This window comes from Caballeronia sp. LZ024 (assembly GCF_031451455.1).
Classification (GTDB): Bacteria; Pseudomonadota; Gammaproteobacteria; order Burkholderiales; family Burkholderiaceae; genus Caballeronia; species Caballeronia telluris.
Window position 1 is genome coordinate 113,907 of the sequence record NZ_JARUXL010000001.1, and the last position, 56,084, is coordinate 169,990.

A 56,084-nucleotide genomic window follows, 5' to 3' on the forward strand; every position below is an offset into this window, starting at 1 on the left:
ACTGGGTGCCGAAGCGGTCTTGCTCGATCGGCTCGATTGCGCCCGACGCCGCAAGCCGCGCGTAAGCCTGAGGGCGTACCTGGACGATATACGGCTGAAGCTTGCGGGCGATTTCACCGCATTGCGTGGCGAAGCGAAGGTCGTGAACCAGCTTCCGCGAGTGCTCGTCGTCGGCGACGATGATGGGCATGTCGGCGTTGTCGATCATCCGGAATTCCCGTGCAATATGCTCGAGCGGGAATCCTTCCAGTTTGCCGGCCTCGATCAAGCCGAGCAGGTTGCGCTTGTCGAGTTCCATGACGCCCTTTTGCCAGTAAAGCTGATTGAAGTACTTCTCGATGGCTGCGAGCGACAACGGATCATCGCCGTGCTCGCGCAGCACTTCCCGCGCTTTGTTCGCGAATGCTTCCAGTTCCTTCGGCGGCTTCCAGTCCGGATTGGCCGGCCAAAATACCGTGACGATGCTTTCGTCGCGCGGACGATCACCGTGGCGATTGCACCGGCCCGCAGCCTGCGCGATCGAGTCGAGGCCCGCTTCCGCACGCAGGACATGGGGGAAATCCACGTCGACGCCCGCTTCGATCAGCGAAGTCGAGACGAGGCGGCACGGCTTTCCTTCTTTGAGAAGTTTGCGCACGTCATCGAGTACGCGTGTGCGATGTTTCGCGTGCATCAGCGTGCTGAGATGACGCGCGCCCGGCTCGTGTTCGATCGATTTGAACAGCGTCTGCGCCTGCCGTTTGTTGTTCACGATGCATAGCACCTGATCGCGATCGCGCATGCGCTGAGCGAGTTGCTCATCGTCGAGCGGGCCGGCTATCTCCAGCTTGACGCGGGCTAGTGCGTCGAACAAACGCTGCGGCTCGGGCGCGAGTTCGCGCACGTCGGCGAAGCCGCCTTCGAACTTCGGCGCATTCAGCGCGGGCTGGGTCGCGGTGCAGAGCACGACGCTCGTGCGGTAGTTGAGCGCGAGTTCGTCGAGCACCGTGACGCAAGGCCGAAGCAGCGGCAGCGGAAGCACCTGCGCTTCATCGAGAATCACGACGCTGTTCGCGATGTTGTGCAGCTTGCGGCAACGCGACGGGCGCGCGGCGTAGAGACTCTCGAAAAATTGCACCGACGTCGTGACGACGACGGGCGCGTCCCAGTTTTCCATCGCGATGCGAAGCTTGGCGGCGGAGTCGTGCTTCATGCCCTTCGGCTCGATGAAGGCGCTGTGATGCTCGACGATTGCGCGCTCGCCGAGATCGCCGAATGCCTTGCGGAACACGGCGGCATTCTGCTCGACGATGCTCGTGAACGGGATCACGAAGATGACGCGATCGAGTCCGTGCGCGATCGCGTGATCGAGCGCGAAGGCAAGCGATGTGAGGGATTTTCCGCCGCCGGTCGGCACGGTGAGCGAGAACATACCGGGCGCTTCGGTCGCGCGGGAGCGGGCGTAGGAGAGGATGTCGGCGCGTGTGGCGTCGATCGGCTTCTCTGTCTTGAAGTTACCGAGATACGCGTCGAGGCGGGCGCGCAGTTCGATCAGGCTCGGCTTTGGCGCATCGCGTGCAAGCAGAATTTTCGGGTCGCCATAGAATCGTTCGGTATCCAGATAGTCGCCATCGACGACGCACGAGAAGATCATGCGCGTCAGCAGCGAGAGTTGAAATTCCTCTCGGGCTTTGTCTCTCCGCAATTTTGACGGCATGACTTCGGCGGCCGACGCTGGCAGGGTGAGTTCGCGCTCGAATGCGGGCGACAGATTCGGCAGCCGCGCCTTAAGTCGTTCGTCGAGCGCCGTCCGTTCGCCGGCTTCGCGGCCATTGGCGAGTCCCGCGTGATGTCCCGCGACCGCATAGGCGATGAGCCGTCCAAGGCGTCCATATCGTTCGCAAGCGAGCTTTGCGCCCCAGGTCGCGTGATCGACGCGGGCTCCTCTCCTTCGAGGCGTCGCTGGAATTCAACGGTGTATTTGCCGAGGTCGTGAAGCAATCCGGCGACGTGCGCGAGTGCTTCCGCGCCGAATGGCCGGGCGAAACGTCCCGCGAGCAGGGCGACGGCGTTCAGATGGTCCGCGAGAGGCTGCCAGTCGGTTCGATCGGCCGTGTCGGTGGAGTGCGCGTAAAAGCGTGATGAGTTCGACAATGGCTTGCCTCCGTTGTTGGTGTCGGACGGGCGTCCGGTGTAGGCGCCGCTTGCGCCGATTCTCGAAGTCGACTTGTCTCGAAAACATCCTGAGGTGTGAACAATTGCAAACCCGCGCGAGTGATTCGTGCGCCGCTGAATTGCTGCTCGACACTTGGCGTATAGGCAAGAACACATGTGCTGTGCGAATGATTTATTGCTTTGCTGCGCCAAAAAGCAGAAGGCCGTTTCGACATACGTCGAAACGGCCTTCTGCTTTTTTAGCAACCCGCCGCGCTTTGAATCTCGGCGCATCGACCCAGAAGCGCCTCACATCATTCCGCAAACCACCGTCGCCGCAATCGACACCCCCACGAGCACCACACCCACAGCCCGCCGCTTGTTCAACTGGGTCCAAAGCAGCACGCCTGTCAGGGAGAGCAAGATAATGCTCCCCGCGAGCGTATCGATGAGCAGCACCCAGCCGACGCTCAATCCCACGCCCTTGTGCAGATTGGTCATCGTCGCGAGGAAGCTGTTCTCCGTGCGCTTCACGGACACGAACCCATTCCCCACCCAATACTCCGCCGACACCCCGCCGCCCGGCGACGCAATCGTCACGGTCCACTGCTCCGGCTGTATCGCCTTCTGATCGCCCCACGCGACCGGGCGTGCCGCTTCGCGTTTCACACGCCCGACATTCCCGTCGATCTTCAACTCGTGCTTGAGCCATCCGCCGAGTTCAATTGGCGAGCGAAGTCCGTCGGCAGGCACGGCAAGCTGCATCTGCGAGACCTGCGGTTCGCCGGTCGAAACCTTCAGCGGCCCGCCGCGATGGTTGAGCAGAAATCCCGTCGTGCCGAACAGAAGCCCGAGCACCGCACCCCACAGCCCGACCCAGCCATGCACCTTGCGCAGCCACTTGATGAACGTCGCGCGCCGCGAGCGACCGCGACGCACGGCCTGTTCCGAATCGTCGATGGGGCGATGCGTTCCCGGCTCTGGAGGTTGTTTGTGCCGCTTCGCAGATGCGTTCGATGGTGCTTCTTGCTCGATGTAGTCGGGTGCGTTCACGCGTCTCTCCGTCATTCAGCGCGGAAAGGGAATCGGACCGAAGCGGTCGATGCAGCATCGGTCCTGATACGTAACAGCGGTTGTCCGCGTAAGCAGCCCGCGTGCACCGATTCTAGGAGTCGATTTGTCTCTAAAAAAACCTGGAACGTTAACAATTGCAAACTCATGCGAGATGCATGCGTGTGAGCGGTGTCGCGTTCACATCATCCCGCAGACCACCGCCGCGACAATCGACGCCCCCACGAGCACCACGCCCACCGTCCGCCGCTTGTTCAATTCGGTCCAAAGCAGCACGCCCGTCAACGAGAGCAGAATGATGCTGCCCGCGAGCGTGTCGATCAGCAGCACCCAGCCCACGCTCAATCCCACGCCCTTGTGCAGATTGCTCATCGTCGCGAGGAAGCTGTTTTCCGTGCGCTTCACCGACACGAAGCCGTTCCCCACCCAGTATTCCGCCGACACCCCGCCGCCCGGCGACGCAATCATCACCGTCCACTGCTCCGGCTGTATCGCCTTCTGATCGCCCCACGCAACAGGCCGCGCCGCTTCGCGCTTCACGCGGCCGACATTCCCGTCGATCTTCAATTCACGCTTGAGCCATCCGCCGAGTTCCTTCGGCGAGCGAAGTCCTTGCGCGGGCACGGCAAGCTGCATCTGCGAGACCTGTGGTTCGCCGGTCGAAACCTTCAGCGGCCCGCCGCGATGGTTGAGCAGAAATCCCGTCGTGCCGAACAGAAGCCCGAGCACCGCACCCCACAGCCCGACCCAGCCATGCACCTTGCGCAGCCACTTGATGAACGTCGCGCGCCGCGAGCGACCACGACGCACGGCTTGCTCCGCGTCGTCGATGAGGCGATGCGTTCCCGGCTCGGTGTGTTGTTTATAGCGCTTGGCGGATGCCTTCGATGGCGCTTGTTGCTCGATGTGGTCGGGCGCGTTCACGCGTCTCTCCGTTATTCGGCGGGAAAAGGAAATCGGACCGGAGCGGTCGCCGCCGCATCGGTCTTCATTGGCCCTGACAGGCAACAAATGAGAATCGTTATCATTACACGGCGAATGGGTTTGTTCAACCCGCTGAAATTCGCCGTAATGAAACGGAGGAAGGTGAAACGAAAGGAAAGGGATTCAGACCGGCCAGAGCGGCCCTTCGTCCATCGCGCCGACCTGCTCGCGCAATTCGAGGATGCGGTCTTCCCAATAACGCTGCGTGTTGAACCACGGAAACGCGGCGGGAAACGCGGGGTCGTCCCAGCGGCGCGCGAGCCACGCCGAATAGTGAATCAGCCGCAGCGTGCGCAGCGCCTCGACGAGATGCAACTCGCGCGGCTCGAAATCGCAGAAATCCTCGTAGCCGGCGAGCAGATCGGCAAGCGCGCGCGACGCCTCCGCGCGCTCGCCCGGCAGCAGCAGCCAGAGATCCTGGACGGCCGGACCCATGCGGCTGTCGTCGAAATCGACGAAATGCGGGCCCGCGTCGGTCCACAGCACGTTGCTCGGGTGGCAGTCGCCGTGCAGCCGGATCGGGCGGATGTCGCCCGCGCGCTCGAAGCAGCGTTCGACGCCCTCCAGCGCCATCCGCACGACGCTCTCGTAGGCTGCGCGCACGTCGCGGGGCACGAAGTCGTGCGTGAGCAGGAAATCGCGCGGCTCGAAGCCGAAGCTCTGGATATCGAGCGTCGGCCGCTCGCGATACGTCTCGATGCCGCCCACCGCGTGAATCCGCCCGATGAAGCGTCCGAGCCATTCGAGCATTTCGCTGCTGTCGCGGCCGTCGATGTCCGGCGCGCGGCCGCCGCGGCGCTCGAAGATCGAGAAGCGAAAGCCGTCGAAATGATGCAGCGACGCGTCGTTCAGCACGCGCGCGGGCACGGCCGGAATCTCGCGCCGGGCGAGTTCCGCGACGAACGCGTGCTCTTCGAGAATGGCGTCGTCCGACCATCGTTTCGGCCGATAAAACTTCGCGACGACCGGCGGCCCGTCTTCCATGCCGACCTGGTAGACGCGGTTCTCGTAACTGTTGAGCGGGAGCATGCGCCCGTCGGTGCGCTCGCCCGTGGGCAGGAGGACGCTGTCGAGCGCGTCGAGGACGCGCTCGGGCGTGAGTCCGGCGAAAGGCGGCGCGGATTGCGCATCGCCGGGTGCTGCTGACTGGTCGTGGTTCATCCCGGCATTGTGCCGCGCATTGACGCGGCCGGCACGCGCCGTTGCCCGCAAATCCTAGTGAACGACGGAATTCGCCGGCCGCACGATATCGCCGGTGTCGATGAGATCCTCGAGGAAGAACGGTTCCGTGTTGAGCAACTGCGACACGCCGGGCTCGCCCGCGTACCACGCGACCATCGCCATGTCGCCAAGAATTCGCATCACGATGCCGCGCGCGCCCTGAGGCACGGCGATATGCACGGAGCGGACAATCGAACCGATTTGCATGATGAATCCCCGTCAGAGTGCCGGCTGCGGACGTCTCGCGCCGGTCAAATTATGGTTACCAAGCACGGGCTTTCCAGGGCCGGTGCACCAGACTGCGGCCGCTTGCGCGCGTTGCCATGCGCAAACCGCGGGCGGCTTCGTTGCTCGTATTGCGCTTCTACTTTAGCGCATCGAAGCGCGCGCGGTCCAAGTGTCGCGTGTCCAGCATCCAACGAATCGCGATCCGGTTACGTGCGCATGACAACGCGCGGCATCACGAAAGGACGACGAAAGCGCCCGATGCCACGCTCGGCACGATGCTTGCGTTTGGCGTAAGGTAAGGGGTTTTTGCGTTCCCGGAGGTTTGTCGTGACAGTTTCGCCGGCGCCGCACCGGCCCTCGTCTTCCCGTACCCGCCGTCCTTCTTCTCCCGATTCCCCGCCTTTCCTCGAACGCGGCTCGCGCGCTTACTGGCACGCGTCGCTCGCGCTGCTGTTCGCCGGTTATGCGACTTTCTCGCTGCTCTATTGCGTGCAGCCGCTTCTGCCCGAATTCAGCGCGGCCTTCGGCGTCAGTCCGGCAGAAAGCGCGCTGTCGGTGTCGGTCTCGACGGCGTCGCTCGCGCTCGCGATCTTCGTCGCCGGCTTCGTCTCCGAAGGCTGGAGCCGCCATCGCCTGATGACGATGTCGCTCACGGCGTCGTCGATCCTCACGATCATCGCCGCGTTCCTGCCGAGCTGGCACGCGCTGCTTTTCGTGCGCGCGCTCGAAGGGCTCGCGCTCGGCGGCGTGCCCGCCGTCGCGATGGCATACCTGGCGGAAGAGGTCGAACCGGAAGGGCTCGGACTCGCGATGGGGCTTTACGTCGGCGGCACCGCGATAGGCGGCATGGCCGGCCGCGTGATCAGCGGCGTGCTGGCGGATTTCTTTTCGTGGCGTGTGGCGATCGGCGGCATCGGCGCGCTCGGGCTGCTTTCGACGCTCGCGTTCCGCGCGCTCCTGCCGCCCTCGCGACGCTTCGTGCCGAGGCGCGGCATGGGCTTTCGTCACCATCGAAGCGCGCTCGCCGCGCACATCCGGAACCGCGACCTGCCGTTTCTCTTCCTGATGGGCTTCGTGCTGATGGGCAGCTTCGTGACGCTGTACAACTATGTCGGCTACCGGCTGATCGGCGCGCCGTTCAGACTGAATCAGACGCAGATCGGCGCGATCTTCACCGTCTATCTGACGGGCGTCGTCGCGTCGCCGTGGTCCGGAAAAATGGCCGACGTCTTCGGGCGCGGGCGCGTGCTGATCGCGAGTCTCGCGCTGATGATGACGGGCGTCCTGCTGACGATGTCGATGTCGCTGCCGGTCATCGTCGGCGGGATCGCGTGTCTGACGTTCGGCTTTTTCGCCGGGCATTCGGTGGCGAGCGGCTGGGTCGGACGCCTCGCCCTGCATGCAAAAGGACAGGCGGCCGCGCTTTACCTGCTCGCGTATTACATCGGGTCGAGCGTGATCGGCTCGTATGGCGGCCATTTCTGGACCGGCTTCGGCTGGAGCGGCGTCGTCGGGCTGATCGCGGCGCTGCTCTTCGTCGGACTCGCGGGCGCGGTGTATCTCGACCGGCGCGAGCGCGGTTCGGCGGCGTGAACGCAATCGTCATTCGAAAGCGAATCGAAACCTGGCGAATCTAAGGGTTTTTCCGCGTCCGCTTAATTCGGACCGCCGCAGACGCTTGACTGGCAAGGCCGAGCGTCCGGCGCGCCACACAGCGTCGGTCATATCGTGCGGCATGTCGCGAAAGCGCGGCCTATACTCGAATCGTCAGTACAGCGCCGGGCGAACATCGCGCGGCGCCGGGTAAGACGAAGGGAGACGAGCAATGACGTACTTCACTATCGGCGACTTCATCCTGATCATCCCGATGGCGCTTGCCGGCGCACTTTTTCTTGGCGCCATTCCGTGCGCATCGCATTTCAAGAACAACGTGCTTCGAGCGTTCGGCGCGCTGGTCGGCGTGCTGGTAGCGTTCCTGCTGGTCGAGGGATTGCCGGCGCTGATATAGCGCAACGTCAACGGCTGACGCTTTCGCGCGAACGACTGGCTCGTCAATTTCGACGCGGCGCGCACGCGCCTCTCGCTGCTCGCCGCTCCTGATCCATACCTGCGGACCCGCCGATGCGCCGCACTGGTTTCAGCGCTGGCGCATGTTCCATATGGCGGTGGCGGAACGCTTCGGTTTTCGCTCGAGCGAGGAGTGGGGCGTCGCGCATGATCTTTTCACGCGACGCCCGCGACGCCCGCGCGCCTAGCGCAGATGCTCGCCGAGGAAGGTGAGCGTGCGGCCGTGCGCCAGCGCCGACGCCCGCGCGTTGTACGACGCGCGCTCGCCGCAGTTGAAGCCGTGATCGGCGTTCGGATAGACGTGGACTTCGGCGTCGTTGCGGCCCGCGAAACGCTCGCGCACTTCGCCGACCGCCGACACCGGAATGTGCGCGTCGAGTTCGCCGTAGTGGAACTGCATCGGCACCTTGATGCCGTCGGCGCGGTCTAGCTGGTTCTGGATGCCGCCGCCGTAATAGGCGACCCCCAGATCGATCGTGCCCTCGGCCGCCGCCAGATACGCGAGCCGTCCGCCGAAGCAATAGCCGATCGCGGCGATTTGGCCGCTCACTTCGGGCAAGGCCCGCAGCGCGCTCGCGGCCGCGCCGACGTCGGCGACGGCCTTCGCCAGATCCGTCTTCTGCAGCAGTTCCATCGCCTTTTCGCGGTCGGCGCCTTCATAGCCGAGTTCCACGCGCGGCTGCGTGCGCCAGAAAACGTCCGGCGCCAGCGCGACGTAACCGTCGGCGGCGTACTGGTCCGCGACGCTGCGAATGTGCGCATTCACCCCGAAAATCTCCTGCAGGATGATGACGCCCGGGCCCTTGCCCGTCTTCGGCAGTGCGAGATAGCCCTGGAAGCTGTCGCTGCCGGCGGGAATGTCGATCCATTGTGAAGTCACGGTCGTGGTCACGTCGATGCTCCTTGAAATGCGTGTGTGAAGTGGGGTCAAGGAGTTTGCCACCATTCGATCGCCCCTGCTGGCGCGGCGCTCCGGCCGCTACGAGCGACTTTCAGCGTGCTCGGGCCGTAGCGCGATCGAAAGAAAACGCCGCTGTTCAAAGAGCAGGCACGGCGTTTGACCGTGCCGCTGAATTAGAGCGATGCATCTACAAATAAGCTTTTAAAAACAAGCCAATAAGAAAGGGCATCGGCGATTAACGGCGCGTATTCGACACACCTGAAACGATTAGCGCCATTGCGTGCCCGAGTGCTCCGAAACCCGCATGTACAGGGGCTTTGCACGAATGCCAGCACATTTGGCAAGGCTTCTCAACAACACTTTGCTCAGTAGTCGCACCACTATCCCAAAAAACTTCCCTAAATTAATTTGACAACCCTACACTTGCGCGCAGTGCGGATGGCGGCTGCCAAAAACGGCCGCGCTGAAGGACTTGCCAAGTGCATGACGATGCATCCGGCGTGGTCGTCCACGGGACTGAGCGATCGTGATGAAAGACGGGGCACAGGGCGATTACGTTGTTTTTGGGACCGAAACTGGAGACTTACATGAAGACCAAGCTTCAAAAAGTGTTGCCGATCAGCGCCGCAGCAATGATGTTCGCAGCGATGGCAACATCCGCAGCAGCCGATGAAACCGTCAAGATCGGTCACGTCGCACCGTTGACCGGCGGCATTGCCCACCTGGGCAAGGATAACGAAAACGGCGCGCGACTCGCAGTCGAAGAAATCAACGCGAAGGGCCTGACGATCAACGGCCAGAAGATCACGCTGGCGCTCGACCCGCAAGACGACGCGGCCGACCCGCGTACCGCCACGCAGGTCGCGCAGAAGCTCGTCGACGACAAGGTCGTTGCCGTCGTCGGTCACCTGAATTCGGGCACGTCGATCCCGGCATCGAAGATTTACAGCGACGCGGGCATCGTCCAGATTTCGCCGTCGGCCACGAACCCGACCTATACGCAGCAAGGCTTCAAGACGACCTACCGCGTCGTCGCGACCGATGCGCAGCAAGGCCCGGCGCTCGCCAACTACGCCGCGAAGCAACTGAAGATCAAGAGCGTCGCGATCGTCGACGACTCGACCGCCTACGGCCAGGGTCTCGCCAACGAATTCGAGAAGACCGCGAAGTCGCTCGGTCTGAAGGTGATCTCGCACGACGCGACGAACGACAAGGCCGTCGACTTCCGCGCGATTCTGACGAAGATCAAGGGCGAAAACCCGGACGCCGTGATGTTCGGCGGCATGGACGCGACGGGCGGCCCGTTCGCCAAGCAGGCGAAGCAGCTCGGCCTGCGTGCCAAGGTGCTGGCCGGCGACGGCGTGTGTACCGAAAAGCTGTCGGACCTGGCGGGCGACGCCACCGACAACGTCGTGTGCTCGGAAGCCGGCATGGCGCTCGAGAAGATGGAAGGCGGCGCGGCGTTCGCGGAGAAGTACAAGAAGCGTTTCGGCCAGCCCATCCAGATCTACGCGCCGTTCACGTATGACGCCGTGTACATCGTCGTCGACGCGATGAAGCGCGCGAACTCGACCGATCCGGCGAAGATTCTCGCCGCGATGCCGAACACGGACTACAAGGGCGTGATCGGCCAGACGACCTTCGATTCGAAGGGCGACCTGAAGCACGGCGTGATCTCGCTGTACGACTACAAGAAGGGCAAGAAGACGCTGCTCGACGTGGTCAAGATGTAAATGCCGCTCGATGGCGACTTCGAACGGAGTCGCCTGACGGAAGCGACAAAGGCACGCCTTGGGCGTGCCTTTTTCATACCTTCAGCCGCCTGAGCATGCGCGGCGCCACGAGCGCGATCAGCGCGCAACACGCCGCCACGACCGACAAGCCGACCGGCAGCGTGCTCACCTGTGCCACCCCGCCGATCAGCACCGGCCCGATCAGCAAGCCGAAATAGGCGAGGCCCGCCACCTGCGCGAGGCCTTCGGCCGCGCTCACGCCCTTCACGTGCGTCGAAGCGGCGAACAGCACCGGCATCATGTTCGCGAGGCCGAGGCCCATCAGCGTGAAGCCGGTCATCGTCGCGATCGTGCGCGGCAGCAGCAACGCCATCAGCATTCCGACGAACGCCAGCGCCGCGCTGCCGAACACCAGTTGCGGCGCGCCGAAGCGGGCGCGCACGAAGTCGCCGCCGAAGCGTCCCGCCGCCATGCCGCCGGTGAACGCCGCGTAGGCCGCGCTGGAGAGCGCGGGGCTCGCGAGCACGACGTCGCGCATGTAGACGGTCGCCCAGTCGTACATCGCGCCTTCGGCGATCAGCGCGATCAGCGCGACGCCGCCGAGCGCCCACAGCGCGGACGATCGCCACCGGTTCGACGACGACGCCTTCGCGTGCGCCTCGTGATGCGGAACGTGCGGCAGCACCGCGGGCATCGAAATCAGGATCACGATCACGCTCGCCACCGCAGCCAGCGCGAGATGCACGGCCGGCGCCATGCCGTGCGCGAGCAATGCGCCGCCTGCCGCCGCGCCCGCCATCCCGCCGATGCTGAACATGCCATGCAGCGACGACATGATCGGCCGCCCGAGCGCCTGTTCGACCGCGCTCGCCTCGGCGTTCATCGCGACGTCGAGCGTCGCCATGCCGAAGCCGAACACGGCCAGCACGGCGAGCAGCATCCAGAAGAACGGCGCGACGAGGATCAGCGCGCAGCAGATCGTCATCGTGATGCCGCCCGCGAGACAGGCGGCGCGCGTGCCGGCGCGGGCGATCCACGAGCCGGTCGTGAGCATCGCGAAGATCGAGCCGCCCGCGACCGCGAGCAGCGCGAACGAGAGCATGCCGGGACTCAGCGCGAACTTGTCGCGCACGGTCGGCACGTGCACGCCCCACGACGCGTAGAGCATGCCCGCGATGAAGAAAACGGCCATCGTCGCGTAGCGCGCGCGTTCGCGCGCGGCAAGCGGCAGCTTGCGATGCGCCGCGAGTGACGCGTTGTGGTCGATGGAACTTGAAGCGGACGTCGATTCGGACACGAAAGGGCTCGTTCGGAAGAGGAGGGCGTAAGCGGAGAGCTTTCGATTCTATCGAACGGTCTAAAGACATGCTCAGGCGCGGTGCATTAAGATCGATTGGGATCGGTGGCGCGGCCGGACTCGCGCGCACCGCCCCATCCCGAACGAGGAACCGAGCCGTGAACATTCCGCCGCATGCGCCGCTGCATCTGCTGCATCGAGTGCCGGACGGCACGCTTGCCACGCATTCCCGCGATCCGCGCGGGTTTCCGTATCCCACCGCGCTGCCGTTCGCGCCGACGGCGCGCCACGTGCCGATGCTGCTCATCAGCCATCTCGCCGAGCACACGCGCAATCTCCACGCGGATTCGCGTGCCGGTTTTCTGGTCGCGCATGCGTCGGACGGCAACGTGCTCGAAGGGCAGCGCCTCACGATGCTCGGCTCATTTTCTCCCGCGCCGCCCGAGGAATCGTCCGATTTGGCGCGCCGCTATCTGAGATATCACCCCGAAGCCGAGCGCTATCTCGGATTAGGCGACTTTACGTTCTGGACCATGTCGCTGGAACGAATGCGCTTTATCGGCGGTTTCGGCGCGATGGGCTGGCTCGCTGCGGACGCACTCGACTCGCTCGAACCGCTTTCGGCAAATGAAGAAACGCTGCTGTGCGCACTTTTCGATGATTTAGACGAGCGCCCCGCTACGCTGGAATTATTGGGCCTGGACCGATATGGATGTGATTTCCGGCAGAATGGCCGTCGCAATCGTTTCACGTTCGATAAACCCAAAGCCACGGTAACGGAGTTGAAAGCCGCGTTGTTCGACTGGGTGGAGCGTCACCGATAAAAGCGCCGCAGGATTCTCAGTTGAAGAAATTTGTCGCGCCGCGAATAATTCGGGACGGAATGGAAAATATTGCCGCACCTAAAAATCGCACGAAACTCTCACGCCATGAAATCCGATGCCGCTTCGTATTGCGCCGCTTTCATGCGACGGCAACTTGGCGTGCAGATCTATATCCGGAATTAAGAAAATTCGCTGCCGAGCGTTTCCGAATTAGCACCAATTGTTACGAGGAAACTTTCGGTTCCGATTTTAGTGTCCTCGCCCACATGCATTCCTAAATCGATTTGTGTTAATCTGCGCTTCAACCCGAGGCCAACCGATAAATGGAAGCGAGCGATACGACTCGCATGTTTTTACAAACCACAAGGGAATTACCATGTCTTCATACAAGGAACTCCTCGCCCAGCGCGAGAATCTGGAACGACAGATTGAAGAGGCCAAGTCGCGGGAATATGCCGAAGTACTTAATGAGATCAAGCAGAAAATGGCTGATTACGGCATCACGCTCCAGGAATTGGCTGGCGGTCGAAGCGCCAAGGGCGCAAAAGCTCCGCGTGCGCGCGCAGGCGTAGCCCCGAAGTACCGGGACCCGCAGAGCGGCAATACGTGGTCCGGGCGGGGAAAGCCGCCGAAATGGATCGCGGGCCAGGAACGCGACAGTTTTCTGATCCAGAAATAAGAATCGCCGCTCCGGATGGAGGCCGCGCCCACTGGCGCGGTTTTTTTTGTTCGCCGTGCGCCCGGGACTTTTCTTTCGGGTTGCGCGCAGGCGGCAAAAGGCGCAGACGAGAACGCGTCCTGTTTCAATAACCCAATGATTTCTAAGGAATTTCTCTTCGAATTCCGAGCGCCATTAGTGTTCGCTTGTTAAAATAAAGCACCGCATTTAATCAGATTCAACTCATGTCGCTCTCTGTCCCACGTCCGGCGGCAAAGCAGGAAATCGCCCGCAGGACCACGTTCGTGAGTATCGCGCTGAACGCGGTTCTCATGTCGGCGCAGGTTTTCGTGGGAGTAATCGCGCACTCGCAGGCGCTGATTGCCGACGGCATTCACTCGCTCGCCGATTTAGTGTCGGATTTTGTCGTGCTCGTCGCGAATCGGCAGGGCGCCGCCGCGCCCGATGTCGATCACAACTACGGCCACAGCCGCTATGAAACCGTCGCTTCATTATTTCTTGGCGGATTGCTGATTGCCGTGGGCGTCGGAATGTTATGGCGCGCGGGCGAACGTATTGCGAACCTTCAGGATATTCCGCCCGTCCATTCGTCCGCGCTAATCGTCGCGCTCGTCGTGCTGGTTTCGAAAGAAGCGCTGTTTCGATACATGCTGCGCGCGGCCGAGCGTGTCAGGTCCGCGATGCTCATTGCCAATGCCTGGCATGCGCGATCGGATGCGGCGTCTTCGCTGGTCGTCGCGCTCGGCATTATCGGCAATATGGCGGGCTTTCAGGTGCTCGACCCGATTGCCGCGGCGATCGTCGGTTTCATGGTCGCCAGGATGGGCTGGATATTCGGCTGGGACGCCTTGCAGGATCTCTCGGACCGCGCGCTCGACCAGTCCACCGCCGACGATCTGCGCGCGCTCGTGCTCTCCACACCCGGCGTGCGCGAGGTGCACGAACTGCGCACGCGGAAAATGGGCGATCTCGCGATCGTCGATGCGCACATTCTCGTCGACCCGCTGATCTCGGTGTCGGAAGGACACTACATTGCCGAATCGGCGCGCGCGTACTTGCTGACCGACGCGCGGGTCGTCGACGCGCTGATTCATGTCGATCCGGAAAACGACGAGGTCAATCCGCCGCCCGGCCAGTTGCCGATGCGTCCGGTCGTCGGCCAGGCGGTGCGTGCGGCGCTCGGCGCACAGGGGTTGTCGTTCGACTCGATGAACCTGCACTACCTGAGCCGGGGCTTCGACATCGACGTGCTGCTGCCGGCGCTGGCGAACGCCGACGAAACCGCGCAGGCCGACGCACGCCTCGCTCAAGTCGATTTCGAAGGGCTGCGACGGCGTCTCGGCGCGCGCGAAATCCGCGTGGTGCGCGCGGTGCGCACGCAGGGCGCGTCGATTCGGACGGCGCGCGGCGCGAATGAAACGGCGGCGCCGCGCTGAAACGTCAGAGCGGTAACTGCGTGTCGAATTTGATTTCCCGCAGCACGACGCTCGTGCGAACCTGAGCGACCGCCGGAATCTTGAAGATGCGGTCGTGCAGGAAAGCGTCGTAGGACTTGATGTCGGGCGCGACGATCTTGAGGATGTAGTCGGATTCGCCGGTCGTGCTGTAGCACTCGGTCACTTCCGGACAGGTGGCGATTTCGCGCTCGAACTGCTCGACGCCGCCTTCCGTGTGCCGCGTCAGGTGGATGTGCGCGAGCGCGCAGACGTGCAGGCCGAGCTTCTCGCGATCGAGCAGCGCCGTATAGCGCTGAATCACGCCCGATTGCTCCATGTCCTTGATGCGCCGCCAGCACGGCGTGCTCGACAGCCCGACCTGGTCGGAGATTTCCTGCACCGAGCGGCGCGCGTCCAGTTGCAGGAGGCGCAGGATTTTTTGTGAGAATGTATCGAGAGTCAACTGCGCCTCCGTTTGGTCGCGACCTGACTCTCATGGTAGAGGCGCCGGAAAATAAACGCAATGCGAAGCGCCCGAAGTGAGGGAGATTCCCTAACGCATCGTCAAGACTGCGCGTTTTTACCTTCCGGATTCGCCGGCCCGGCGGCCTCGCCGGCGGCTTCGGCATTGCTTGCCGGCGCGAGCGCCTGCGACGCCCGCAGTTCCGCCAGCATGTTGCAGAAGAGCGCCCCTTGTTCGATGGCGTCGTCGAGCGCGACGTGCGTGTGCGGCAGCTCATCGAACCAGTGCTTCGGCAGACGCGGCTTGATCGCCTTGCGGTAGGGCAGGCCGGTCATGGCGAAGGCGAGCGTCTTGATGTCGAGCGCGGACCACGAAAACGGGCAGCGCTCGGCGAAACGCATCATGTACCAGAACATGTAGGTGAAGTCGAAGCCCGCCGGATACGCGACGAACACCGGCTTGCCCGGCAGCGCCTCGACCCAGTCGACATAGGCGCACAACGCGGTTTCCGGCTTTTGCAGGTCGGTCCGGCAGGCGGCCCACGCGTCAGGCTGCGTCTTCCACCACGCGGCCTGCACCGGATGCGCCGTGGCACCTTCGAGCGTCTCCAGATTCGCGGAAAACGTGGCGATCAACTGCTTGTCCGCCGTGAAGGCCGCCGACGCGAAACTCAGCATCGAATGCGGGCCGGGAATCGGGCCGTCCGCCTCGACGTCGGTGCTCACATAGATTTCGGGGATCGCGTTCATGCGCTCACTCCGTCGCCGACGTAGGGGTTGGTGCGGCGCTCGTCGCCGAACGTCGATGCGGGGCCGTGGCCGGGCACGAACGTGACGTCGTCGCCAAGCGGCCACAACTTTTCCTGGATCGCGCGGATCAGGTCCGCATGATTGCCGCGCGGAAAGTCGGTGCGCCCGATCGATCCGGCGAACAGCACGTCGCCGACGAACGCCAGCCGATGGCGCCGGCTGAAGAAGATCACATGTCCCGGCGTGTGGCCGGGACAGTGGTAGACCTCGAACGTTTCGTCGCCGAATTCGACGGTTTCGCCGTCTTCCAGCCAGCGCGCCGGAGTGAACGCCTGCGCCGACGCGAAGCCGAAACGCTTGCTCTGCTCGGGCAACTGGTCGATCCAGAAGGCGTCGTCGCGGTGCGGGCCTGCGATCTTCACACCGTAGTGGTCCGCGAGCGCCGCGGCGCCGCCGCAGTGATCCAGATGTCCATGCGTGAGCAGGATCTTTTCGACGGTGACGCCCTGCCGCTCGATTTCTCCGATGATCCGCTCCAGGTCGCCGCCCGGATCGACCACGACTGCGCGCTGCGTCGACTCGCACACGACGATCGAACAATTCTGCTGAAAAGGCGTCACAGGGACGAGGGTCACGTTCATGGGCTACAACCCGCGCGTAAAAATGTCCATTGTACCGGGGCCGGAGCAGGGTCGTTGCGCTGCCGCATCGGGCCTAAAAACGGCGTCAAAATCGGCAATTCTTGCACCCATAGTGAAAATCAATGACGAAATTCGCAGTTCCGGGTAGCCAACTAATGTTTTTGGCTATAATGGCATCACTTGTGCATGTGTTCTTCCATGCAATCAATGGATGATTCGTCAGACGCCAGCGCGTTTTTACAATCATCATCAGTACGCTGTTGGGGGCCAGAAGCCTCCTAACTGCAACTCAAGCATCGACTCCGTTCGATGCGCACGTCTTGTCCAGCCAGGTGCGATGCGCCTGCTGCGGCCGAAGCTGCCGCGACGCTGGATGGGGCCTACGCCGCCGTTCCTGCGCTGTTTATCGCGCGAGAACGTGATTGCCACGTTCGATGGCGGCATGTGGGGTCTGGTCAGGCTGCCGGGGACAGGTTGCGCCAGACGTGAAAATTAACCGGGCAATTGCGGCGAGGTACGCCGCAGCCGTGCATCCATCGGCCGTTCGCAAGATCGAACGGCGCGTTGCGTCGCGCGGAAAAAGCCTTGAGCTGCCATCAGGCGCGCGCTTCTCGCGTCGCCGGGCGGCTCTGCAACCGTTGATACACGTCTATGAATGCTCGACTTACTCGACATATCGGGAGTCTCTTTGCCGTTGCGATCCTGGCCGGCTGTGCTGCGCCGGGTTCCAGCGACCTGAGCGCTTCCAGCCAGCACCCGGGGAACAATTTCCTCAGCAGTAATGGTGCCCGCGCAGTCGCGCCGCTCGCCTACGAATCGAAGCTGAATTCGGCGCCGGCCGCTCCTGCAAAGACCGAAGAATCGAAGTCCCTCGCTGACGCGGAGCCGATCACGAGCGGCCCGGACGTCGGCAACTTCGAACAGCAGGGCCGCGCCTCGTGGTACGGTCGCCCGTTCCACGGCCGCAAGACCGCCAGCGGCGAACGCTACGACATGCACGCGCTCACCGCCGCGCATCGCACGCTGCCGCTCGCGTCGTGGGTCCGCGTGACGAATACGGCGAACCAGAAGACGGTCGTCGTGAAGATCAACGATCGCGGTCCTTACGCACGCGGGCGGGTCATCGATTTGTCGTACGCGGCGGCGGCGGCGCTCGGCATGCGCGGCGCGGGTACGGAGAAGGTGAAGATCGAAGGCCTGACGCAACAGGAAGCGCGTGTCGCGCGTGCCCAGTACGCGTCCGACAGCCAGATGAACTGATCTGCTCAGACCGCACGCATCACATGACAACGGGCCGTTTCGACGGCCCGTTTTCTATTCCTCTTCCGATTTGGCGAGGTAAAGCGCCCGCGCATACAGCGCGTTGCGCGGCGCTCCGGTGAGCGTGGCCGCGAGCCGCGCCGCGCTGCTCACCGACAACTCCTCCAGCAGCGTCGACAGCAACGCGTCGTGGGCGTTATCCGCGGCGGCCTGCTGCGGCGCGCCTTCCACCACCAGGACGAATTCCCCGCGCTGACGGTTCGGATCGCCGGCGAGCCACGTTGGCCCTTCGGCCAGGGTGCATCGATGCAGGCTCTCATGTAACTTCGTCAGCTCCCGGGCGATCAGCAACTGCCGTTCGCCGCCGAGCGCATCGGCGAGCGCCTGCACCGTCTCGACGATACGATGCGGCGCCTCGTAGAAAACGAGCGCGCCCGGCTGCGTCGCGAACGACTGAAGCTGCGTCGCGCGTTGTTTCGGCTTGGCCGCGAGAAAGCCGATGAACGTGAACGTCTGCACCCACGCGCCGGCTGCGCAGAGCGCGGTCGTGAGCGCGCTCGCGCCCGGCAGCGGGATCACGGGAAATCCGGCTTCGCGCACGGCATCGACGAGCTTGGCGCCCGGATCGGAGATGCCCGGCGTGCCCGCGTCCGACACGCACGCGATGCGCTCGCCATTGCGCAGATGCTCGATCACGCGCTCGGCGGCGCTGCGCTCGTTGTGCTCGTGCACGGCGATCGACGGCTTCGAGATGCCATAGCGCGAGAGCAGTTGCGCCGTGTTGCGCGTGTCTTCGGCGGCGACGCGGTCGACGAGTCCGAGCACGTGAAGCGCGCGCAGGGTGATGTCGGCGACGTTGCCGATCGGCGTCGCGACGACGTAGAGCGCGCCCGCCGGATAGTGCTGACCTTGTGCGAGGTCGGTCAGATGGTGCGTCATGAGGGTTACGTTCGAGGGAGAACGTCATTGTGCCATGTGGCTCAGGGCGGCCCGCGCGGGTTTCGCGTGCCGCCGTGGCCGCACAACTTTTGCGGAGGAGCCGTGTCCAAATCGGTCGGCGATGCTTTCGAAACGCACGCGCTCGTCTATCTTCAACGGCAACGCATGCGGCTCGTGGCCCGTAACGTCGTGTGTCGCGGTGGCGAGATCGATCTCGTGATGCGCGATCGCGACGGTGCGCTCGTGTTCGTCGAAGTACGTGCGCGCAAGAGCCGGCAATTCGCCGATGCCGCCGCGAGCATCGGCACACGCAAGCGCGCGCGACTGATCCGCGCGGCGCAGCACTATCTGAGCGCGTGGCGGGGCGAACTGCCGCCGTGCCGCTTCGATGTCGTCGCGTTCGATACGGGGCGCATCGTGTGGCTCGCCGATGCGTTTCGCGCCGACGACGCCTGAACGACTGCCCGCGTGCATGCATGCGGTAAACTGCGCGGAGCCTGAATCTCCTGCCGACGTCGAGCGCGCCGCTCTCGAACGTCGCACGCAACGAACCGCCGCGCGCGACGCGGCACAACTCAAGACTCGATGTCCGTCGAACGCATTCAACAGCATTTCCGCGACAGCGCGGCAATCAAACTCGAAGCACTCGAAACGCTGGCGGTCCCGATCGCGGCCGCCGTCGATGCGCTGTTCGGCGCGCTCGCCAACGGCTCGAAGATTCTCGTGTGCGGCAACGGCGGGTCCGCCGCGCATGCGCAGCAATTCGCGGCGGGGCTCATCGGCCGCTTCGAACGCGAGCGCCCGGGCCTGCCGGCGATCGCGCTCACGACCGACTCGTCGATCCTGACCGCCGTCGGCAACGACTACGCGTTCGAAGAGATCTTCTCGAAACAGGTCCGCGCGCTCGGCCAGGCGGGCGACGTGTTGCTCGCGATCAGCACGTCGGGGAATTCCGTCAACGTGCTTGCGGCGATCCAGGAAGCGCACGAGCGCGAGATGATCGTGATCGCGCTGACGGGCAAGGGCGGCGGCGTGGTCGCAGAGGTGCTCGGGGAAACCGATATCCCTATTTGCGTGCCGTCGGAGCGCACGGCGCGCGTTCAGGAAGTGCATCTGCTGACCATCCATTGCCTGTGCGACGGCATTGACGCGATGCTGTTGGGCGAAGACTGACAGGCCTCACCCAGATTCATTAAGACTGACCAACCAAGGGGAACGGATTTGATGAACAAGACCCGCGTCAAGACGACGCTTGCGCGCGCCACGCTGATGGCGAGCCTGCTGGCCGGCGCCGCACTGACGCTGCAGGGATGTCCGCTGCTGGTGGTCGGCGGCGTGGCGGGCGGCGCGCTCGTCGCGACGGACCGTCGCACGCTCGGCGCGCAGACCGAGGATCGCGAGATCCAGGTCAAGGCGACGACGCAGATCAACCAGAACCTGCCTGACCAGGCGCACGTCAACGTGACTGTGTTCAATCGTCGCGTGCTGCTGACGGGCGAAGTGCCCGACGAGGCGTCGAAGCAGAAGGCGGAAGAAGTCGCGCGCGGCATCAACAACGTGGGCGGTATCGTGAACGAACTGGCCGTGCAGGGCGCGAGTTCGATTTCGTCGCGTGCCAACGATTCGTATCTCGAAGGCCGGGTGAAGACCGCGATGGTCGGCGAGAAGGATCTGTCGGCGAACTTCTACAAGGTCGTGTGCGAGCGCGGAGTCGTGTACCTGATGGGGCTCGTCACGCCGGACGAAGGCGCGCATGGCGCCGATGTCGCGGCGCGCGTGCCGGGCGTCGAGCAGGTCGTTAAGGTGTTCCAGTACATCAAGCCCGAAGAGGCCTCGGCGCTGAATGCGGCGGCGGCGTCGGGCACAAGCGCGGCGAGCGCCGCGGCGCCGGTTCAGACCGAGCCGACGGTCGGCGCTGTGCCGGATTCGTCGGTGAGTTCGCGTCCGCTCGAGCAGCAGGCGCCGGCACCCGTCAAGAACTCGGACGTGCATCCGGGCAATCCGACGAAGCCCGCGACCAAATGATGCGGGCGCGTTCGATGATGTGCGCCGGCCTGGTCGGCGCGTTGGTCTCTGGTGTGGCGGGTACGCCGGCGTGGGCCGCGGACCAGCCGGTCGCGGCCGCCGATGCGACTGCGATCGCCCGCAGGAACGCCTGCATGGGCTGCCACGCGGTGGATCGGAAGCTCGTCGGGCCGTCGTTTCAGCAGATCGCCGAGAAGTACAAGGGCGACGCGTCGGCGCCGGCCAAGCTCGCGCTGAAGGTGAAGAACGGAGGCGCGGGCGTGTGGGGCGCGATTCCGATGCCGTCGCATCCCGCAATGAACAGTGCGGATATTCAGACGGTGGTGAGCTGGGTACTGGCGGGCGCGCCTTCGAAGTGAGGGCGCATATTCGGGTCCTGACCGCTTGTCAGACCATGCGGCGGCTGTGCTAGAATCGAAATTCGTTGGGGGGGTAGCTCAGCTGGGAGAGCGTCGCGTTCGCAATGCGAAGGTCGGGAGTTCGATCCTCCTCCTCTCCACCACGAATTCACAAAGAAGCGCACGACATCACAAGATGCCGTGCGCTTTTTGCTTTTCGGTCTCCGACGCCGATGTCCCTCGGTGCGCTTGCCACCGGCTCCCAAACCGATCCGCTTCGCCATCTCGCCCGAACCGACCGCGTAAAAAAAAAACCGCTCAGCGCCGGGTGGCAGTGAGCGGACAAGATCGGAGAGTTACAACGACAACATGCGCATACATGGAATGCGCATGCAAAAAGCATACGTGGCCCCGTCGCGCCGTCCCATACGTATTCTCCTAAAAAAATGAAAGCCTTATGCAGGCTGCCTTTCACCCTCGTTTCGGCACATATTTCCCGCCTCGCATTCCCATCATTCAACGCTTAAGAATCCGCCTAATAAAGCCGTAAAGCGTCTGTGCGCGATACAGAATTCGCCAGAACCATCCGATTCAATTCGTCGAATCCATCGGCGGGCGTCGGATCATGGGAGAGAGCAATGAAATGGTTTGACCGGCTGTCCGTGATGAACAAGCTGTTGCTGTCGTTCGCGGTCGTCATCGTGATTACGGCGTGCGTCGGCGGGACGGGCGTGCTGGCCCTCTCGAAGATGCACGCGCTCACCGAGGAAATCGGCGCGCGCCATCTCGACGGCGTCTTCTGGGTCGAGGAAGCGAACAAGCACAAACTGAACACGGACCTCGCCGCCGCCAACCTCACGTTCGCCGACGACGCCGGCAAGGAAAAGCTCAAGCAGAACATGGCGGCATCGCTCACGAGCATGCACCGCGCGCTCGAGAACACCCGCGCGACGATCCTCTCCGCCGACGGCATCGCCCTCTACGACGCCGCCATCAAGCGCGCAGCCGCCTGGGAAGACACCGTGCAGATGCAGATCGGCACGAAGCCGATGCCCGTCTCGCTCGACCAGATGGGCCTGATCCAGCAGGCGATCGCCGCGAGCGAGGAAACGCGCGGCGCGTTCGAGCGTCTCGCCGAATTCAAGCGCAGCCGCGCCACGGCCGCGCAGCAGGCATCGACGGCCGAATACGAATCGATGCGCCTCGTGCTCGTGTCGCTCGTGCTCGGCTCGATCGTCGCCGCGGGTTTGCTCGCGACGCTGATCGCCCGGCGCCTCTCCGCGCAGCTCGGCGGCGAGCCGGGGTACGCGGCGCAGATCGCGGACCGGATCGCGTCCGGCGACCTCGCGACGCGTGTCGCGCTGCGCGAAGGCGACAGCCACAGCATGCTGCACAGCCTCGCGGGCATGAGCGTGAAACTCGCGGACATCGTCGGCGGGATCCGGCAGTCGAGCGACTCGATCCTGCTCGCCTCGCGCGAAATCGCGCAGGGCAACGTCGATCTTTCGCAGCGCACCGAGGAACAGGCGGCGTCGCTGGAGGAAACGGCGTCGAGCATGGAGGAGCTCACCTCGACCGTGCGCCAGAACGCGGAAAGCGCCGAGCAGGCGAGTGGCCTTGCGCGCGGGGCGTCGGAAGTGTCCGCGAAGGGGAGCGAACTGGTCGGCGATGTCGTCGAGACGATGCGCGATCTGGCCGCCGGCTCCAAGCGCATGACCGACATCATCGCCGTGATCGAAGGCATCGCGTTCCAGACCAACATCCTGGCGCTCAACGCGGCCGTCGAAGCGGCGCGCGCGGGCGAAGAAGGACGCGGCTTCGCGGTCGTCGCGGGCGAGGTGCGTTCGCTCGCGCAGCGGAGCGCGCTGTCGGCGAAGGAAATCAAGGAGCTGATCGAGACGTCGACGTCGCGCGTGGACAGCGGCGCGGAACTCGCCGAGCGCGCCGGTCTCACGATGGCCGAGGTCACGCAGGCGGTGCAGCGCGTGACCGACATCATGGAGCAGATCTCGGCGGCGTCGCTCGAACAGAGCACGGGCATCGAGCAGGTGAACCGCGCGGTCGCGCAAATGGACCAGGTGACGCAGCAGAACGCGGCGCTCGTCGAGCAGGCCGCCGCCGCAGCCGGCGCGATGGCCGATCAGGCCGAGCAACTGAAAGGCGCGGTCGCGGTGTTCGAGCTGGAGCGGGCGAAGTAAAGCCCGCTAAGTAAAGCACGCCGATCGGCCAGCTTGTCAGCGCGAGATGCACTCCGTACACTCGCGCCTAATTTCCAAGACAAGCCCGCGACGAGCGCGCCGGACGGCCGTGCCTCGTCGCCGAAAACCGAGAAGGAGTGCGCCCATGTCCGATTCCTACTTTCCGCGCTGGCGGACCCAGCCGAGCGCGGACGCGGGACGCGTCGTCGCGCCCGACGAGCGGCTGCCGTGGCCGCAGATGTTCGCGATGGGCGTCCAGCACGTCGTCGCGATGTTCGGCTCGACGGTGCTCGCGCCGCTCCTGATGGGCTTCGATCCGAACCTCTGCATCTTCATGTCGGGCATTGGCACGCTGCTGTTCTTCGTGCTGGTCGGCGGGCGCGTGCCGAGCTATCTCGGCTCGAGCTTTGCGTTCATCGGGCTCGTCATCGCGGTGACGGGCTACGGCGGGCAAGGCCCAAACATGAACATCCCGCTTGCGCTCGGCGGGATTATCGCGTGCGGTGTGCTGTACGCAATCATCGGACTGATCGTTGCGGCAATCGGCACGAAATGGATCGAAACGCTGATGCCGCCGGTCGTAACAGGCGCGATCGTCGCGGTGATCGGGCTGAATCTCGCGCCCATCGCCGTGAAGGGCGTGAGCGGCAGCAACTTCGATTCGTGGATGGCGCTCGTGACCGTGCTCTGCGTCGGCGGCGTGGCAGTGTTCGCGCGCGGCATGGCGCAGCGGCTCCTGATCCTGATCGGCCTCGCCATCGCCTACGTGATCTACGCGGTGCTCACGAACGGCATGGGCATGGGCGGCAAGCCGATCGACTTCTCGATCGTCGCGAACGCCGCGTGGTTCGGCATGCCGCACTTCACGGCGCCCGTCTTCGACGGCCAGGCGATGACGCTCCTCGCGCCCATCGCGATCATCCTCGTCGCGGAAAATCTCGGGCACATCAAGGCGGTCGGCGCGATGACGGGGCAGAGCCTCGATCGCTACATCGGCCGGGCGTTCATCGGCGACGGCCTCGCGACCATCGCGTCGGGTTTCGCGGGCGGAACGGGCGTCACGACCTACGCCGAAAACATCGGCGTGATGGCCGTCACGAAAATCTACTCGACGCTCGTCTTCGTGATCGCGGCAGTGATCGCGATCGTGCTCGGCTTCTCGCCGAAGTTCGGCGCGGTGATCCAGACGATTCCCGGGCCGGTGCTGGGCGGCGTGTCGATCGTGGTGTTCGGGCTGATCGCGGTGACGGGCGCGCGCATCTGGGTCGTCAACAAGGTCGATTTCTCCGACAACCGTAATCTGATCGTCGCGGCCGTGACGCTCGTGCTCGGTGCTGGCGACTTCACGCTGAAGCTCGGCGGGTTCGCGCTCGGCGGCATCGGCACCGCGACGTTCGGCGCGATCATCCTCTATGCGCTCTTGCGCCGGCGCGGCTCGGGCGTGGTTTGAGGCGCGGCGCGCGGGGCGCGTCGTTTGATTTCGATGCGCTTGCGCAGAAGCGCAGGTGCATCCCGAAGCGCCTCTACCCGCGCGCTCCACGTTTGCGCGTGACGATCGCCGTCTCCGACAAGTCGATCTCGCGCATCAGCTTGTTCAGTGTTTCGTCGTTGATCGTCTGGTCGGCGCGCATCTTCAGCAACTCCACGCGCTCGGCCCTGAGCGCCGACATCTTCAGCTTCGTCTCCACCACTTCGCTCTGCCGCGCGGCCTTGCGCGACGACTCCTCCTCGCCGTAAGCCTCCAGCCGCCGCCGATAGAGGTTCATCACGCGCGCGGTCGTATCCGCGCAACGCGCCGAACCCGCTTCGTCCATTTCGTTCGTCAGCCTTTCGTGCGTATCGTCGATGGCGCGGATCGCGGCCTGTGCGGCGCGAACCCGTGCGACGCGCTCCTCGGCCGCATTCGGATTGCGTCCGCGCGCGAGCCCGCGCAAGAGCACCGGCAAGCCGACGACCGCCACCAGCAAGGACACGAGAATCGCCCCCGACGCGATGAAAATCGCGAGATCGCGGCCGGGCAGCGGCGTCCCGTCGCCGAGCGTGACGGGTAGCGCGAGCACGCCCGCGAGCGTCACCGCGCCGCGCACGCCGCCGACCGTCGTCACGGCGAGCGTGCGCGCGCCGCCTGCCGCGGCGCTTTCGATGCCCTGCTTCGCGGCGCCTCGGCTCGCGAACCAGCGTAGCAGGTACACCCACACGAAGCGCAGTGCGTAGAGCACGACCATCACGGCCGCCACGTAGCCGAGCAACAGGCCCACCTGCTGGTTGCCGTCGTGATGCGCCTCGATCAGCGCCCGTCCGAGGATGTGCGGAAACTGCAGCCCGAGCAGGATGAACACCATGCCGTTGAAGACGAATTCGATCATCGTCCAGGTGCTCGTCATGCGCACGCGCACGACCGTCGGAATGCCTTCGCGCAGGCTCTGGATGTTCATCACCATGCCCGCCGAGACCGCCGCGAGAATGCCCGAGCAGCCGGCGTGCTCCGCGATCAGGTAGGCGGCGAACGGAATCAGCAGCGTGAGGACGACGCCGGCGGCGGGGTCGTCGTCTTCGGAAAACTTCAGGAGCCGAGACGGAATCTCGGTGACGATCCAGCTAATCGCCGCGCCGATCGCCAACCCGCCCGCCGCGATGACGACGAAGCTCACGGCCGCGTCGCGCAACGAAAACACGCCGGTGAGCGCGGCCGCGATCGCGAACTTCAGGGCGACGAGGCCGGACGCGTCGTTCATCAGCGCCTCGCCTTCGAGGATGTGCATCAGGTTCGCCGGAATCTTGCCGCGCCCGGCGATGCCGGTCAGCGCGACGGCGTCAGTCGGCGAGAGCACGGCGGCAAGCGCGAACGCGACGGGCAGCGGCATCGCCGGAATCATTGCGTGCAGGAAGTAGCCGAGCGCGCCGACCGTGATGAAAACGAGCCCGAGCGCGAGCATCAGGATCGCGCGACGCTGCATGAAGAGTTCGCGTTTCGGAATGCGCCAGCCGTCCGCGAAAAGCAGCGGCGGAATGAAAAGCAGCAGGAAGATATCCGGATCGAACGTGACGTGCAGCCCGAAACCCGGCCACGCGAGCAGCGCGCCGAGCGCGATCTGAATCAGCGGCAACGGCAGCTTGAATGGCAGCAGGCTCAGGCCGACGCCCGACAGCGCGACCACGAGCAACAGGATCAGAACGGTAAAGACGATTTCCATGTTTTTTTGAGAATCCACGCGACGCACGCATGGAAGTCGGACGATCCTGCGTCTAGGATTATTTTTGAGACAAGCGCGAAGTTTAGCCCGACCCAGCGCCATCCCGCGCGATTCGCGACGGCGTAGGCGCCCGCGTTTCGTCCGACCGATTGCACCCGGCTGGTGCGCACCGCCCGCGTGCCTGCGCGGCGATGGCGTCCTCTCGCGCGTCGCCGGTGCAAAAAGCCGACAAAACCACGCTGGTCCGCGAGCACGGAGCTTGCTTTACCGAAAGCCACGGGACGCCATGATCCCCGAATAGATCAAAGAGGGCCGTTGCATGAACAGCGAATCGGTGGAAACGGGCGCGCGTCGGGGCAAAGGCCCGGTTGCAGGCGAAAGGCCCGGCAGGATGCTCGTCGCGAAAGCCCGGCGGGGGCTCTGGTGGGTTCTTCAGACCCGGATGCAGGCGAGGATGCAGAGATGGTGATCGCCAACCCCGAGAAAACGACGATCTCCGCGCGCAATTTCGAACTGAGCGTGTCCTCCGGGTTTGACCGCTACTCGGTCGACCACGGGGAACTGACGCTCTCCAGCGTCTTCCAGCCGGTGTTCAGCCTTTCGCATATGCGCGCGGTCGGATACGAAGGGCTTCTGCGCGCGCACGACACGCTCGATCGGCCGGTGTCGCCGCTCGACGTGTTCGGACAGGCGGCGCGCGTCGGCGAGGCATTGCAGATCGACCGGCTCTCGCAGGCGCTGCATCTCGAAAACTTCAAGATGCTCGGCGCGCAAACCGAGTGGCTCTTTCTGAACGTGCATCCGGGCGCGCTGACCGAGCCGTATCACGCCGCCGCGCTGCTCGCGAACCTCAAGCGCCTGAAGATCGAGCCGCGCCGGGTCGTGCTGGAGGTGCTCGAGCAGCGCGCGGAAGACATCGAGCGTCTCGCCGAGGCCGTGCAGCAATTCCGCGAGCACGGTTTCCTGATCGCGCTCGACGACTTCGGCGCCGGTCATTCGAACATCGAACGCATCTGGCAGCTCGATCCCGATCTCGTGAAGCTCGACCGCGTGATGCTCTCGCACGCCGGGCACAACGTCCACGCGGCCGCGACGGCGCGCTCTGCCAAGCAGCGGCGCAACATGGAAGCGGTGCTGTCGGGGATCGTTTCGTTACTGCACGAGGCGGGCAAGCTGGTGCTGATCGAAGGCGTGGAGACGGAACACGAAGCGCAACTCGCGCTCGCGAGCGGTGCGGACTTCGTGCAGGGTTTTTTCTTCGCGCGCCCCAGCCCCGGTCTCGCCGACGGCGTGCAGGCGCAGACGATCATCAGCGAACTGACCGAGCGGTATCGACTGCAGACGGAAGCGCGCGAACGGCGCGTCGCGACGCGGCTCCAGCCGTATGTGCGCGCGTTCGAGCGCGCGGCCGAGCGGCTCGCCGCCGGCGAGCCGCTGGAAGAGGTGGTCTGGAATTTCCTCGCGCTCGATAACGCCGCGCGCTGCTTCCTGCTCGACCAGAACGGCCGTCAGGCGGGCCGCAACGTCGTGCTGCGCGCCGATCGCGCGGCGCACGAGGCGCGCTTCATGCCGCTCGTCGATGCGCAGGGCGCGAACTGGCTGCGCCGGCCGTATTTCCGCGCGGCGCTCGGCGACCCCGAACGCGTGCACGTCACGACGCCGTATCTGTCGATCAACGAGGCGCTGCCGTGCGTGACGCTCTCGGTGGAGACGCGCGCGGGCGGCAAACGCTGCGTGCTGTGCGGCGATATCGACTGGCTCGCGGAGGACGAGGAAGAGTAGGCGACGATGCCTACTTCGCGACCACGACGGGAATGCCCTTGAGGCTCGCCGCGCCCTTCATCTCGTCGAGCGACGCGCGCACGGCCGCGCCCGTCGCTGCTTCGATGCCGAGCGTCTCGGCCAGATCGCGCTCGCGGCGCTTCACCATCGCGAGGTTCGCAAGCTTCACATGACCGTAGCCGCGCACGCGCTCGAACAACGCGGCGAGCGCTTCGACGTCTTTCGCGTTATCCGCGGTCAGTGCGCGCAAAGCGCGTGACATCGTCGTTTCGAAGTCGTCGGCGAGTTCACGTTCCATGCGTCGTTCGAGCGTCTTGCCGAACGGATCGAGCATGCCGCCGCGCAGCGCCCGGAATTTCGCCATCGTGCCGAGCACCGGCCATAGCCACTGGCCGAATGTCATCTTGCGCGGCGCGCCGCCGTTCTTCGCCTTCGACAACACCGGCGGTGCGAGATTGAACTTCACCGCGAAATCCTGGCCCGCCGTGCCTTCGAACTGCGCTTCGAGCGCTGCGCGGAAAGCCGGATCGGCGTGCAGGCGCGCGACTTCGTATTCGTCCTTCACCGCGAGCAGCTTGTAGAACGTCGTCGCGACCGCGCGCGTGATCGCGTCGTTGTGCGACGCCGCCGCGGCGTTCACCAGCTTGCGATACCGCTCCACGTACTTCGCGCCGCCGTATTCCGCGAGACGCCGCTCGCGATCCGAGATCAGCGCGGGCAACGGCATCGCGTTCATGTCGATGCGCGGCACGTGCGCCGTCTTGCGCAGCGCGTCGAGCGCCGGAAGATCGGCGGCGGCAAGCCGCCCGATCGCGAACGCGAGCTTGTTCATCGGCACGGCGACGTTGTTCAGTTCGATCGCGCGCATCATCGCCGCGAGCGACACGGGCACGAGCCCGAGTTGCCAGGTGTAACCGAGCATCAGGATGTTCGCGCCGATCGTATCGCCGAGGAAACGCGTCGCGATCGACTGCGCGTCGCAGGTCTGCATGCGCTCGGCGCCCGCCGCGTGCGCCATCTTGTCGAGAAGCGCGTCGGCGTGCAGGTTCGCGTCGGGGTTCGTCACGAAGCTCGCGTTCGGAATCGCGTGCGTGTTCACGACGATCCGCGTGCGCCCGTGACGCACGGTCTGCAACGCGTCCGCGCTCGCGCCGACGACCATGTCGCAGGCGAGCAGCACGTCGGCCTGCTGGGTGTCGATGCGCACCTGATTCAAGAGCGCGTCGGTCGCGGCGAAGCGCACGAACGACAGCACCGAGCCGCCCTTTTGCGCGAAGCCCATGAAATCGAGCACGGAAGCGCTCTTGCCTTCGAGGTGCGCCGCCATGCTGATGAGCGCGCCAACCGTCACGACGCCCGTGCCGCCGACTCCGGTAATCAGGATGTCGTAGGGCGCGTTGTCGAGATGCAGGGTCGGCATCGCCAGCGCATCGACGCGGCGCGCGAGTTCATCGGGATCGAACGCGTTGCCGGCCGCTTTTTTCAGCTTGGCGCCTTCGAGCGTGACGAAGCTCGGGCAGAAGCCGTTGACGCACGAATAGTCCTTGTTGCACGACGACTGGTCGATGCGGCGCTTGCGCCCGAGTTCCGTTTCGACCGGCTCGACCGACAGGCAATTCGACTGCACGCCGCAATCGCCGCAGCCTTCGCAGACGGCTTCGTTGATGAAGAGACGCTTGTCCGGATCGGGAAACTCGCCTTTCTTCCGCCGACGACGCTTTTCCGCCGCGCACGTCTGGTCGTAGATCAACACGGTGACGCCCGGCGTGTCGCGCAGGCGCCGCTGCACGGCGTCGAGTTCGCCGCGGTGATGGAACGTCGTGCCGCGCGGGAACTCGTCCTCGTGGCCTTCGTACTTTTCCGGTTCGTCGCTGACCACGACGAGCAACGCGACGCCTTCGGCTTCCACTTGGCGCGCAATCTGCGGCACGGAAATGCTGCCGTCGACCGGCTGGCCGCCCGTCATCGCGACGGCGTCGTTGTAGAGAATCTTGTAGGTGATGTTCGCTTTCGCCGCGACCGCCTGGCGGATCGCGAGAATGCCCGAGTGGAAATAGGTGCCGTCGCCGAGATTCTGGAAGACGTGCGGCGTCTTCGTGAACATCGAATGCGACGCCCAGTCCACGCCTTCGCCGCCCATCTGAATCAGGCCGGTGGTGTCGCGCTCCATCCACGACGCCATGAAGTGGCAGCCGATGCCCGCCTGCGCGACCGAGCCTTCCGGCACCTTCGTCGACGTGTTGTGCGGGCAGCCTGAGCAGAAGTACGGCGTGCGTTTCACCGAATCGGCGACGTTCGAGAGAATCTGCGGCGCGACGAGATCGACCACTTTCTCGCGGCGATCGAGCGCCGGCTTGTGGCGCGCGAGCCAGTCGGCGAAGACCGGCAGCACGCGCGACGGCCGCAGTTCGCCAAGCGACGACAGCAGCATCGCGCCATCCTGCGCCGCCTTGCCGATCACGACGGGCCGCGCGCCTGAGCTGCGGTTGTAGAGATGATCCTTGATCTGCTGCTCGATGACCGGACCCTTTTCCTCGATCACGAGCACTTCCGACAGCCCTTCGACAAACGTATCGAGCCGCGTCATTTCGAGCGGAAACGACAGCCCGACCTTGTAGATGCGCACGCCAGCGCTTTCCAGATCCTCGACCGTCAACTCCAGCCGGCGCAGCGCTTCCATCAGGTCCAGATGCGCCTTGCCGCACGTCACGATACCCACGTTCGCGTGCGCGCTCGGCGCGATCCACTTGTCGATGCTGTTTGCGCGCGCGAAGTGGCGCACGGCGTCGAGCTTGGCCGCGAGGCGCGCTTCGATCGTGAGGCTCGGCAGGTCGGGCCAGCGGTTGTGCAGGCCGCCCGCGGGCGCGACGAAATCCGCCGGCGCTTTCCACGACGTCGCAATCGCATCGAGATCGACGGTCGAGCCGGATTCCACCGTCTCCGAGATCGCCTTGAAGCCGACCCACGCGCCCGAAAAGCGCGACAGCGCCCAGCCGTACAGGCCGAATTCGAGCATGTCCGCGATATTCGACGGATTCACGACCGGCATGCTCCACGCGATCATCGCCTGATCGCTCTGATGCGGCATCGACGACGACACGCAGCCGTGGTCGTCGCCCGCGACGACCAGCACGCCGCCGTGCGGCGACGAGCCGTAGGCGTTGCCGTGCTTGAGCGCATCGCCCGCGCGATCGACGCCCGGGCCCTTGCCGTACCACATCGCGAACACGCCATCGACGGTGCGTTCTTCGTCCGATTCCACCCGCTGCGTGCCGAGCACGGCGGTGCCGCCGAGTTCCTCGTTGATCGCGGGCAGAAAGCGCACGTCATGCGACGCGAGCAGTTTCTTCGCCTTCCACAACTGCTGGTCGACCATGCCGAGCGGCGAACCGCGATAGCCGCTGATGAAACCCGCCGTGTTCAGGTTCGCGGCGCGGTCGAGTTCGCGCTGCATCAAGACGAGCCGAACGAGCGCCTGCGTGCCGGTCAGAAAAATGCGGCCGCGCGTGGCCGAGAGGTTGTCGGTGAGCTTGTAGTCGGACAGGGCGGGCGTCAGGCCGCCTTGAGAATCGTCCTGCGTGTTCTGGATCGCATCGAGGGGAACGCGCGCGTTCATGAAGTCTCCGGCGTTGTTATGTGGCGTGGGGTTTCGCGAAGACTCCATTTTTCGTCAACAAAACCGGAATTTTTTTGCGGACTCGTCGCTCGCTTCGCGGAGTCGAACAAGAATCCGCTTGATTTCGGGATAGCGGAGTGAGATCGCCCTCTATGCGCGGCGTCCTCGCGTAAACCCGAAGCTTTGGCCGGGCGCGTTGCGGTAACCTTAACGCTGCCGATTCACCCAGGGACGACCCGCCGATGAAGCTCTATTACTGGCCGAAAACCCGCGCCTTCCGCGCGCTGTGGATGCTCGAGGAATTACACGCGCCTTACGACCTCGCGTTCGTGAACATCCGTGCGGGCGATCAGAACGAACCGGCGTTCTGCCGCGTCAATCCGATGTCGAAGCTGCCCGCGCTCGACGACGACGGCGTGACGGTCGCCGAGTCGGGCGCCGTGCTGCTGTATCTGGCCGACAAATTCCCCGACGCAAAGCTCGGCGTGCCGCACGGCGAACCGCTGCGCGGGCGCTTCCTGCAGTGGCTCTTCTTTACCGGCGCGTGTCTGGAGCCGGCGATGGCCGAGCGCATGACGGGCGCGCCGGGCAATACCGTGAGCTTCGGCTGGGGCGATCTGGGGCGCGTCGAGCATGCGGTCGAAGGCGCGCTGAAGGACGGCCCGTGGCTCGTCGGCGAGCGCTTCACCGCCGCCGACATTCTGGTCGCGAGCACGCTCCAGATCGCGTACATGGCGAAGCTGATCGAGCCGGGCGGCGCGCTGTCGGATTACGTCGATCGGGCGGTTGCGCGCGATGGGCACGCGCGGGCGGCGGCGATCGATCACCGTGAGGCCGAACGGCTTGCTCTTAAACCGCACACGGGAACGGCCACTGTGAAGGTCTGAGCGGGCGGCGGCTTTAGGGAAACGCGCGCGGCTTCGGAATGCCCGCACCGGCTTCGATATCGGCGACGGCCTGCTTGTGCGCCAGATCGACCGCCTCGGCGGGGTTCGACAGGCCGCCATCGCCGCCGACCGTCGTCCATGTCTTCACGGCCTTGTCGTGATGACGGATTTCGTATTCGGCGTCCCAGCGCGCGCCCTGCAGTTCGAGCGGGCGCACATGGATCGCGTAGACGCCGTAGAGGAAAAGCTGTTCCGCCATGATGTCCTCCGTTCGGGCCGGGCGCTCGCGCACCGCGCGCGACGCGTTCGCGGCCGGGCTTGCCTAAAGTTCGATTTCGCCGAGGATGCGATGCGCAAGGGCTCGCGCTTCTTCGAGGGCTTCGTCCTCGTTTTGCGACGTCGCCTCGACTTCGTAGACCGTCGCGTCGGTCGCCTCGCCGTCGTCACGCGCGAGTGAAACGAGACCCTGGAACTGGCCGCCGTCGACGGCGCGCACGCCGATGGTCGCGGTGTAGAGACCCTTCGTGTAGGTCGTGTCGTCCATGATGCGGCCCCAGGCGTTGACGAAAATTCATGCTAGCACGCGGATATGCAACGTGCGTGACCACGGCGCCCGGGACGAAAACTATCGCAGCAGATCCTCGACCTCGTCCAGCGACGGCGAATGCGCGCCCGAAAAACGGCACGCGGCCGCGCCCGCCGCGAGCGCAAAGCGCAGATGTTCGGGCCAGCCGCCTTCGCGCGTCATCAGGCTGTAGAGCAGCCCGCCGATCGACGCATCGCCGGCGCCGACCGTATCGGCAACCTCCACCTGCGGCGGCTTCGCGCGATAGACATCATCGCCGACATAGAGTGCCGCCTCGCTCGATCCGCGCGTGACGAGCACGCTCGCCTGCGGGTTCATCGCGCGGATTTGTGCGAGCGCATCCGTTTCGGGGATGCCGCGAAACAGCATGTGCAGGTCTTCGTCGGACACCTTGATCAGGTCCGCGAGCGAGGCCATGTTGCGCAGGACCGGCTCGTAGCCGGTTTCCATCAGGTTGCGATAGTTGGGATCGAAGCTGATCTTCACGCCGTGGCTGCGCAGTTGCGCGGCGAGCGCGGCGAGCGTTGCGCCGAGCGGCTGACGCACGAGGCTGATGCAGCCGAAATGCGCCCATTGCACCTGATCCATCCAGCCTTGCGGCAGCTTCGCCGGATCGAAGGCGAGATCGGCGCCGTTCTCGCCCATGAAGTAATACGTAGGCGGCTGCGTCTTGTGGACGATCGCGAGCAAGGGCGGCCGTTCGACGCGCTGCATGAAACGCATGTCGAGGCCCGCTGCCTCGCTCGCGTCCCAGAGGTCGTCGGAGAAATTGTCGGTGCCGAGCGAGCCCGCGCAGGCCGTCGGCAGGCCGAGCCGCGCAACCGCGCGCGCGACGTTCCAGCCCGCGCCGCCCGGACGCGAAAGCCACGACGCGGCGTCGGTGCGGATCATGTCGGTGAGGATGTCGCCGGCGGAGACGAACTTCGGGAAGGTCTGCTGTGGTACGGCCATGTTGTTCACCTTGCGGTTGTCTCCGGCGCGGGAAGGGCGTTCAGCACCTCGTAGCACGCGCCCATCGTGTGGTAGTCGGTCTTGCCTGCGGGGCTCTTTTCGTCGCCGTACTTACGGTTGTCGCACGTCAGGATGCGATACCACGCGCCGTATTCGTGGTCGACGAAATGCGCCCAGCTATAGCGCCAGAGTTCGTCGTAGCAGTCCCAGAAGCGTTCGCGGCCGGTGCGCGCGCCCAGCAGCGCGGCGGCGGCGAAGCTTTCGGCCTGCACCCAGAAGTACTTGTCGTGGTCGCAGATGGTGTCGTCGGGGCCGAAGCCGTAGTAGAGGCCGCCGTGGCGGTTGTCCCAGGCGCGGTTGAAGGCGGCGTCGAACAGTTCGACGGCGCGCGGCGCGAGCCACGGCAACGCGCGATGGCGTTCGAGAATCAGGAGCAGCTTCGCCCATTCCGTCTGATGGCCGGGCTGGAAGCCCCACGGACGGAAGATGTTCGAACTATCGGATTCGTTGTAATGCCAGTCGACCGACCAGTCCGGATGGAAATGCTCCCACACGAGCCCGTTCGACAGCTTCGCCTGCCGCAGCGTGATGTTGCCGGCGATCTTCTCCGCGCGATCGAGATAGATGACGTGGCCGGTCGCCTCGTAGGCGGCGAGGAGCGCTTCGGTCGCGTGCATGTTCGCGTTCTGTCCGCGATACGACGACAGTTGCCAGTCGGGCGTGGCTTCGTCGGCGTAGAGACCGGCTTCGGCCTCCCAGAAGCGGCGCTCCAGCAGATGAAACGTCTCGGCGATCATCGGCGTGGCTTCGTCGATGCCCGCCATCGACGCATGCGCGCACGCGAGCAGGACGAACGCGAGGCCGTAGCAGTGGCGTGCGCCGTCGAGCGTGCGCTTCGCGCCGTCGCGCCATTCGATTTCCCAGTCGTAGCCTTCGTGCTGCGCGTCCCAGTGGGCGTCGCGCAGGAATTGGAACGCGTGGCGCGCGTCGTCCTGATACGCCTTGTCGCCGAAATGGCGATACGCCTTCGCGTAATTGAAGACAAAACGCGTACTGCTGACGAGATGGCGCGTCGTTTGGTCGTAGACGCGGCCGTCGTCCTTGAAGAAATGGAAGAAGCCGCCCGACGGATCGCGCGCGGTGGGCGCATAGAACGCGAGCGTGTCGCGCACATGCGAGAGCAGGAAGTCGCGGCTGCGGAAGTCGATCTGGCGCGGCTGCGAGGAAGCTTGCGACGGCGCGATCGATTCGGGCGGAGCGGCGACGGTTGAGGCGGTCGAGTTCATGTCGAGGTCGAGCCGGAGCTCGCGCGAGGGATGAAATGTACCGGCACCAGCGTGTCGGCCGGGTCGAGTGTGTTCGGGCTGTCTTCCAGCAGCAGTTCCACGCCGCGCCGTCCGAGCGCTTCCTTGTCGACAGTCACCGTCGAGAGCGGCGGCGTGCTTTGCGCGGCGGCCGGAATGTCGTCGAAGCCGACGAACGCGATGTCCTGCGGCACCCGCACGCCATGTGCGAGGCAGACGCGCATCGCGGCGAGGGCCGCTGCATCGTTATAGGCGAAAACGGCGTCGGGGAGCGGATTCGATTGCGCGCGCGCCTGCACGATCAGGCGCTCCATCGCGTCGGCGGCGGCCAGATCGGCGGCGATGCCGGGCTGCGTGTTGATTTCGAGCGTCGGATCGAACAGGAGGCCGGCCTCGAAATACGCGAGCCGGTAGCCGAGCGCGCGCTGCGCGATGCTGTGATGAGCGAGCGACCCGCCGATGAACGCGACGCGCCGCCGCCCGAGCGCAAAGAGATGCTGCATCGCGAGCGACGCGCCCTTGATGTTGTCGATATTCACCGAGCGAAAGCCGGGCGCGCAGAGGTCGATGAGCACCGTCGGCCGGTTCATCGAATGCAGGTGCACGAGCAGTTCCGGCTCGACGAAGCCGGCGACCGCGATGGCGTCGGGCGCATGCAGGCGCATCTGCTGCGCGAGGTCCTGAGTGGGGCCGGCCGTCAGAACGGAGGGCACGAGCCGCCGTTCGCGGCACGCTTCCTCGAAACCGTTGAGCACATGCGAGAAAAACGGGCTGACGGCGAAGTTGTTGTGTTGCCGATGCAGGAGAAAGGTGACGCGGCGAATGCGGGTGCGCAGTTGCGCGGAGTCGTAGCCGAGTTGCTGTGCCACTTCTACGACACGCATGCGCGTCGCCTCGGACAGTCCCGGCTGATTTTTCAACGCTCTCGAAACGGTGCCGATCGAGACGCTTGCTGCTCGCGCGACATCGCGAATGGTGGTCGCCATCGTGGTGGTATCTGTCTCTGCTGTATGGTCGTTTTGCGCCGTGTTTATCGACGCGCAGCGCGTTCTGCGATTGCGGCGATTGTATAGTAAAAAATCGGCAAAACAACCTGAGTCAGACCTAGAGAAAACCAGTAGATGCTTGTCGTGTATGGATTTTGTAGCTTCTGAGTTGTTTAGTAAAAAAGCGAGAACACGGGCTATTTGGCTTCGCGACGATGCACGGACGCCGCATTCGACGACCAGACATCGAGCAGCACATCCTCATCCTGATAGTGCGAGAGGCGAGCGAGGGGCAACCTCGCGCGCAGTTGGGCGTGAACGAAATCGCCCGAGTGCGGCCAGCCTTCGATCGGCTGGCGCCAGTGGCACGCGACGATCGTCCCGCCGGGCGCGAGCGATTCTTCGAGTCGCGCGGCGAGACGCGCCAGTTGCGATTCGTCGAGGTAATACGCGAGCTCGCTGATGACGATCAGGTCGAAGCGGCCATCCGGCCAGTCGTCGGGGATCGCGCGCTGCTCGATCGTCACGTTGCCCAGATGCGCAACGCGGCGGCGCGCGAGCATCACCGCATCCGCGCTCAGATCGGCGGCGAGCAGCGCGTCGCAGCGCACGGCGAGTTCGGCGGTGAGTTCCCCGGTCGCACAGCCGGGTTCGTAGGCGCGCGCGTAGTGCGGGTCGGGCAGCATCGCGAGCGTCAGTGCCCGCTTGCGGCTTTCGTACCAGCGCTCGCGCAGTAGCCACGGGTCGTCGCTGCGCTCGTAGAGACCGTCGAAATAGCGTTGCGCGTCGGGTTCGGCGCTCATATCAGGACGACCTCGTAGGGCCGCGTGAGACGCGCCAGAACGTGTTCGGGCAGGATCGCCGCGCGTCCGGTCGTGGCGTCGGGTTCCAGTTGGCTGCGAAACGCTTCGACCGCGTGCAGCTTGCGCGAGTGCGTGTCCGTATCGAGCACGATGCGGCGCGCGCGGCTCCACGGCACGCGCGAATCGTCGGGCGACGCCCAGTGCCACGTCCAGATCGGGATCTCGACGAACGGCACATCCAGCCGCGCGGCTTCCGACGACACCGCCCGCCCGACCGCCTCGTGATCCGGATGACCGTCATGGCGCCAGGTGCCGAAAACGACGTCACCGGGACGCAGATGCTCGGCGAGCGCGGCCGAAAGCTGCATTTCGAAGCGCTGGCCTCCGCCGTCGGGCAAACCGAGGCGCAAGGTCTGGACGTATCGCATGTGCAGTCGCTGCAAGGCTTCGCGCGTCTCTTGCGGACGGACGTCGGCGAGGCGCGCAGGCGGCCACGCGGACGATTGCGGATGGCTCGCGGCGCCGTCCGTCACGGCGATGATCAGCACCTTGCGGCCCAGCGCGGACAGCTTCGCGAGCAGGCCGCCGGTGCCGAGCACCTCGTCGTCGGGATGGGGCGCCACGATCACGGCGCGTGCGCCCGCCGGCACCAGCGTCGCCGGATCAAGGGCCGGCAGCGTTGCAAGCCGCGCCCAGCTTTGCCAGACGTTTTCGGGCGTGCCCGACCCGGCGATCGTGCGCCGGACGCTCTCCTTCTCGGTCAGAGTTCCCATGGCCCGCGCTCCTCGTTGACGATACGTTCCGCGAGCGCGGCTTCATCGCGTTCAGCATGACTTTGCCGGACGAACACGGGAAGGTCCGCCATCAGGCGGGCGAAATGCTCGTTGCGGCAGAAGGGCGCGGCGCCGAGCGCGCGCCCCGCATGGTCGATCACGCTCGCCGCCGCGCGCTCGACCGCGAGCCGCGCACGCAGCGCGGCGGGCATTGCGTCGGCCAGCGGCTCGCAATCGAAGCGGGCGGCCGTTTCCCTCAGCACGCTCGACGCGCTCGTGAGCGCGATGTCGATGGCGCCGAGATGGGCCAGCTTGTGCGGGTCGGCGCGGCGCGCGGCGTCACGCCGCACGAATTCGCCGATGGCCGACGCCGCGCCGAACCAGCATGCCGCGATTCCGCCGCCGCCTTGCCAGAATCCCGGGCGCCGGAGATACGCAAGCGGTGCGCCGATCTGCGCGGCGCTCGCGTTGTCGAAATGCACGTCGACGCTCGCGCTTGCGTGCATGCCGACCGCCACCCAGCCCTCGTTCGTCACATTCACGCCCGGCTGCCGAAGCTCGACCGCCGCGAGGATCGACTCGTCGCGTTCGTTCCACGCCGTGACGAGCGCATGCGTGATGTGAGCGGCACCTGAACACCAGGCTTTCGTTCCGTTCAGCGTGATGCGTCCGTCGCCCGGGCCGGTTTGGGCGCCGAGGCGGGCCGTGGGCGGCTCGGCCGCCCAGACGCCCCACGTGGAGCCTTGGTCGGGTTCGGCGCCGCCCAGTTCCGCCAGAATCGCGAGCGCGTCCGTGTGGCCTTCGAAGAGTTTGACGAGCGCGAGGTCGAACCCTGCGACCGCGGCGAGCATTCGCCATCGATCGAGCGTCGCACCGCTTCCCGGTAGCGGAAGGCGATCGAAGCCCGCACCGACGAGCGCGCGCAGCGCGTCGGCTGTACCCGCTTCCGAGCCGCGTTGAAACTTCAGTTCATGCAGGAAGGACTTCAATTCGGCGCAGCCGACAGGCGTCGAACGGCTCATGACCATCGGCATGGCGCCCCTCGAAGGTGGGTCCCGGAATTTTCGATCGACATGGTTTTCTCCCTTGCGACATTCTCTGGAGGTAAGTGTGGCAAGGCACATGCCCGGCCACCAGTCGGCCGGACGGCATAGGCAAAACGCACGGCTTTCGGCTGCGCTCCTGGCTTATATCGACTGGCTGAATCGACGTTTGCACGCAGACAGGCTCAAATAGCAAAAAAGCCGCGGGAGGCGGCTTTTCGGATCCGGGAGAGTGAAGGGCGTCTTCGGCAGGACTTTGCGCAGCCTTTGGTTCAGCGACGCGCCGCGGCCGCAGCGCCCTTGCGCTCGGGACTCTGCTCCTTGGCCGTGCGCCGCGCGCCCCAGCGTTGCGCGAGCACCGCGCAGACCATGAGCTGAATCTGGTGGAACAGCATCAGAGGCAGGACCACCGCCCCGACCGTATGGGACGCGAAGATCACCTTTGCCATCGGAATGCCGGACGCGAGGCTCTTCTTGGAGCCACAAAAAATGATGGTGATCTGGTCGGCGCGGCTGAAGCCGAGCCGCTTGCTGGCGAAGGCCGTCGCGAAGATGGCGAGCGCGAGCAGCACGATGTTGGCGGCGAGCAGCCCGGCGAGCGTCGCGAGGGACATCGAGTGCCAGATACCTTCGTTGACGGCTTCGCTGAACGCCACGTAGACGACGAGCAGGATCGAGCCCTGGTCGACGAACTTCAGCATCGCGCGATTGCGGTCGATCCATTTGCCGATCGCGGGGCGCAGCAGTTGACCGGCGATGAACGGCACGAGCAGTTGCAGCACGATATTGCCGACGGTATGCCAAGGCGAGCCCGTCGCCGCGCCGTGGTTATTGACGACCAGCCCGACGAGCGCCGGCGTGATGAAGATGCCAAGCAGGCTCGACGCCGACGCACTGCAGACGGCGGCGGGCACGTTGCCCTTTGCCATCGACGTGAACGCGATCGACGACTGCACCGTGGAGGGCAGCGTGCACAGAAAGAGAATGCCTAGATAGAGCTCGGGCGTGACGAGCGGCGTGAGAACGGGTTTGAGCGCGAGGCCGAGCAGCGGGAACATCACGAACGTGCTGAGCAGGACGACGAGATGCAGGCGCCAGTGTGTCGCGCCCGACACGATCGCTTCCCGCGAAAGCTTGGCGCCATGCAGGAAGAACAGCAGCCCGATGGCGACGTTGGTCAGCCAGTTGAAGCCGACCGCGACGGTGCCCCGGCAAGGCAAGAGGCTCGCCAGGATGACGGTGCCCACCAGGGCGAGCGTGAAGTTGTCGGGGAGAAATTTGGGACGCGCCATCGGAATCTCGCACTCGAACGTGCTGGGTTGCAGAACGGCCTGAACTCAGGTGCTCTGTGACAAACGTTGACGGTTGACAAACGTCAAGTCAGGAAAACCAGTATTTTCGCCCGATCGCGAGTCAATAGGCAAATCCATCTCACTGTCGACTAGTTGCGCCCGGGGCTGATCGCGAATTCGCGCGCAACCTTCGGGCCGGGTCAAATTGCGATTCTCGTCACACAATTCAGCGTTTCCACTCACCCCAAAAACGGCAAAAAATCCAGAAGTAACATGGTGTTACAACCATTGAGCAGGTCTAACACTTTTTGGCTCGACTCGCGAGGCGAGGCGCCATAAATTGTCCCTAGACCGGTTCAAGGGTGCGCGCGTAAGAAGGCGGTGCACCGCGATGCTCCGACAAAGACCGGTCGCTTGCACGTCGACCTGCCTTCTCGGCCGCCGCGCAAGCCGAACGACGTCGGACATCACGCAGTTCAGTTTCGACATGGCGCTCACAGGCTTACGGAAGACTACTCGATATTTAATCGCCATCGCGATCGGCTCGATTGCGGTGGCGGGATCGTTTGCGCTTGCCGGAACGCCCGACGGCGTGTGGCTCAAGTCGGGCAGCGCCGACGAGCGGGCGGTGCTCGACCGCGATCTCGCGCGCAACGGCCAGCCGCAACGCTACATGCAGGTCGGTGCGAAGGACGGCATGACGCCGATCAGCGCCGAAGTCCGCGGCGTCCCGCGCCCCGAGCAAAATACGCCGATGCGCGGCCCAGGATCGATACGCGCGGACATTACCCGCTACAACGAAGAACGCGGAATGCCACGGCCGCCCGGCCGTCCCGGCGACGACCCGCGTTCCGCCGCGACCTCGAACTTCCGCAACTGAAGCAACTGAAGCAACTTAAGCAACTGAAGCAACCGGCGATACGCGCTGATCGACGCCCGTCGATCGCGTAACGCTGCCGGCGCGCGCCGCGTCGAGAACGAAAAAATAATGGTCCGTCCATCTCTCCCGCTTCAGTGACGTAAGCGCGCCACAGTTGCGCGTTAAAACGTTCTTAATATTTCCCCTCTTTTTTGCGCGCACCGACAATTGCCGCCGGCGCGCGTCATGTCGTTTTCACGGGCCGCGTGTGGCATCGAAAACGTCGCGATCGCCCGCGAAGCCTTGTGTCGCGGATACGACGACGCGGCCGGTCGGCGATCGGCGGCACTCGCCGATGGCACGTGGACGCACGCGATATCGGCGCGGACTATCCGAACCGCTATACCCGCAATAACCAAAAACATTTTTGACCGGAAAAATGATCCGTAAAGATGGTCCCGCTCCGAAAGAGGCGCGAGCCCAGCGCGAACCTAATCCGAACTGAATCATTACGCCGGTCTGACGAGGCAAGCCATGAGTCTTGTCCGCCAACGCTTTAACTTTTGACAAACAACAGGAGAGTTCATGAAGCCAACCGTCAACCGTGCGCTGAAGGCAACGGTCAAGGCCACCGCAGTCGCCACCCTATTCGGCTTTCTCGCCGCGGGGTCGGCGCAGGCGCAGTCCAGCGTTTCGCTATACGGTCAGGTCGACGAATGGGTGGGCGCAACCAAGTTCCCCGGCAGCGACCGCGCGTGGAACGTGAGCGGCGGCGGCATGTCGACGTCCTACTGGGGCTTGAAGGGCGCTGAAGACCTCGGCAACGGCTACAAGGCGATCTTCACTCTCGAAAGTTTCTTCCGCGCGCAAAACGGCCAGTACGGCCGCTTCACCGGCGACACGTTCTTCGCCCGTAACGCGTATGTCGGCATTCAGGCGCCCTACGGTACGTTCACCGCCGGCCGCCTGACGACGCAACTCTTCGTCTCGACGATCCTCTTCAACCCGTTCGTCGATTCGTATGTCTTCTCGCCGATGGTCTATCACGTGTTCCTCGGCCAGGGCACGTTCCCGACCTACACGACGGACCAGGGCGTCGTCGGCGACTCGGGCTGGAACAACTCGGTTCAGTACACGACGCCCGACTTCAGCGGCCTGTCGGGCAGCGCGATGTACAGCTTCGGCAACCAGGCGGGCGACGGACGCTCGAAGAAGTGGAGCGCGCAGTTCCTCTACTTCCACGGCCCGTTCGCGGCGACTGGCGTCTATCAGTACGTCAACTACAACAACACGCCGGGCGACCTGTCGACGCTCGTCGCGGGCTACAAGAGCCAGAGCGTGGCGCAGGCGGGCGTCTCCTACGACCTCAAGTACGTGAAGTTCTTCGCGCAGTACATGTACACGAAGAACGACATCGAAACCGGCAGCTTCCACGTCAATACGGGCCAAGGCGGCGTGACCGTGCCGCTCGGACCGGGACTCGTGATGGCGTCGTATGCGTACTCGCGCAGCAATGGCGGTCTCGACCAGACGCACAAGAGTTGGGCGCTCGGCTACGATTACCCGCTTTCGAAGCGCACCGACGTCTACGCCGCGTACCTGAACGACAAGTACACGAGCCTCTCGTCGGGCAACACTTACGGCGTGGGCCTGCGCGCGAAGTTCTGAGCGTCGCGATGCATCAAACGAAAACGCCGCGTTCCCTCGGGAACGCGGCGCTTTTTTCTTGTGCGCCGTGCATGCCGCTGCCGGTCAGATCAGCCGGAGCCGCGCCCGCGCTTCGTCGTATTCGTGCTTGAGCCGCGCGACCAGTTCCGCGACGCTCGGCACGTCGTTCATCAGCCCGACGCCCTGGCCCGCGCCCCAGATGTCCTTCCACGCCTTCGCCTTGCTCGAACCGTCGCCGAAATTCATCGCGTTCTTGTCCGATTCGGGCAGCGCTTCGGGGTCGAGGCCCGCGTTGACGATGCTCTGGCGAATGTAGTTGCCGTGCACGCCGGTGAAGAGGTTCGTGTAGACGATGTCGGCGGCGCTCGAATCGACGATCGCGCTCTTGTAGCTCTCGTGCGCGTGCGCTTCCTGCGTCGCGATGAAGCGCGTGCCCATGTACGCGAGGTCCGCGCCCATGGCCTGCGCGGCGAGGATCGAGCCGCCGTTCGCGATCGAGCCGGACAGCACGATCGGGCCGTCGAAGATGCGCCTGACTTCACCGACGAGCGCAAACGGCGACGTCGTGCCCGCATGCCCGCCCGCGCCGGCCGCGACAAGGATCAGCCCGTCGACGCCCGCTTCCAGCGCCTTCTGCGCATGGCGGATGTTGATCACGTCGTGCAGCACGATGCCGCCGTAGCTGTGCACGGCGTCGATCATCTCTTTGACCGGCGCGCGCAGGCTCGTGATGAAGATCGGCACCTTGTGCTCGACACACACGCGCACGTCCTGTTCGAGCCGCGCATTCGACTGATGAACGATCTGGTTTACGGCGATGGGGCCGATCACGGCATCCGGGTTCGCGGCCTTGTGCTCGGCGAGCGACGCCTGAATCTGCGTGAGCCATTCGTCGAGCAACCCGGCCGGCCGCGCGTTCAACGCCGGAAACGACCCGACGATGCCCGCCTTGCACTGCGCGAGCACGAGTTCGGGATAGCTGACGATGAACATCGGCGAGGCCACGACGGGCAGCGCGAGATGTTGCAGGACGGCGGGCAATGCCATGGTGTGAGTCTCCTGATCGGGCGTGCGATTGTCCGGTCGATGCATTCTAGGATTCGAACGGCCGGCGTCGCGCGAAATATTTTCGAGAAAAGCGGCGCCTGTTTCGGGCGGCGATCTCGCGTGAATAGAACGATCGTTCGATTATAGGCGATTCGTTCGCGCAACGATGTCGGGTCAATCCCGAGGAACGCTTCGGTTTCGCTGAAAGTCCCGTCCAGCAAGCATCGAGCCGCGCGCGTCCCGCATACAATGTGCGCACCCGTCACGACGAGATCGCCACCATGCCCTTTGCGGACTACCAGCCGTTTCGCGTCGATGCAGCCGGCGTCGATATTTTCGGGATGAAGGGCGGCAGCGGGCCGCCGCTGTTGTTGATGCACGGACATCCGCAGACGCACGAGATCTGGCACAAGTGCGCTTCGGAACTCGCGCGGCATTTCACCGTGATCGCGACCGATCTGCGCGGTTACGGCGCGTCCGCGAAACCGAAGAGCGATGCCGAACACAAGCCGTACTCGAAGCGCGCGATGGCCGCCGATCAGGTCGCGGTGATGCGTCACTTCGGCTTCGAGCGCTTTCTCGTCTGCGCGCATGATCGCGGCGCGCGCGTCGCGCATCGCATGGCGCTGGATTTTCCCGAAGCCGTCGATCGTCTGATGCTGCTCGACATCGCGCCGACGCTCGCGATGTACGAAGCCACCGACCGCGAGTTCGCCACCGCGTATTTCCACTGGTTCTTTCTGATCCAGCCGTCGCCGCTGCCCGAGCTGCTGATTGGCGGCAATACGAGCGCGTACATCGAGCGCGTGATGGGCAGCCGTCACGCGGGACTCAAGCCGTTCGCGCCGCACGCGTTGCAGGCGTATCGCGACGCGCTCGCATCGCCCGGTGCGGTCTACGCGATGTGCGAGGACTACCGCGCGTCGGCGTCCATCGACCTCGAACACGATCGCGCCGATCTCGAACGCGGTCACAAGATCGCATGTCCGTTGCGCGTGCTGTGGGGCGCGCAAGGCGTGATCGAACGCTGCTTCGATGCGCTGGAAGAGTGGCGCCGCGTCGCGCGCGATGTGAGCGGACGCGCGCTGCCTTGCGGCCACTACATTCCCGAAGAAGAACCTCAGGCGTTACTTGAAGAGATGCTGTCGTTCTTCGAAACGAGCGAGCGATGACGTGCGCATTGCGTGCAAGCGCGCAGCCGATGTTCGGTTATGTGCCGTACATGTAGCCGTTAAAAGTTTGTAGGGAAAGCACCGATGCAGGCTATTTTGGCGCGCGCTACGATGCAATCGACGCTGATCACGTCTATAAAATTACGCCGCTTGTCGTAGCTGACAAGCGGCTTTCTTTTTCGTGTTCCTCAAGCGCTAACGCGCGTGCACGATCCCTTCTTCCACTCGCACCACGCCATTGCGCGCGAGTTCATCGACGCACCGTTCGAGCAATGCACGCCGCTTGTCCTTTGCTACGAGCATGTCGGCGGCCGAGCGCATCGCACGCGCCGATTCGCAAAGGTTCGACAGCGCATCGAACGACATCGAGCGCGTCTCCATCAGCTTGAAGACGATCAGCACCTTCAGCGCGTTCTTCGCATTGCGCGCCGGGTCGGCCACGAGATAGTCGAGCCGCGACGAAGCCCTTTCGAGCGCGCGCGATAAATCGCTGAACGGCGCACCGTGACCCGGAATGACCGCGCGCACATCGAGCGTCGCGATCAGGTCGAGCGCCGCGCGCTGCTCGGCGAAACCGCTTTCGCCTTCGAGTTCCGGGAAGATCACCCCGAAGCCGTTCTCCCACAGCGCGTCGGCGCTGATGAGGATGCGTTCCTGCGCGCAATACAACATCAGCGAGTGCGGATCGTGACCCGGCGAGCCGAACACCGACCAGTCGAAGCCGCCGAGCCGCAGCGTGTCGCCCGGCGCAATCGTGCCGGTGAAGCCAAAGCGCTCGCACGACTGACCGGTTGCGCGAAACGTCAGCGCTTCTTCGTCCCAGTGGCGCACGGCTTCGGCTTCGCTCGCCGGAATCAGCGTGGTGCACGGGTATGCTGCCTGCAGCAGCGCATTGCCGCCGCAGTGATCGGAATGGAGATGCGTGTTCACGATCAGGTCGAGGCGGCGCGCACCGAGCACCCGCTCGACGAGCGCGCGCGTTTGCGGCGCGTGCGTGGCATAGCCGGTATCGACGATCGCGGTGCGTTCGTCGTCGACGAAAAGCACGTTGTTCGAGGACAGCCAGCCGCGCTCGAACACATGCATGGCTGCCGGGAAGGCGATCATGCCGACGGCTCCTTCGGCATCACGACGATCGTCGCGCTTGCCTTCATCACGAGTTCGCCGTGCTGGTTGCGCGCCTCGCCTTTGAGCGTCACGAGGTCGCCCTTGAGACTCGCTTTCCACTTCGCATCGGTGACGTGCCAGCTCATCGCGAGCACGTCGTTCGCCTTGACCGCGCGCGTCAGCTTGATGCCGAACTCCAGGCCGAGCGGCTGCGCATCCCGCGAGAAGTGCGTGGCGAGCATCGCCATCATGTGGGCGGTCGGCTGCGTGCCGGACGCGATCAGCGAACCGAAGCGGCTTGCCTCGGCGTAGGTCTCGTCGTGATGCAGCGGGTTCAGATCGTTGACGAGCGTCGCGAACGACTTGATCGAATCGGACGGCAGCGTGAGCGTTGCCGTGAAGCGCTCGCCGACGCTGACGACCCGCGCGCCTTTGCGACGGCTCGCGCCACGCGAGAGCACGGCGCGTTTTTGGGCCGCGTCGAACGCGGTCCAGTTCGCGATTTCATCGATCGTGCGCCAGCAGCCTTCGCAGAAACCGGTAGCCGGATTCATCCGGCACACGTCGATGCAGGGCGACGGCGCGTCGTCGGCTGGCGTCGTCATGCAGGCTCGCGCAACGCGACATCGGCGACGGGCGCGCCCGTCAGCGCGACGAGATCCTGCGGCGTGAGATTGAACACCGCGTGCGGATGACCGGCCGCGGCCCAGAGGCTGTCGAGCGCGAGGAGGTCTTCGTCGATCAGCGTCACCGGTTCCGTTGCGTGCCCGATCGGGCACACGCCGCCGATCGCGTAGCCCGTCTTCTCGCGCACGAACTTCGCGTCCGCGCGCGCGAGTTCGCCCACGCGCGCCGCGACCTTCTTTTCGTCGACACGGTTCACGCCGCTCGCGATCACGAGCACGGGCGCGTCGTCTTCGCGACGGCGAAACAGGATCGACTTCGCGATCTGCGCCACCGAGCAGCCGAGCCCGGCCGCCGCTTCCGCCGAGGTCTTGCCGGTTTCCGGCAGCATCACGACGGGCATCGAATGGCCGCGCTCGCGCAACAGGTGGGCGACGCGCCGTGCGGAATCGGGCAGCGCGTCGAGGTTCTGCATGTCGTTCATCTTGTTCTTTCCAAATGATTCAAACGCAAGTTCAAACGCACGCGCCGACGCCATCGCGTTGCTTCGCGAGGAGCGCCTTGCCCGCACGCGACGCGCTCGGCTTGCCGATCGCGCGAGAAATCGAATCGCCGATTTCGATCAGCTTGCCGAGATCGACGCCCGTTTCGATGCCGAGTCCGTTCATCAGATACACGACGTCTTCGGTCGCGACGTTGCCCGTCGCGCCCTTTGCATACGGACAGCCGCCGAGCCCCGCCACCGACGCGTGAAAAATTTCGATGCCTTCTAGCAGCGCCGCGTAAATGTTGGCGACGGCTTGCCCGTAGGTATCGTGGAAGTGGCCCGAGAGCCGCTCGCGCGGAAACACTTTCGATGCCGCCGCGAGCACTTCGCGCGTGCGCTTCGCCGTGCCGACGCCGATCGTGTCGGCGATATCGATTTCGTCGCAACCGAGCGCCGCCATGCGCTCGACGACATCGACCACCGACGCCACCGGCACTTCGCCCTGATACGGACAGCCGAGCGCGCAGGAAATGCTCGCGCGCAACCGCACGCCCGCGTCCTTCGCGGCCTTGGCGACCGGCTCGAAGCGCGCGATGCTCTCCGCGATGCTGCAATTGATGTTCTTCTGCGAGAACGCCTCGCTTGCCGCGCCGAAGATCACGACTTCGTCGGCCTGCGCTTTCAGCGCGCCTTCGAAGCCGCGCATGTTCGGCGTGAGCACCGAGTAGATCGTGCCTTCGCGGCGCGCGATGCCGGCCATGACGGCGGCGCCGTCGGCCATCTGCGGCACCCATTTCGGCGAGACGAACGAGGTTGCCTCGACGTTCTGCAAGCCGGCGTCGGCCAACCGGTTGACGAGTTCGATCTTGGTCTCCGTGGAGACGAATTCCTTCTCGTTTTGCAGACCGTCGCGCGGTCCGACTTCGACGATCTTCACCTTGGCGGGAATCATGTGTGTCTCCTCTGTCCAGCTTGTCTGTAGTCAATAGCCGCGTGTCATATCGACGATGCCGCTGATGGATTCGCCTCGCTCCAGCGCCGCGATCTTCCGCGCGATCTGCTCGACGCTTTCTTCGCGAAGCGTTTCGGCAGAGACGTGCGGCGTGATGGTCACGCGCGGCGCCTGCCAGAACGGATGATCCTTCGGCAAAGGCTCGGTGTGAAAGACGTCGAGCGTCGCGGCGGCGATCTGGCCGCTGTCGAGCGCGCCGAGCAGGTCTTCATCGACGAGATGCGCGCCGCGCGCCAGGTTCACCAGATACGCGCCGTGCGCGAGCTTCGCGAACACGCGGCGGTTCAACATGCCTTCGGTGTCCGGCGTGTGCGGGAGCAGATTGACGAGAACCTGCACGCCGTCGAGGAAGGCATCGAATTGCGCTTCGCCCGCGTAGGTCGACACGCCTTCGATCTGCTTCGCGCTGCGGCTGAAGCCGCGCACCGGCACGCCGAGCGTCGTCAACGCGCGCGCGACTTCCGTGCCCAGCACGCCGAGCCCGAGCACGCCAACGACAAAACGCTCGCGCGGATGCGCGCGCAGTTTTTCCCAGCGGCCCTCGCGCTGCAGCGCTTCGTATTCGTCGAGGCGGCGCATGTAGCGCAGCACCGCGTGCATCGCATACTCGACCATCTGCTGCGCCATGCCGGAGTCTTCGAGCCGCACGAGTGTCGCGTTCGGCGGCAGCGTGCCGGGTTCCTTGCGCTCGACATCGAGAATCGCATCGACGCCCGCGCCGAGGTTGAACACCGCCTTCAGGTCCGGCCGGTTCGCGAACAACTCGCGCGGTGCGCGCCAGACGATCGCGTAGTCGGCGGGGGCGGTGTCGCCTGGCTGCCACTCGCGCAAGTCGGCTTCGGGCAGGGCGCGTGCCAGGTCGTGCAGCCAGAGGGAGGCGTCCGTGTTTCGTTCGTAGAAGATGATCTTCGTCACGTCGCGCTCACTTTGCAAACAGATTGCCGATGTCCCTGAATGCCTTGAATTCCAGCGCGTTGCCGCACGGGTCGAGGAAGAACATTGTCGCCTGCTCGCCGACTTCGCCCTTGAAGCGGATATGCGGCTCGATGATGAACTTCGTGCCGACGCCTTTGAGACGCTCGGCCAGCGCGTGCCAGTCGTCCATCGAGAGCACGACGCCGAAGTGGCGCACCGGCACGTCGTCACCGTCGACGGCGTTCTTCGCGGGAGGGCGCACTTCGTCGGGCGCGAGATGCGCGACGAGTTGATGGCCGAAGAAATCGAAGTCGACCCACTCCGGCGAGCTGCGGCCTTCCGCGCAGCCGAGCAGTTCGCCGTAGAACGCGCGCGCGTTCGTCAGGCTCGTGACGGGAAACGCGAGGTGGAACGGTTGCAACGTGGCGAGGGTTCGCGAACGGTCAGACGCGGTGGGTTGATCGGTGGACACACCTGGCAAGTCAGACATACGGCCTCCGTGGGGTTTTGCTTTCATTTTACGGTCTTGGCCGCGCCCGCGCGCGAACCCGGGCTCGCTCGACTGCTGCGGCCGGCGCGGCACCATAAACAAATGACGAAATATTGGTTCGTTCGCAGCGGGCGGCACCGCAGAATGGCTCGTGAAAAATATCGGCAGCGAGGTCGACATGAATACATGCAGGTCAGGCAGGCCGACGCGGCTCGTCACCGTGCCCGGCTTGCACGGCAGCGAAGGCGCGCACTGGCAGACTTGGCTGGAGCGGCAATACGCGCGTTCGGCGCGCGTCGTGCAGGACGACTGGGACGCGCCGCATCTCGACATCTGGGCGAACGCGGTGCGCGCGCTGCTCGCGAACGAGCGCGGACCGGTCGTGATTGCCGCGCATAGCTTTGGCTGTCTTGCGACGGCGCATGCGTGGTCGTTGGGCGATATCGAAGCGGACGTGGCGGGCGTGCTGTTCGTAGCGCCCGCGAGCCCGGACAAGTTCCGCTTCGCCGGCGCTTTCGAGGCGCGGCGCCTGGACGTGCCGTCCATTCTCGTGGCGAGCGAAACCGATCCGTGGATGCCCTTCGACCGGGCGAAGCAATTCGCGCACGATGTCGGCAGCGCGTTCGTGAATCTCGGCGATGCGGGCCATATCAACACGGCGGCAGGGTTCGGGCCGTGGCCGCGCGCGAAGTATTTCGTCGATACACTGATCCACCTCGGCGCGCCGCATCATGCGGGTGCGCAGGATGCTCGCGCGAGTCCGCTCGAACTGCTTGCGTACGGCTGACCGTGCGCGTTTCGATAGAATCCCATCACGGCCGCTTCGACGCGGCCTTTTTCGTATTCGAAGACATTTTCGACAACCAGGAGAAAACATGGCGGCATCGAAGAAGGCGCTCGTGGCGGCGCTCGGGCTGATGGCGGGGCTCGCGCACGCGGACACGACGCTCCTGAACGTCTCCTACGACGTCACGCGCGAGCTGTACAAGGACATCGACGCAGCTTTCGTCGCGGACTACAAGAAGAAATCGGGCGAGACGGTATCGATCCGCCAGTCGCATGGCGCGTCGAGCGCGCAGGCGCTTTCGGTGACGCAGGGTCTACAGGCCGACGTCGTCACGATGAACCAGCCGAACGATATCGACTTGCTGGCGGAACGCGGACAGCTCGTTCCCGCGAACTGGCGCACGCGCTTGCCGGACAACAGCGCGCCGTACACGACGACGATGGTGTTTCTGGTGCGCCAAGGCAATCCGAAGAACATCAAGGACTGGAGCGATCTCGCGCGTCCGGGCGTGCAGGTGGTGATCGCCAACCCGAAGACATCGGGCAACGGACGCTACACGTACCTCGCCGCGTGGGGCTACAAGAAGCAGCAGGGCGCGACCGATGCGCAGGCGCAGGACTTCGAGAAAGCGATCTTCAAGAACGTGCCGGTGCTCGACACGGGCGGTCGCGGTGCGACGACGACCTTCACGCAGCGCGGCATCGGCGATGTGCTCGTGACGTTCGAGAACGAAGTGGCGCTGATCGATACGGGCGTCGGCGCGAAGGATTTCGATGCCGTGTATCCGTCGATGAGCCTGCTTGCGGAGCCGCCGGTGACGATCGTCGACAAGGTCGTGGACAAGCGCGGCACGCGCAAGGAGGCGCAGGCGTATCTCGACTATCTGTATTCGCCGGCGGCGCAGGAGATCATCGCGAAACATCACTTGCGGCCGCGCAACGCCGAGGTGCTGGCGAAACACGCCAGCGAATTCAAGCCGCTGAAGACGTTCACCGTCGAGCAGATGTTCGGCAGTTGGCAGAAGGCTCAGCAGACGCATTTCGCCGATGGCGGGACGTTCGATCAGGTGGTCGTCGACAAGCGTTGAACGCTTGGTTGGGGACCTGGTTTAGCACTGCCCTGGACAGGGGCAGTGCTAACGAATCGCTAAGAAAACAAGTTCCACCACAGAACTACACGTGCATCAAACAGCGTTCAACAGCTTACGCGTGACCGCACTTCGTATCGCAGGCCTGCGCTTCTTCAGCCTGCTGCGAAGCCTCCGCGCGCATGCCGAGGCGCTCCAGCAGCTTGCGGTCCGCTTCGGCTTGGGGATTGCTCGTCGTGAGCAACTGATCGCCGTAGAAGATCGAGTTCGCGCCAGCGGCGAAGCAGAGCGCCTGCAGCGCTTCGTCCATTTGTTCGCGTCCGGCCGAGAGCCGGACCATCGCGCGCGGCATCGTGATGCGCGCCACCGCGATCGTGCGCACGAATTCGAACGGATCGAGCGGCGCGGTGCCGGTGAGCGGCGTGCCTTCGACCTGCACGAGATTGTTGATCGGCACGGATTCCGGATACGGCTCCATGTTCGCAAGCTGCGTGACGAGCCCCGCGCGCTCGCGACGCGATTCGCCCATGCCGACGATCCCGCCGCAACACACGTTGATGCCGACATCGCGCACCCGTTCGAGCGTGTCGAGGCGGTCCTGGTAAGTGCGCGTCGAGATGATCTGGCCGTAGAACTCGGGCGACGTGTCGAGGTTGTGGTTGTAGTAGTCGAGCCCCGCTTCGCGCAGGCCTTCTGCCTGATGCGGCTCCAGCATGCCGAGCGTCACGCACGTTTCCAGGCCCATTGCCTTCACGCCCCGGATCATGTCCTTGATCGGTTCGAGATGGCGGTCCTTCGGATTGCGCCACGCCGCGCCCATGCAGAAGCGCGTCGCGCCGTTCGCCTTCGCGTTTCTCGCGGCCTTCAGCACGGCATCGACTTCCATCAGCTTGTCGGCTTTCAGTCCCGTGTCGTGATGCACCGACTGCGGACAGTACGCGCAGTCTTCCTCGCAGCCGCCCGTCTTGATCGAGAGCAGTGTCGAGAGCTGCACGGTGTTCGGGTCGAAGTGCTCGCGATGCACGGTCTGCGCGCGATAGAGCAGGTCGTTAAACGGCAGTTCGTAAAGCGCGACGACATCCGCGACGCGCCAGCGCTGCAGCGTCTGCGCTTGCGACGCGGCTTGAGTCTGAGTTTCGTCGGTTCGTGCTTGCGTCATGTGATCAATCCTATGGATAAAGCGTGAGTCATTGGCCCGCGTCGGTTGCCTGAAGCGTCTGCAACAGCAGGGTCGAATCGATGTGCTTCGCCGCCTGTGCGGCGTCGGGCGGCGCGAGATAGGGCACGGTGCCCAAGAGCTGCGCGTTGTACTGGCTATCGAGGCGCAAACGGATCGCCTCGATGTTCTCGCCGGGATAGAGCATGGCCGGGTCGACGCGATTCGCGACCCAGCCTGCAAGCCTCAGACCGCGCGCGGCAATCGCCTCGGCGGTGAGCAGCGCGTGGCTGATACAGCCGAGCCGCATGCCGACCACGAGCACCACCGGCAGGTTCAGCGCGAACGCGAGGTCGGCGGTGTCGTGGGCATCGGTGAGCGGCACGCGAAAGCCGCCGACGCCTTCCACCACGACGACATCGGCCTGCGTCATCGCGAGCTTGTGGGCATCGACGATACGCGAGATGTCGAGCGATACGCCTTCGCGCGCGGCCGCGATATGCGGCGCGATGGGTTCCTTCAGCAGATACGGCGTGCGGATGTCGGGCGGGAGCGCGACGTTCGCGGCGGCATCGAGTTGATCGGCGTCTTCGTTATGCCAGACGCCGTCGCGCTCGAAGGCGCCCGCCGCGATCGGCTTCATCGCGGCGGCGCGCAGGCCCTGTTGCGCGAAGCCGTGCAGGAGCGCAGACGACACGAGCGTCTTGCCGATCTCCGTATCGGTGCCGGCGACGAAGAAGGAAACGGGCGCGTTCATGGCTGCCGCTCGCTCAAGGCGTGAAGCGCATCGCCGAGCAGGGCGAGGTCCTCGTCGCTGTGCGACGCGGAGAGCGAGATGCGCAGACGCGACGTGCCCGCGGGCACCGTCGGCGGACGGATCGCGGGCACCCAGAGACCTTTTGCATCGAGCGCGGCGGCGAGCGCGAGCGTCTCGTCGTTGCCGCCGATCACGAGCGGCTGCACGGCCGTATGCGAATCGACCGGAAGCCAGCGCGTGCGCCTGAGCATCGCGCGCGTCGTCTCGATCAGCGCGGCCAGATGCTTGCGACGCGCGTCGCCTTCGTCGCTCCCGATGATCTCGATGCTCGCCGACACCGCATGAGCGACCGCCGGCGGCGATGCCGTCGTAAAGATGTACGGACGCGCACGCTGCACGAGCCATTCGATCGCGGTCTCGTGCGCGATGACGAACGCGCCCGCGACGCCTGCCGCCTTGCCGAGCGTGCCGACATAGACGAGATGCGGCGAGCGCAGTGCCGCATGCGCGAGCGCGCCGCGTCCTTGCGGCCCGAGCAGGCCGAAGCCGTGCGCATCGTCGACGACGAGCCACGCGCCATGACGCTCTGCGAGCTCGACGAGACGCGCGAGCGGCGCGATGTCGCCGTCCATGCTGAATACGGTGTCGGTGACGATCACCTTCGTGGCCGCATCGCCCGACGAGGCGTCGAGCATGGCGTCGAGCGCGGCCACGTCCGCGTGCGGATAGATCTGCACTTCGGCGCGCGAGAGCCGCACGCCATCGATCAGCGATGCGTGGTTGAGCGAATCGGAGAAAACGAGCGTGCCGCGTCCGCTAAGTGTCGTGAGCACGGCGAGGTTCGCCATGTAGCCGGTGCTGAAGTAGAGCGCGCGCGGGTTGTCGACGAAACCGCCGGAGAATGCCGCGAGGTCGTCTTCGAGTTGCGCATGCGCGCGCGAGTGCCCGCCCAGAAGATGCGAGCCGCCGCTGCCCGCACCGTACCGCTTTGCACCTTCTGCGAGCGCAGCGCGCAACTTTTCGTGCGCGGCGAGGCCGAGATAGTCGTTGCTTGCGAAGCCGACGATCGCGCGTCCATCCACCGTCATGTGCGCGGCGCAGGCGCTGTCGGCGGTGCGGCGGCGACGGCGCAAACCGCGCTGGTCGATGTCGGCGAGGCCTTGCTTCAGCGTATCGAAGAGCGCGTCGGATGTGCTGCTCATGCGGCCTCCGCGAGCGTGGCTTCGAAGGTCGTGCGCGTGCGTTCGGCGAGCAGCATCAGCTCTTCGTCATCGAGAATATAAGGCGGCATCAGATACACGGTCTTGCCGATCGGACGCAACAAAAGCGCTTGTTTCAAGGCATTTTCGAAGAAACGCCGGGAGAAGGTGCGCGCTTGCGCGGCGTCTTCGATCAGCGCGTCGAAGGCGAAGATCGTGCCGCGCGAGCGCAGATCGCGCACGTTCGGATGATCGACCAACGGCTTTAGCGCGGCGCTCATCAACGACGACTTGCGACGGTTTTCGCTGAGCACGTCCGCGCTTTCGAACAGGTCGAGCGTCGCGAGCGCCGCGCGGCATGCGAGCGGATTGCCCGTGTACGAATGCGAATGCAGGAAGCCGCGCGTGAGATCGTCGTCGTAGAAGGCGGCGTAGATTTCATCGCGCGTGAGCACGATCGAGAGCGGCAGATAACCGCCGCTGATGCCCTTCGAGAGACACAGGAAATCCGGCCAGACCGACGCCTGTTCGCACGCGAAGAACGTGCCCGTGCGTCCGCAGCCGACCGCGATTTCATCGGCGATCAGATGCACGCCGAACTCGTCGCATAGCGCGCGCAGTCCCATGAGATACGACGCGTCGTGCATCGCCATGCCGGCCGCGCACTGCACGAGCGGCTCGACGATCACCGCCGCGAGATGCTGCGCGCGCGCTTCGAAGAGCGCGCGCATGTCGGCGAGTGCGACGCGCGCTGCGTCGTCGCCTTTGCGCGAATCGGGCGACGTGACCACGTGCGCGTGACGGATCAGCGGATCGTAAGCGTCCTTGAAGAGCGCGACATCGGTGACGCCGAGCGCGCCGATGGTCTCGCCGTGATAGCTGTTCGCGAGGCACACGAACTCGCGCTTCTGCGTCTGTCCGCGATTGCGCCAATAGTGAAAGCTCATCTTGAGCGCGATCTCGACCGCCGACGCGCCATCGGATGCGAAGAACGCGTGGCCGAGCATGCGTTGCGTCAGCGCCGAAAGCCGTTCCGCGAGCAGCACGGCCGGCTCGTGCGTGCAGCCCGCGAGCATCGCGTGTTCGAGCGTGTCGAGCTGATCCTTGAGCGCCGCGTTGATCGCCGGATTCGCGTGGCCGAAGAGATTGACCCACCACGAACTGATGCCGTCGAGATAGCGGCGGCCTTCGTGATCGTAGAGCCACGCGCCCTTGCCGCGCGCGACGGGAATGAGCGGCAGGCGCTCATGATGCTTCATCTGGGTGCAGGGATGCCACACGGCGGCGAGCGACCGCGCGACCCAGTCTTGATT

General features: G+C 64.8%; 53 protein-coding genes, 1 tRNA gene and 1 pseudogene (2 of these 55 cut by a window edge). 21 read left to right on the forward strand and 34 right to left on the reverse strand.

The window, feature by feature from the left end; all coding sequences use genetic code 11:
• The 6 genes and pseudogenes from cas3 to QCE48_RS00530 form a co-directional block, all read right to left on the reverse strand.
• A protein-coding gene (cas3, locus tag QCE48_RS00505; RefSeq protein ID WP_309788311.1) for a CRISPR-associated helicase Cas3' crosses the window boundary here: on the reverse strand, positions 1-1,633 show its 5' portion. Its footprint begins 95 nt before the window's first position; only the first 1,633 of its 1,728 coding nucleotides appear in the window; its start codon is at positions 1,631-1,633; the stop codon falls past the left edge of the window.
• Between the two features lie 18 nt (positions 1,634-1,651).
• Positions 1,652-2,427: pseudogene (locus tag QCE48_RS00510) on the reverse strand (CRISPR-associated endonuclease Cas3''); the annotation flags it as partial.
• Between the two features lie 15 nt (positions 2,428-2,442).
• On the reverse strand, positions 2,443-3,186 hold the full coding sequence (locus QCE48_RS00515; RefSeq protein ID WP_309786729.1) for a PepSY-associated TM helix domain-containing protein: 744 nt from the start codon (positions 3,184-3,186) through the stop codon (positions 2,443-2,445).
• A gap of 198 nt (positions 3,187-3,384) precedes the next feature.
• The gene (locus QCE48_RS00520) at positions 3,385-4,128 is read right to left on the reverse strand and encodes a PepSY-associated TM helix domain-containing protein (RefSeq protein WP_309786728.1); all 744 of its coding nucleotides are present in this window, start codon (positions 4,126-4,128) and stop codon (positions 3,385-3,387) included.
• A gap of 183 nt (positions 4,129-4,311) precedes the next feature.
• The gene (locus QCE48_RS00525; RefSeq protein ID WP_309786727.1) at positions 4,312-5,349 is read right to left on the reverse strand and encodes a serine/threonine protein kinase; all 1,038 of its coding nucleotides are present in this window, start codon (positions 5,347-5,349) and stop codon (positions 4,312-4,314) included.
• A 54-nt stretch (positions 5,350-5,403) separates the two neighbouring features.
• On the reverse strand, positions 5,404-5,616 hold the full coding sequence (locus tag QCE48_RS00530; RefSeq protein WP_116560921.1) for a hypothetical protein: 213 nt from the start codon (positions 5,614-5,616) through the stop codon (positions 5,404-5,406).
• 348 nt (positions 5,617-5,964) lie between these two features.
• Between QCE48_RS00530 and QCE48_RS00535 the strand changes: the two genes are divergently transcribed.
• Positions 5,965-7,230, forward strand: coding sequence for an MFS transporter (locus tag QCE48_RS00535; protein ID WP_309786726.1), 1,266 nt, complete (start codon positions 5,965-5,967; stop codon positions 7,228-7,230).
• Positions 7,231-7,462: 232 nt separating this feature from the next.
• Complete coding sequence (locus QCE48_RS00540) at positions 7,463-7,645, forward strand: hypothetical protein (protein ID WP_087631858.1); 183 nt, start codon at positions 7,463-7,465, stop codon at positions 7,643-7,645.
• Positions 7,646-7,888: 243 nt separating this feature from the next.
• Here QCE48_RS00540 and QCE48_RS00545 read toward each other — a convergent pair whose 3' ends face one another.
• Entirely contained in the window at positions 7,889-8,596 is a 708-nt protein-coding gene (locus QCE48_RS00545; RefSeq protein ID WP_309786724.1) for a dienelactone hydrolase family protein, read from the reverse strand.
• 596 nt (positions 8,597-9,192) lie between these two features.
• On the opposite strand from QCE48_RS00545, the gene QCE48_RS00550 reads away from it, so the two are divergent.
• Positions 9,193-10,338 carry a branched-chain amino acid ABC transporter substrate-binding protein gene (locus tag QCE48_RS00550; RefSeq protein WP_309786723.1) on the forward strand — a complete coding sequence of 382 codons (1,146 nt, stop codon included), beginning with the start codon at positions 9,193-9,195 and terminating at the stop codon, positions 10,336-10,338.
• 73 nt (positions 10,339-10,411) lie between these two features.
• Here the strand turns inward: QCE48_RS00550 and QCE48_RS00555 are convergent, their stop codons facing one another.
• Positions 10,412-11,635, reverse strand: coding sequence for an MFS transporter (locus QCE48_RS00555; protein ID WP_309786722.1), 1,224 nt, complete (start codon positions 11,633-11,635; stop codon positions 10,412-10,414).
• Positions 11,636-11,793: 158 nt separating this feature from the next.
• Between QCE48_RS00555 and QCE48_RS00560 the strand changes: the two genes are divergently transcribed.
• The 3 genes from QCE48_RS00560 to QCE48_RS00570 all read left to right on the forward strand — a co-directional run bounded on the left by QCE48_RS00560 (position 11,794) and on the right by QCE48_RS00570 (position 14,574).
• A complete protein-coding gene (locus QCE48_RS00560) occupies positions 11,794-12,459 on the forward strand; it encodes a pyridoxamine 5'-phosphate oxidase family protein (protein ID WP_309786721.1) in 666 nt (221 codons plus the stop codon).
• A gap of 376 nt (positions 12,460-12,835) precedes the next feature.
• The gene (locus tag QCE48_RS00565; RefSeq protein ID WP_309786720.1) at positions 12,836-13,138 is read left to right on the forward strand and encodes an H-NS histone family protein; all 303 of its coding nucleotides are present in this window, start codon (positions 12,836-12,838) and stop codon (positions 13,136-13,138) included.
• Between the two features lie 224 nt (positions 13,139-13,362).
• Positions 13,363-14,574, forward strand: a complete 1,212-nt coding sequence (locus QCE48_RS00570) for a cation diffusion facilitator family transporter (protein WP_309786719.1) — start codon at positions 13,363-13,365, stop codon at positions 14,572-14,574.
• A 4-nt stretch (positions 14,575-14,578) separates the two neighbouring features.
• Here QCE48_RS00570 and QCE48_RS00575 read toward each other — a convergent pair whose 3' ends face one another.
• From QCE48_RS00575 to QCE48_RS00585, 3 genes are all read right to left on the reverse strand, one after another.
• The gene (locus QCE48_RS00575) at positions 14,579-15,037 is read right to left on the reverse strand and encodes an Lrp/AsnC family transcriptional regulator (RefSeq protein ID WP_062638894.1); all 459 of its coding nucleotides are present in this window, start codon (positions 15,035-15,037) and stop codon (positions 14,579-14,581) included.
• Positions 15,038-15,138: 101 nt separating this feature from the next.
• Entirely contained in the window at positions 15,139-15,786 is a 648-nt protein-coding gene (locus tag QCE48_RS00580) for an exonuclease (RefSeq protein WP_309786718.1), read from the reverse strand.
• Positions 15,783-16,427: an MBL fold metallo-hydrolase gene (locus QCE48_RS00585; protein WP_309786717.1), complete on the reverse strand. Its 645-nt coding sequence runs from the start codon at positions 16,425-16,427 to the stop codon at positions 15,783-15,785. The genes QCE48_RS00580 and QCE48_RS00585 overlap by 4 nt, the downstream gene beginning before the upstream one ends.
• A gap of 651 nt (positions 16,428-17,078) precedes the next feature.
• On the opposite strand from QCE48_RS00585, the gene QCE48_RS00590 reads away from it, so the two are divergent.
• Positions 17,079-17,687 carry a septal ring lytic transglycosylase RlpA family protein gene (locus tag QCE48_RS00590; RefSeq protein ID WP_309786716.1) on the forward strand — a complete coding sequence of 203 codons (609 nt, stop codon included), beginning with the start codon at positions 17,079-17,081 and terminating at the stop codon, positions 17,685-17,687.
• A 54-nt stretch (positions 17,688-17,741) separates the two neighbouring features.
• Here QCE48_RS00590 and rsmI read toward each other — a convergent pair whose 3' ends face one another.
• Positions 17,742-18,626, reverse strand: a complete 885-nt coding sequence (gene rsmI / locus QCE48_RS00595) for a 16S rRNA (cytidine(1402)-2'-O)-methyltransferase (RefSeq protein WP_309786715.1) — start codon at positions 18,624-18,626, stop codon at positions 17,742-17,744.
• On the opposite strand from rsmI, the gene QCE48_RS00600 reads away from it, so the two are divergent.
• The 7 genes from QCE48_RS00600 to QCE48_RS00630 all read left to right on the forward strand — a co-directional run bounded on the left by QCE48_RS00600 (position 18,615) and on the right by QCE48_RS00630 (position 24,637).
• On the forward strand, positions 18,615-19,082 hold the full coding sequence (locus QCE48_RS00600; RefSeq protein ID WP_309786714.1) for a YraN family protein: 468 nt from the start codon (positions 18,615-18,617) through the stop codon (positions 19,080-19,082). The genes rsmI and QCE48_RS00600 overlap by 12 nt on opposite strands.
• Before the next feature lie 129 nt (positions 19,083-19,211).
• Positions 19,212-19,799 carry a phosphoheptose isomerase gene (locus QCE48_RS00605; protein WP_309786713.1) on the forward strand — a complete coding sequence of 196 codons (588 nt, stop codon included), beginning with the start codon at positions 19,212-19,214 and terminating at the stop codon, positions 19,797-19,799.
• Positions 19,800-19,850: 51 nt separating this feature from the next.
• Positions 19,851-20,651: a BON domain-containing protein gene (locus tag QCE48_RS00610; RefSeq protein ID WP_309786712.1), complete on the forward strand. Its 801-nt coding sequence runs from the start codon at positions 19,851-19,853 to the stop codon at positions 20,649-20,651.
• The gene (locus QCE48_RS00615) at positions 20,648-21,010 is read left to right on the forward strand and encodes a c-type cytochrome (RefSeq protein WP_404983008.1); all 363 of its coding nucleotides are present in this window, start codon (positions 20,648-20,650) and stop codon (positions 21,008-21,010) included. The genes QCE48_RS00610 and QCE48_RS00615 overlap by 4 nt, the downstream gene beginning before the upstream one ends.
• Positions 21,011-21,077: 67 nt before the next feature.
• Positions 21,078-21,153, forward strand: a tRNA-Ala gene (locus tag QCE48_RS00620).
• Between the two features lie 474 nt (positions 21,154-21,627).
• Positions 21,628-23,187 (forward strand): methyl-accepting chemotaxis protein, encoded by a 1,560-nt coding sequence (locus tag QCE48_RS00625; RefSeq protein WP_309786709.1) that lies wholly within the window; start codon positions 21,628-21,630, stop codon positions 23,185-23,187.
• A gap of 145 nt (positions 23,188-23,332) precedes the next feature.
• Complete coding sequence (locus QCE48_RS00630) at positions 23,333-24,637, forward strand: solute carrier family 23 protein (RefSeq protein ID WP_309786708.1); 1,305 nt, start codon at positions 23,333-23,335, stop codon at positions 24,635-24,637.
• A gap of 73 nt (positions 24,638-24,710) precedes the next feature.
• Here the strand turns inward: QCE48_RS00630 and QCE48_RS00635 are convergent, their stop codons facing one another.
• Positions 24,711-26,381 (reverse strand): Na+/H+ antiporter, encoded by a 1,671-nt coding sequence (locus QCE48_RS00635; RefSeq protein WP_309786707.1) that lies wholly within the window; start codon positions 26,379-26,381, stop codon positions 24,711-24,713.
• Between the two features lie 462 nt (positions 26,382-26,843).
• Here QCE48_RS00635 and QCE48_RS00640 point away from each other — a divergent pair, with 462 nt between their 5' ends.
• Complete coding sequence (locus QCE48_RS00640; RefSeq protein WP_309786706.1) at positions 26,844-28,163, forward strand: EAL domain-containing protein; 1,320 nt, start codon at positions 26,844-26,846, stop codon at positions 28,161-28,163.
• Positions 28,164-28,173: 10 nt separating this feature from the next.
• On the opposite strand, the gene QCE48_RS00645 is transcribed toward QCE48_RS00640, so the two are convergent.
• Complete coding sequence (locus QCE48_RS00645; protein WP_309786705.1) at positions 28,174-31,779, reverse strand: indolepyruvate ferredoxin oxidoreductase family protein; 3,606 nt, start codon at positions 31,777-31,779, stop codon at positions 28,174-28,176.
• A gap of 242 nt (positions 31,780-32,021) precedes the next feature.
• Between QCE48_RS00645 and QCE48_RS00650 the strand changes: the two genes are divergently transcribed.
• Complete coding sequence (locus tag QCE48_RS00650; protein ID WP_309786704.1) at positions 32,022-32,666, forward strand: glutathione S-transferase family protein; 645 nt, start codon at positions 32,022-32,024, stop codon at positions 32,664-32,666.
• Positions 32,667-32,679: 13 nt separating this feature from the next.
• Here QCE48_RS00650 and QCE48_RS00655 read toward each other — a convergent pair whose 3' ends face one another.
• From QCE48_RS00655 to QCE48_RS00695, 9 genes are all read right to left on the reverse strand, one after another.
• Positions 32,680-32,925 (reverse strand): hypothetical protein, encoded by a 246-nt coding sequence (locus tag QCE48_RS00655; RefSeq protein WP_309786703.1) that lies wholly within the window; start codon positions 32,923-32,925, stop codon positions 32,680-32,682.
• Positions 32,926-32,988: 63 nt separating this feature from the next.
• Entirely contained in the window at positions 32,989-33,210 is a 222-nt protein-coding gene (locus QCE48_RS00660) for a hypothetical protein (protein ID WP_309786702.1), read from the reverse strand.
• 81 nt (positions 33,211-33,291) lie between these two features.
• Complete coding sequence (locus QCE48_RS00665) at positions 33,292-34,203, reverse strand: carbohydrate kinase (RefSeq protein WP_309786701.1); 912 nt, start codon at positions 34,201-34,203, stop codon at positions 33,292-33,294.
• A 5-nt stretch (positions 34,204-34,208) separates the two neighbouring features.
• Positions 34,209-35,489 (reverse strand): AGE family epimerase/isomerase, encoded by a 1,281-nt coding sequence (locus QCE48_RS00670; protein WP_309786700.1) that lies wholly within the window; start codon positions 35,487-35,489, stop codon positions 34,209-34,211.
• Positions 35,486-36,493, reverse strand: a complete 1,008-nt coding sequence (locus QCE48_RS00675; RefSeq protein ID WP_309786699.1) for a LacI family DNA-binding transcriptional regulator — start codon at positions 36,491-36,493, stop codon at positions 35,486-35,488. The genes QCE48_RS00670 and QCE48_RS00675 overlap by 4 nt, the downstream gene beginning before the upstream one ends.
• A gap of 197 nt (positions 36,494-36,690) precedes the next feature.
• A complete protein-coding gene (locus tag QCE48_RS00680; protein WP_309786698.1) occupies positions 36,691-37,296 on the reverse strand; it encodes a class I SAM-dependent methyltransferase in 606 nt (201 codons plus the stop codon).
• Positions 37,293-38,069: a PIG-L family deacetylase gene (locus QCE48_RS00685; RefSeq protein WP_309786697.1), complete on the reverse strand. Its 777-nt coding sequence runs from the start codon at positions 38,067-38,069 to the stop codon at positions 37,293-37,295. The genes QCE48_RS00680 and QCE48_RS00685 overlap by 4 nt, the downstream gene beginning before the upstream one ends.
• Positions 38,057-39,097, reverse strand: coding sequence for an acyl-CoA dehydrogenase family protein (locus tag QCE48_RS00690; protein WP_309788310.1), 1,041 nt, complete (start codon positions 39,095-39,097; stop codon positions 38,057-38,059). The genes QCE48_RS00685 and QCE48_RS00690 overlap by 13 nt, the downstream gene beginning before the upstream one ends.
• A gap of 287 nt (positions 39,098-39,384) precedes the next feature.
• Entirely contained in the window at positions 39,385-40,404 is a 1,020-nt protein-coding gene (locus tag QCE48_RS00695) for a bile acid:sodium symporter family protein (protein WP_309786696.1), read from the reverse strand.
• 391 nt (positions 40,405-40,795) lie between these two features.
• Between QCE48_RS00695 and QCE48_RS00700 the strand changes: the two genes are divergently transcribed.
• Positions 40,796-41,284 (forward strand): hypothetical protein, encoded by a 489-nt coding sequence (locus QCE48_RS00700; protein WP_309794055.1) that lies wholly within the window; start codon positions 40,796-40,798, stop codon positions 41,282-41,284.
• Between the two features lie 564 nt (positions 41,285-41,848).
• Entirely contained in the window at positions 41,849-42,931 is a 1,083-nt protein-coding gene (locus QCE48_RS00705; protein WP_309786693.1) for a porin, read from the forward strand.
• Positions 42,932-43,015: 84 nt separating this feature from the next.
• Here the strand turns inward: QCE48_RS00705 and QCE48_RS00710 are convergent, their stop codons facing one another.
• Positions 43,016-43,978: a nitronate monooxygenase family protein gene (locus QCE48_RS00710; protein WP_309786692.1), complete on the reverse strand. Its 963-nt coding sequence runs from the start codon at positions 43,976-43,978 to the stop codon at positions 43,016-43,018.
• 281 nt (positions 43,979-44,259) lie between these two features.
• Here QCE48_RS00710 and QCE48_RS00715 point away from each other — a divergent pair, with 281 nt between their 5' ends.
• Positions 44,260-45,150: an alpha/beta hydrolase gene (locus QCE48_RS00715; protein WP_309786689.1), complete on the forward strand. Its 891-nt coding sequence runs from the start codon at positions 44,260-44,262 to the stop codon at positions 45,148-45,150.
• A gap of 195 nt (positions 45,151-45,345) precedes the next feature.
• Here QCE48_RS00715 and QCE48_RS00720 read toward each other — a convergent pair whose 3' ends face one another.
• The 6 genes from QCE48_RS00720 to QCE48_RS00745 are packed head-to-tail and all read right to left on the reverse strand — an operon-like array spanning position 45,346 to position 49,785.
• A complete protein-coding gene (locus tag QCE48_RS00720; RefSeq protein ID WP_309786688.1) occupies positions 45,346-46,257 on the reverse strand; it encodes an MBL fold metallo-hydrolase in 912 nt (303 codons plus the stop codon).
• Positions 46,254-46,862, reverse strand: coding sequence for a DUF1289 domain-containing protein (locus tag QCE48_RS00725; protein ID WP_309786687.1), 609 nt, complete (start codon positions 46,860-46,862; stop codon positions 46,254-46,256). Before QCE48_RS00725 ends, QCE48_RS00720 begins: the two co-directional genes overlap by 4 nt.
• A complete protein-coding gene (locus QCE48_RS00730) occupies positions 46,859-47,365 on the reverse strand; it encodes a YbaK/EbsC family protein (RefSeq protein WP_309786686.1) in 507 nt (168 codons plus the stop codon). Before QCE48_RS00730 ends, QCE48_RS00725 begins: the two co-directional genes overlap by 4 nt.
• Before the next feature lie 31 nt (positions 47,366-47,396).
• Positions 47,397-48,320, reverse strand: a complete 924-nt coding sequence (locus QCE48_RS00735) for a hydroxymethylglutaryl-CoA lyase (RefSeq protein ID WP_309786684.1) — start codon at positions 48,318-48,320, stop codon at positions 47,397-47,399.
• Between the two features lie 30 nt (positions 48,321-48,350).
• Positions 48,351-49,295: a glyoxylate/hydroxypyruvate reductase A gene (locus QCE48_RS00740; RefSeq protein WP_309786682.1), complete on the reverse strand. Its 945-nt coding sequence runs from the start codon at positions 49,293-49,295 to the stop codon at positions 48,351-48,353.
• 7 nt (positions 49,296-49,302) lie between these two features.
• Positions 49,303-49,785, reverse strand: coding sequence for a VOC family protein (locus tag QCE48_RS00745; protein ID WP_165829889.1), 483 nt, complete (start codon positions 49,783-49,785; stop codon positions 49,303-49,305).
• A 178-nt stretch (positions 49,786-49,963) separates the two neighbouring features.
• On the opposite strand from QCE48_RS00745, the gene QCE48_RS00750 reads away from it, so the two are divergent.
• Both QCE48_RS00750 and QCE48_RS00755 read left to right on the forward strand, forming a co-directional pair.
• On the forward strand, positions 49,964-50,572 hold the full coding sequence (locus QCE48_RS00750; protein ID WP_309786679.1) for an alpha/beta hydrolase: 609 nt from the start codon (positions 49,964-49,966) through the stop codon (positions 50,570-50,572).
• A gap of 88 nt (positions 50,573-50,660) precedes the next feature.
• Positions 50,661-51,659, forward strand: coding sequence for a sulfate ABC transporter substrate-binding protein (locus tag QCE48_RS00755; RefSeq protein WP_309786677.1), 999 nt, complete (start codon positions 50,661-50,663; stop codon positions 51,657-51,659).
• Between the two features lie 115 nt (positions 51,660-51,774).
• Here QCE48_RS00755 and bioB read toward each other — a convergent pair whose 3' ends face one another.
• The 4 genes in view from bioB to bioA are tightly spaced (at most 28 nt apart) and all read right to left on the reverse strand, a layout consistent with a single transcriptional unit that may run on beyond the window.
• Positions 51,775-52,818 carry a biotin synthase BioB gene (bioB, locus tag QCE48_RS00760; RefSeq protein ID WP_309786675.1) on the reverse strand — a complete coding sequence of 348 codons (1,044 nt, stop codon included), beginning with the start codon at positions 52,816-52,818 and terminating at the stop codon, positions 51,775-51,777.
• Between the two features lie 28 nt (positions 52,819-52,846).
• Positions 52,847-53,572: a dethiobiotin synthase gene (gene bioD / locus QCE48_RS00765; RefSeq protein WP_309786673.1), complete on the reverse strand. Its 726-nt coding sequence runs from the start codon at positions 53,570-53,572 to the stop codon at positions 52,847-52,849.
• The gene (gene bioF / locus QCE48_RS00770; protein ID WP_309786671.1) at positions 53,569-54,774 is read right to left on the reverse strand and encodes an 8-amino-7-oxononanoate synthase; all 1,206 of its coding nucleotides are present in this window, start codon (positions 54,772-54,774) and stop codon (positions 53,569-53,571) included. Before bioF ends, bioD begins: the two co-directional genes overlap by 4 nt.
• Positions 54,771-56,084, reverse strand: the 3' portion of a protein-coding gene (gene bioA / locus QCE48_RS00775) for an adenosylmethionine--8-amino-7-oxononanoate transaminase (protein ID WP_309786669.1). The gene runs 15 nt beyond the window's last position; 1,314 of the gene's 1,329 nt are visible here — the last part of the coding sequence; its start codon lies off the right edge, out of view; it ends in the stop codon at positions 54,771-54,773. Before bioA ends, bioF begins: the two co-directional genes overlap by 4 nt.

Coding starts and splice junctions, on each gene's coding strand:
- QCE48_RS00590 (WP_309786716.1), top strand. CDS start 17,079: ATGAATGCTCGACTTACTCGACATATCGGGAGTCTCTTTGCCGTTGCG.
- QCE48_RS00755 (WP_309786677.1), top strand. CDS start 50,661: ATGGCGGCATCGAAGAAGGCGCTCGTGGCGGCGCTCGGGCTGATGGCG.
- QCE48_RS00565 (WP_309786720.1), top strand. CDS start 12,836: ATGTCTTCATACAAGGAACTCCTCGCCCAGCGCGAGAATCTGGAACGA.
- QCE48_RS00685 (WP_309786697.1), bottom strand. CDS start 38,069: ATGGGAACTCTGACCGAGAAGGAGAGCGTCCGGCGCACGATCGCCGGG.
- bioF (WP_309786671.1), bottom strand. CDS start 54,774: ATGAGCAGCACATCCGACGCGCTCTTCGATACGCTGAAGCAAGGCCTC.
- QCE48_RS00635 (WP_309786707.1), bottom strand. CDS start 26,381: ATGGAAATCGTCTTTACCGTTCTGATCCTGTTGCTCGTGGTCGCGCTG.
- QCE48_RS00665 (WP_309786701.1), bottom strand. CDS start 34,203: ATGGCCGTACCACAGCAGACCTTCCCGAAGTTCGTCTCCGCCGGCGAC.
- QCE48_RS00580 (WP_309786718.1), bottom strand. CDS start 15,786: ATGAACGCGATCCCCGAAATCTATGTGAGCACCGACGTCGAGGCGGAC.
- bioD (WP_309786673.1), bottom strand. CDS start 53,572: ATGAACGCGCCCGTTTCCTTCTTCGTCGCCGGCACCGATACGGAGATC.
- QCE48_RS00540 (WP_087631858.1), top strand. CDS start 7,463: ATGACGTACTTCACTATCGGCGACTTCATCCTGATCATCCCGATGGCG.
- QCE48_RS00725 (WP_309786687.1), bottom strand. CDS start 46,862: ATGACGACGCCAGCCGACGACGCGCCGTCGCCCTGCATCGACGTGTGC.
- QCE48_RS00570 (WP_309786719.1), top strand. CDS start 13,363: ATGTCGCTCTCTGTCCCACGTCCGGCGGCAAAGCAGGAAATCGCCCGC.
- QCE48_RS00625 (WP_309786709.1), top strand. CDS start 21,628: ATGAAATGGTTTGACCGGCTGTCCGTGATGAACAAGCTGTTGCTGTCG.
- QCE48_RS00670 (WP_309786700.1), bottom strand. CDS start 35,489: ATGAACTCGACCGCCTCAACCGTCGCCGCTCCGCCCGAATCGATCGCG.
- QCE48_RS00680 (WP_309786698.1), bottom strand. CDS start 37,296: ATGAGCGCCGAACCCGACGCGCAACGCTATTTCGACGGTCTCTACGAG.
- QCE48_RS00720 (WP_309786688.1), bottom strand. CDS start 46,257: ATGATCGCCTTCCCGGCAGCCATGCATGTGTTCGAGCGCGGCTGGCTG.
- QCE48_RS00745 (WP_165829889.1), bottom strand. CDS start 49,785: ATGTCTGACTTGCCAGGTGTGTCCACCGATCAACCCACCGCGTCTGAC.
- QCE48_RS00695 (WP_309786696.1), bottom strand. CDS start 40,404: ATGGCGCGTCCCAAATTTCTCCCCGACAACTTCACGCTCGCCCTGGTG.
- QCE48_RS00645 (WP_309786705.1), bottom strand. CDS start 31,779: ATGAACGCGCGCGTTCCCCTCGATGCGATCCAGAACACGCAGGACGAT.
- QCE48_RS00710 (WP_309786692.1), bottom strand. CDS start 43,978: ATGGCATTGCCCGCCGTCCTGCAACATCTCGCGCTGCCCGTCGTGGCC.
- QCE48_RS00610 (WP_309786712.1), top strand. CDS start 19,851: ATGAACAAGACCCGCGTCAAGACGACGCTTGCGCGCGCCACGCTGATG.
- QCE48_RS00615 (WP_404983008.1), top strand. CDS start 20,648: ATGATGCGGGCGCGTTCGATGATGTGCGCCGGCCTGGTCGGCGCGTTG.
- QCE48_RS00675 (WP_309786699.1), bottom strand. CDS start 36,493: ATGGCGACCACCATTCGCGATGTCGCGCGAGCAGCAAGCGTCTCGATC.
- QCE48_RS00550 (WP_309786723.1), top strand. CDS start 9,193: ATGAAGACCAAGCTTCAAAAAGTGTTGCCGATCAGCGCCGCAGCAATG.
- QCE48_RS00730 (WP_309786686.1), bottom strand. CDS start 47,365: ATGAACGACATGCAGAACCTCGACGCGCTGCCCGATTCCGCACGGCGC.
- QCE48_RS00705 (WP_309786693.1), top strand. CDS start 41,849: ATGAAGCCAACCGTCAACCGTGCGCTGAAGGCAACGGTCAAGGCCACC.
- QCE48_RS00630 (WP_309786708.1), top strand. CDS start 23,333: ATGTCCGATTCCTACTTTCCGCGCTGGCGGACCCAGCCGAGCGCGGAC.
- QCE48_RS00600 (WP_309786714.1), top strand. CDS start 18,615: ATGGTGCGTCATGAGGGTTACGTTCGAGGGAGAACGTCATTGTGCCAT.
- QCE48_RS00690 (WP_309788310.1), bottom strand. CDS start 39,097: ATGGTCATGAGCCGTTCGACGCCTGTCGGCTGCGCCGAATTGAAGTCC.
- QCE48_RS00605 (WP_309786713.1), top strand. CDS start 19,212: ATGTCCGTCGAACGCATTCAACAGCATTTCCGCGACAGCGCGGCAATC.
- QCE48_RS00650 (WP_309786704.1), top strand. CDS start 32,022: ATGAAGCTCTATTACTGGCCGAAAACCCGCGCCTTCCGCGCGCTGTGG.
- QCE48_RS00525 (WP_309786727.1), bottom strand. CDS start 5,349: ATGAACCACGACCAGTCAGCAGCACCCGGCGATGCGCAATCCGCGCCG.
- QCE48_RS00700 (WP_309794055.1), top strand. CDS start 40,796: ATGCTCCGACAAAGACCGGTCGCTTGCACGTCGACCTGCCTTCTCGGC.
- QCE48_RS00735 (WP_309786684.1), bottom strand. CDS start 48,320: ATGATTCCCGCCAAGGTGAAGATCGTCGAAGTCGGACCGCGCGACGGT.
- rsmI (WP_309786715.1), bottom strand. CDS start 18,626: ATGACGCACCATCTGACCGACCTCGCACAAGGTCAGCACTATCCGGCG.
- QCE48_RS00750 (WP_309786679.1), top strand. CDS start 49,964: ATGAATACATGCAGGTCAGGCAGGCCGACGCGGCTCGTCACCGTGCCC.
- QCE48_RS00640 (WP_309786706.1), top strand. CDS start 26,844: ATGGTGATCGCCAACCCCGAGAAAACGACGATCTCCGCGCGCAATTTC.
- QCE48_RS00585 (WP_309786717.1), bottom strand. CDS start 16,427: ATGAACGTGACCCTCGTCCCTGTGACGCCTTTTCAGCAGAATTGTTCG.
- QCE48_RS00655 (WP_309786703.1), bottom strand. CDS start 32,925: ATGGCGGAACAGCTTTTCCTCTACGGCGTCTACGCGATCCATGTGCGC.
- QCE48_RS00660 (WP_309786702.1), bottom strand. CDS start 33,210: ATGGACGACACGACCTACACGAAGGGTCTCTACACCGCGACCATCGGC.
- bioB (WP_309786675.1), bottom strand. CDS start 52,818: ATGACGCAAGCACGAACCGACGAAACTCAGACTCAAGCCGCGTCGCAA.
- QCE48_RS00530 (WP_116560921.1), bottom strand. CDS start 5,616: ATGCAAATCGGTTCGATTGTCCGCTCCGTGCATATCGCCGTGCCTCAG.
- QCE48_RS00715 (WP_309786689.1), top strand. CDS start 44,260: ATGCCCTTTGCGGACTACCAGCCGTTTCGCGTCGATGCAGCCGGCGTC.